Raw genomic sequence first — 56,995 nt, forward strand, 5'->3', positions numbered from 1 at the left:
TAGCGGGGCGGTCCCACGCCTTCCCATCCCGAACAGGACCGTGAAACGCCTTAGCGCCGATGATAGTGTGGCATTCGCCATGTGAAAGTAGGACATTGCCAGGCACCCCATGTAAAAGCCCAGACCAATCGGTCTGGGCTTTTTGCATTTGCCTTGCGGCAGGCGTTTAGAAACTGAGCGTCTTGTCCGCGGAGAGTGTCCACTCCGCCAACTCCGGCATGGTGCCGATCTTGACTCCCGTCAACAACAAGTCCTCGTGAATTCCCCTTGCATCGGCGCAAGTGCGGCAGACTCGCGCCTCCGCGCCCAGTTCCACCGCTTCGGCCAACATGTCTCCCAGGGTGGGCGCTTGGGCGGTCTTCTGATTTTTCAACGCGGTGACAACGGCGTCGGACAGCAGAAATAGCCGCACCCGGCAGCGCTCGGCTTGCTGTGCCAGCGCAAGCGTCAGACGTAGCGCGGAGAGCGAGCGTTCGTCGCCATAGGGGCTGGCGTTCAAAGTGATCAGCACGGTTTGCATGATGGTTTGCCTATGATGAAGAGGGTCAGGGCGGCATTGTGGCACGTTGCGACGGTCTTGGCATGTGCGGTATGGACGCTTGGCGGCGATTCTAAGTTGTTGGCATGCAACAGTGAGATGGGGGCGATGGTGGAGTCGAGGGGGCTAACTACTTGTTCGAGTTGAATTTGTTTGTAATGAGATTGTGGACTGAAAAGTTTCCTTCACATTGTCCAGCAATCTATTTGTATTTGTATACAATAGACAAATTTTCCGGGCACTAATGAAAAGAGATAGCCCGGCGCTGCAAACTACACGGAGATGATTCATGCAATTCGACGCATTTGCCCATGGCCAGTCGGCGCTGCGGGACGCCATTACTTCTGCCTATCGCCGCGACGAGCGCGAGTGTGTGCAGGCGTTGTTGCCGCAGGCGGCAATGAGCGAGGGCGAAGTCAAGGCGGTTCAAGACCTGGCGCGACGTCTGGTGGCGGAGGTGCGCCGCGAGCGCACCAAGTCCAGCGGAGTGGATGCCTTGATGCATGAATTTTCTCTGGATAGCGCCGAAGGCATTGCCCTGATGTGTCTGGCTGAAGCGCTGCTGCGGATCCCTGACCGCGAGACAGCGGACAAGCTGATCCGCGATAAGATTTCGCGTGGTGATTGGAAAGCCCACTTGGGCAATAGCGCCTCCTTGTTCGTCAACGCGGCGGCCTGGGGTTTGCTGGTGACCGGCAAGCTGGTGGCTTCGCACAGCGCGAATGGTTTGTCGGCGGCGATGACCCGTTTGATCGCCAAAGGCGGCGAACCGCTGATCCGCAAGGGCGTGGATATGGCGATGCGCATGCTGGGCAAGCAGTTCGTCACTGGCGAAACCATAGAGGAGGCGCTGGCCAACGGCCGAGAACGCGAGGCGCGCGGCTATCGCTTCAGTTACGACATGCTGGGCGAGGCGGCAATGACCGAGGCCGACGCGCAGCGCTATCTGCAAGACTATGTGACCGCCATTCACGCCATCGGCAAGGCCTCAGCCGGCCGCGGGATTTACGACGGCCCCGGCATTTCGGTGAAGCTGTCCGCTATCCACCCGCGCTACAGCCGCATCAAGCACGAACGGATGATGGCCGAGTTGCTGCCGCGTCTGAAAGGCTTGTTCCTGCTGGCCAAGCAGTACGATATCGGTTTGAACATCGATGCAGAAGAAGCCGACCGCCTGGAAATCTCCATGGATCTGGTGGAGGCGCTGGCCAATGATCCGGACCTGGACGGCTTCGAGGGTATCGGCATTGTGGTGCAGGCCTATCAGAAACGCTGTCCCTATGTGATCGATTTCCTGATTGATCTGGCGCGTCGCACCAATCACCGTTTCATGGTGCGTCTGGTCAAAGGCGCTTACTGGGACGCAGAAATCAAGCGGGCCCAAGTGGACGGTTTGCCGGGCTACCCGGTCTATACCCGCAAGGTCTACACCGACGTGGCTTATCTTGCCTGCGCCAAGAAGTTGCTGTCCGCGCAGGATGCGATCTACCCGCAGTTCGCCACGCACAACGCTTACAGTCTGGCCGCGGTGTTCAACCTGGCATCCGGCAAGGATTACGAATTCCAGTGCCTGCACGGCATGGGTGAAACTCTGTATGACCAAGTGGTGGGCAAGGACAAACTGGGCAAGGCCTGCCGCATCTACGCGCCGGTGGGGTCGCATGAGACCCTGCTGGCCTACCTGGTGCGCCGTCTGCTGGAAAACGGCGCCAACAGTTCCTTCGTCAACCGCATCGTGGACGAGGCGGTATCCATAGACGAACTGGTGGCGGACCCTGTGGCCGAGGCCGCTCGTCACGGCGGCCAGCCGCACAAGAAAATTCCGGCGCCGCTGGAGCTGTATGGGCAGCAACGCAAAAACTCCAAGGGCCTCGATTTGTCCAGCGAGCACGTGCTGGCCACTTTGCAACTGGGCCTGCAAGCGTCCGAGAAGCAGCAGTGGGGCGCCTTCCCGATGCTGGGCGACGGCGACGTCACCGACGGGGAAGTGCAGCCGGTGCGCAATCCGGCCGACCACGACGATCTGGTAGGCCGCGTGATCGAAGCGAGCGCGGCGGATGTGGACCGCGCGCTGAACCTGGCGCAGCAGGGAGCGGCCGATTGGGCCGCCACGCCGGTGGCCGAGCGTGCCGCCTGCCTGAAAAGAATGGCCGATCTGATGGAAGACCAGATGCCGGCGTTGATGGGCCTGGCGGTGCGCGAGGCAGGCAAGACCTTGGCCAACGCGATTGCCGAGGTGCGCGAGGCCGTGGACTTCTGCCGTTACTACGCGGCGCAGATCGAAGACGAATTCGACAACGCCAGCCACCGTCCGCTGGGCCCGGTGGTGTGCATCAGCCCGTGGAACTTCCCGCTGGCCATCTTCATCGGCGAGGTGGTGGCCTCGCTGGCGGCCGGCAACGCAGTGCTGGCCAAGCCCGCGGAGCAGACCAGCCTGATCGCCGCGCATGCTGTGCGTTTGTTGCACGAAGCCGGCGTGCCGCGCGCGGCGCTGCAATTGCTGCCGGGCCGCGGTGAAGTGGTGGGCGCGGCGCTGACCGCTGACCCGCGCGTTCAAGGGGTGATCTTCACCGGTTCCACCGAGGTGGCGCAGATCATCAACCGCACGCTGGCCAAGCGCGGCGGCGATCCGGTGCTGGTAGCCGAAACCGGCGGCCAGAACGCGATGATCGTGGACAGCTCGGCGTTGCCGGAGCAGGTGGTCACCGATGTGCTTAGCTCCGCTTTCGACTCTGCCGGCCAGCGCTGCTCGGCGTTGCGCGTGCTCTATCTGCAGAACGACATCGCCGACAAAGTCATCGCCATGATCAAGGGCGCGATGGATGAATTGAAGGTGGGCAACCCGGCCAAGCTGGATGTCGATGTCGGCCCGGTGATCGACGCCGAGGCTCGGGCCGGCCTATTGGCTCATATCGAAAAAATGAAGGCCAGCGCCCGCGCCACTCACCAGATCAAGCTGGACGACAGCTGCGCCAACGGCACTTTCGTGGCGCCCACCCTGTTTGAAATCGCGGACCTCAAGCAACTGAAGCGCGAAGTGTTCGGTCCGGTATTGCATGTGTTGCGCTTCGAGGCCAATGAGCTGGACAAAGTGGTAGCCGAGATCAACGCCACCGGTTACGGCCTGACGCACGGCATCCACAGCCGTATCGATGAGACCATCGACAACATCGTCAGCCAGATCAAGGTCGGCAATGTCTATGTCAACCGCAACATCGTCGGCGCGGTGGTGGGGGTTCAGCCCTTTGGCGGCGAAGGCAAGTCCGGCACCGGCCCCAAGGCCGGCGGCCCGTTCTATTTGTATCGATTGAGCCGCGCGGCCTGGACGCCGAAACTGGCGACGGAAACCTTACCCTTGTCCTTGCCGGCGCTGGACGCGCTGGCGGCGGCCGGCAGCGGCCTGGGCTTGGCTTTGGAGTCTGCTATCGCCGCAGCGCGGAAGGAGAGCGCGCTGACCTGCCTGGTAGATCTGCCGGGCCCCACCGGCGAGCGGAACGCGCTGCAATTCGCGCCTCGCGGGAAGGTGGGATGCCAAGCCGCCACCGCGCAAGCGCTGGCTGAACAACTGGCGGCGGTTTTCGCCACCGGCAACCGCGCGGTGCTGCCGGCCAATGAGGCTGGCCGAGGGCTGGCCGCCAAGCTGGGCGCTCTAGTGGAGCTGGACGCCGATGTGCTGGCGGCGGATGTCGGCGCGGTGCTGTTCTCCGGTTCCGAAGCCGAGGCCGAAGCCGCTCAGCGTGTGTTGGCGGAGCGCGACGGCGCTCTGGTGCCGCTGCTGCGCGCCGACGCGCAAGGCCATTACAATCTGCACCGTCTGGTGGTCGAGCGCGCGGTTAGCGTGAATACTACCGCGGCGGGCGGCAACGCCAGCCTGATGAGCATCGGAGACTAAGACCGGCTAAGCCAATCCCTGATCCAGCGTTGCGCCGCCTTGTCGTACTACGTGTACTGCCTGCGCCGGCGCGCCTTGGTTCAGGTTCTCTGCGAGCTTTTGTTAGCAGCTCTAAAGGCAAGGAGGGCTTCGATGACGAAAGCCCTCCCTCCTTGCAAAACCGCGTATTAAACGAATTTTCCCATGCGTCGGCGCGCATGGGGCGGCAGGAGGCTTGTCCAACAAGCCACTTGCCACAAGCTGGCGGCCTTGAAATAATGCCGCCAGCCGCCGCTCTCGCCTCCCTATGCGGATAGGGCGGGATGTACATAACAACATTACACAGGTTCCGCAAACTCCCATTCCTGATGATTGACGGATGGGGATCTCTGGAGAAATAGAGGAAACATGATGCAAGCAAACAAACTGACGACTCTTTCCCTGGCCGTAGCCGCTGCTGTCGCCTTGTCCGCATGTGGCAAGAAAGAAGAGGGCGCGGCGGGAGCCGGAGCCTCCGCCGGAGCTCAAGCCGCCGCGGGCGGTGTGGTCAAGATCGGCTTCGCGGCGCCGCTGACCGGCCCGCAGGCGCACTATGGCGAAGAATACAAAAACGGAGTGACCCTGGCGATCGAAGACGCCAACGCCGAGAAGCCCACCATCGGCGGCAAGCCGGTGACCTTTGAACTGGAAGCCCAGGACGATCAGGCCGATCCCAAAACCGCCACCCAACTGGCGCAGAAGTTCGTCGACGAGAAAGTGAACGGCATCATCGGCCACTTTAACTCCGGCACCTCCATCCCGGCTTCCAAGATCTACTCCGATGCCGGCATCCCGATGATCGCGATGGCCACTTCGCCGGCCTTCACCGCGCAGGGTTTCAAGAACACCTTCCGCTCAATGACATCCGACACCCAGCAAGGCTCGGTGATGGGTAAGTTCGTGGTGGAAAAGCTGGGCGCCAAGAAAGTGGTCATCGTTGACGACCGCACCGCATACGGTCAGGGCCTGGCCGACGAATTCGAAAAAGCCGCCAAGGCCGCCGGCGGCAATGTGGTCAAGCGTGAATTCACCAATGACAAAGCCACCGACTTCGCCGCCATCCTGACCTCGATCAAGGCCGCCGCGCCGGACGTGGTGTTCTACGGCGGCGCCGACGCGCAATCCGCGCCGATGGCCAAGCAGATGAAGCGCTTGGGCCTGACCGCGCCGTTGATCTCCGGTGAAATGACCAAGACCCCCACCTTCCTGCAACTGGCTGGCAAGGAAGCCGACGGCACCATCGCTTCGCTGGCCGGCCTGCCGCTGGATCAGATGCCCAAGGGCAAGGACTACGAAAGCCGCTACAAGGCGCGTTTCAAGATGGACGTGGCCACTTACTCGCCGTACGGTTACGACGCCACTCGCGCCTTGATCCAGGCGATGAAAGACGCCAACTCCACCGATCCCAAAGTCTATCTGCCGGTGCTGGCCAAGATCGCGCATTCCGGCGTGACCTCCAGCAGCTGGACCTACGATGCCAAGGGCGACCTGAAAGACGGCGGCATCACCGTCTACAAAGTGGTGAACGGCGAGTGGAAAGTGCTGGAAACCGTGGGCGGCGGCGCTGCGTCCAAGGACGCTTCCGCGGCCAAATAAGCCGGTTTGGCGCTAGGCAACAAGGCGACGCTTTCAGCGTCGCCTTTTTCTTTGCCCGTTCAACGCAAGAGGCCGATCTTCTTCAGCAAAAAAATAAGAATGGCAGCGCCGGCAATACCGAAGGCCAGGCCGGGCAGCGAGAAAGAGCCGGCGGCCGAAGCGGAGGAAATGCCCAAGAGGCGGCCAAACAGCCAATGACCCAGCGCCGAACCGATGATGCCGATGATGATGTTGGCGATGACGCCTTCGCTGACGCCCATGACCTTGCCAGCGAGCCAGCCGATCAGGCCGCCGGCCAACAGTGAAATGAGTAATCCCATATCCTCTCCTTATGTTAGTTTGTGGATAAATAGTTATAGCCATTTATTTAATATGGCGCCATGTTTTTTTGGAACTTAGCTGCGAAAAACAAAAACCCCGGCATGCGCCGGGGTGGTAAGGGGAGGCGGGAATGCCGGTGTTTACAGGCCTACCCACTGACCTTTGCGCAATTGATACAGCGACACGGTGCCGTGCTGAATGTCGCCTTTGTCGTCAAAACGGATCTCGCCGGTTACACCCTTAAAGTCGGTTTTGGGGAGTTCGCCCAGATACTTGGCCGGATCGGCCGAGCCGGCGCGCTTCATCGCGGCGATCATGACCCGTGCGGCGTCATAGGTGTAGGGAGCGTAGGCCTGGATGTCGGCGTTGAATTGCTGTTTGTACTTGCCGTTGAACTCGGCGAAGCCCGGCATCTTGTCTTTTTGCGCGCCGGCGCTGGAGGCGTAACTGCTTTCCGCGCTGTCGCCGCCCAACTTGGAAAACTCCGGCGTATTAATCCCGTCCGCGCCCATGAAGGCGGCTTTCAGACCCAGCTTGTTCATCTGCTTGACCATGGGCGCGGCCTGCGCGTCCATGCCGCCGTAGAACAGCAGGTCGGGCTTCTGCCCTTTGATCGAGGTGAGGATAGCCATGAAGTCGGTGGCGCTGTTGCTGGTGAACTCGCGTTTGACCACCTTGCCGCCAGCCGCTTCCACCGCCTTGGCGAAATCGTCGGCCAGGCCCTGGCCGTAAGTGGTGCGGTCGTCGACGATGGCGATGCGGCCGGCTTTCAGCGTCTCTATCGCGTATTTGGCCAGCGCTTCTCCCTGCTGGCGGTCGTTGGCGATGATGCGGAAGGTATTCTTGAAGCCCTGCTGGGTGAAGCTGGGGCTGGTTACCGAGGCGGCGATCATCGGAATGCCGGCTTGGGAGTAAATGCGCGAAGCGGGGATGGCCGCGCCGGAGGTGAGGTGGCCGATGATGCCCGCCACCTTGCCGTCCACCAGGCGTTGCGCTACCTGGGCCGCGGTTTTGGGGTCCGCCTGATCGTCTTCGGACACCACTTCGAAAGTGACCGGCTTGCCGTCCAGAGTGAGCTTTTCGGCATTGGCTTCCGCCACGGCCAGCTTGACGCCGTTGTCCGCGTCGCGGCCCCAGTGGGCAAAAGGCCCGGTCAGCGGGTTGGCGGAGCCGATTTTCACCACAACAGAGCCGGCCTCGGCCGGCGCGCTGCTGGCGCTTTGTTCGGATTTGCCGCAGGCGGTCAGGGCCAGGGCGGCGCAGGCGATGAGGCTAAGATGCGTTTTCATGAGTTTCTCCTGATTTCTCTTTGTCTATTTAGCTTTGTCTATTTGGATATTCGCCTCAGGAATAAGGCGGTGGCCCATTTTTGGTGCATAAACGGATTAGCGTCAACCCCGGCGGCGTCTCGGCGGCGGCTTTGCGCTAAAATGGCGGACTGATTTCGCGATATATATGGATTTTTAATGACGAAAGGGTATCCGGCTCCCGCCTCGCCCTGTGTCGGCCTTTGCCGTCTCGACGAGGGCGGCGCCTATTGCCTGGGTTGCCTGCGCACCTTGGATGAAATTGCCGGCTGGCCCGGCTTTGACGACGAGCAAAAGCGCGCGGTGTGGCAGCGGCTGATCGCCTTGCGGCCCAAGGTAAAGGACAAGCGCTGCGAGCGTTGCGGCGAGGTGTTCCGCTGTGGAGAGGGCGGCGCCAACGGCGCTTGCTGGTGCGTGGATCTGCCGCAGGTGCTGCCGCTGCCCTACGGTCACGGCGACTGTCTGTGCCCGGAGTGTTTGCGCGGTCATCTGCGAGAAAGCTATTTGGCGCGTGGGCTGACGCCCCCTATATAGCGCTCAGACATGCGCGAACGCACTGAATGTCAATTGCGTATTATTGCCGCGAGGTGCAACCAAAGACCATGACTCGCGGTCCTAACGTCTTTTCCTCCTTTCCGGTTCGGCTCCTAACCTCATGACTCTTTGGAAGCGTTGGATTCGTAAGCTGTTGTTGCCCTTGTTTTTGATTGGCTCGTTGCGGGGTCGAGGCCGCGTCAGCCTAGGCCGTAGGCCGTGGCGCAATGGCATCGCGCTGGCCGCGGTTTTGGCGTTGGCCGGCTGGGGGCTCTGGCTGTGGCTGGCGCCCAAGCCGGCGCCTCAGGTGCTGACCGCGGAAGTCACGCGAGCGGACCTGGAAGACGTGGTGCTGGCCAGCGGCGTGCTGAAACCGCTGCGGCAGGTGGATGTAGGCGCCCAGGCCAGCGGCCAGCTGAAAACGCTGAATGTTGAGGCTGGCGACCGCGTCAGAAAGGGCGAGCTGTTGGCCGAAATTGATCCGGAAAACAGCCTCAACGACCTGAAGGCTTCCGAGGCGCAATTGGAGTCCCGCGTGGCCCAGCTGCGCAGCAAGCAGGCCACGCTGCGCCAGGCTGAGCGCGAACTGGCGCGCCAAAAGCAGATGATGGGCGAAGGCTCGACCTCGCAAAAAGACCTGTTGACGGCGGAAACCAACTATCAAACCCAGACAGCGGAGCTGGACGACCTGCAAGCGCAGATTCGCCAGAACCGTTTTCAGATCGACAAGAATCGAACCACGCTGGGCTATACCCGCATCACCGCGCCGATGGACGGCGAGGTGATAGAAATCGTCACCCAGCAGGGCCAGACCGTGATTGCCAGCCAGACGGTACCGGTCATCCTTAAGCTGGCGGACCTGAGTACGATGACGGTGCACACCCAGGTGGCCGAGGCCGATGTGATTCGCGTCAAGGCCGGGCTACCGGTGTATTTCACCGTGCTGGGCGCGCCGGATCGGCCTATCCGCGGCAAGCTGCGCGCGATTCTCCCCACGCCGGAAAAAATCAACAACGCCAACTTCTACAAGGCGCTGTTCGATGTGAAGAATGTCGACGGCAAGCTGCGCGTGGAGATGACCGCGCAGGTCAGCATCGTGCTGGCGGAGTCCAAGCAGGCTTTGAGCATCCCGCTGAGCGCCTTGGGCGCGGCCGGCAAGGATGGTCGTTACAGCGTCAAGGTGCAGGGCAAGGACGGTCAACTGCATGAACGGCAGGTGCGGATCGGTTTGAAGACCGCTACCCGGGTGCAGATTCTGGATGGTTTGAAAGCCGGCGAGAAAGTGGTGACCAGTGAAGGCGGCGGCAAGGAAGAAGAACCCAGCGGCGGCGTGATGGTGAGCGCATGAGCGGAGCCAGCTTGACGTTGTCCGGAGTGTGGCGGCGTTTCCCGTCCGGCGACGAAGAAGTGGCGGTGCTCAAGGATGTCAGCCTGGATATCCGCGCTGGCGAGATGGTGGCCATTATCGGCGCCTCCGGTTCCGGAAAGTCGACGCTCATGAACATCCTGGGCTGCCTGGACCAGCCTTCCGCCGGCCACTACCAGGTGGGCGGGCGCGATGTGGGGACGCTGGACAAGGACCAATTGGCTACCTTGCGTCGTGAGCACTTCGGCTTCATCTTCCAGCGCTACCACCTGCTGCCGCATTTAAGCGCCATAGACAATGTGGCGATGCCGGCCGTATACGCCGGCATGACGCAAGAAGCACGGCGCGAGCGCGCGGGCCGTTTGCTGGCACGGCTGGGCCTGGCCGGCAAGGAAGACTACCGCCCAGGCCAGTTGTCCGGCGGTCAACAGCAGCGGGTGTCCATCGCGCGGGCGCTGATGAACGGCGGCGACATCATCCTGGCCGACGAACCCACCGGCGCGCTGGACAGTCATAGCGGTGAGGAAGTGATGAATATCCTCAAGGAGCTGCACGCCGCCGGCCACACCATCATCATTGTGACTCACGACCCGTCCATTGCCGCGCAGACCGAACGCATCATCGAAATCCACGATGGCGAGATTCTGCGCGACAGCGCCGCCGACGCATCGCGCCCGGCTGCGGACGCGAGCGAGCCGCGGCGGCCCAAGCCGGGGCCGGCCTGGCGTGAACGCATGAGCGAAGCCTTCAAGATGGCCATGCTCGCCATGCTGGCCAACCGGCTGCGCACCGTGCTCACCATGCTGGGCATCATCATCGGCATCACCTCGGTGGTGTCCATCATCGCGGTGGGCGAGGGCGCGCGCAATTACGTGTTGAACGACATCCGCTCCATCGGCACCAACACCATCACCGTGTATCGCGGCAAGGATGGAGGCGACGACAAGGCCGACGGCGTGCGCACCTTTCTGCCTAGCGATCTGGCGGCGCTGAGCGAGGAGCCCTATGTCGACAGCGTGTCGCCGGTTACCACCAACAGCCTGCGGATCCGTTACCGCAACGTTGACGTCAACGCCTCGGTGTCCGGCGTGGACAGCACCTTCTTCCGTGTGCGCGGCTTGAAGCTGGTCGCCGGCCTCGGCTTCAGCCGCGACGATGTGCGCATGCAGCGCCAGGTGGTGGTGGTAGACAACTTCACCCGCCGCAAACTGTTTGCCGATGCGGAAGCCATCGGCCAGGTGGTGCTGGTGGGTAGCGTGCCGGCCACCGTCATCGGGGTGGTGGAGACCAAAGACAACGGCTACGGCGGCAAATCGCTGCAAATGTGGATGCCCTACAGCACCGCCGGCAGCCGTTTGTTCGGGCGGGCCTATTTTGACTACATGGTGGTGCGCATCAAGGAGGGCCAGCCCACCGCGCTGGCGGAGAAGGCGCTCAGCCACCTGTTGACCCTGCGCCACGGCAGCAAGGACTTCTTTACCGTGAATATGGACGAAGTGCTGAAAACGGTGGAAAACACCAGTCGCACGCTCGCTCTGCTGTTGACCTTGATCGCGGTGATTTCACTGGTGGTGGGCGGCATTGGCGTGATGAACATCATGCTGGTGTCGGTGACCGAGCGTACCCGCGAAATCGGCATCCGCATGGCGGTGGGCGCGCGTCAGTCCGACGTGTTACAGCAATTTCTGACCGAGGCGGTGCTGGTTTGCCTGGTGGGCGGAGCCATCGGCATCGGCCTGTCCTACGGCATCAGCTTTGTGTTCGCGCTCTTGGTCAGCAAATGGAAAATGGCGCTGTCGCTGAAAGCCATCGCCCTGGCGGTGGCATGCTCCACCGCTATCGGCGTGGTGTTTGGTTATCTGCCGGCGCGCAGCGCGGCGCGTTTGAATCCGATCGATGCCTTGGCTCGGGAGTAAGTGTTTGACGCTTTGGAAATCCAATCTCACTGCTTTGGGTCTGGCCCTGTCGCTTGCCGCTTGTCAGAGCACGCCTTATCAGCGCCAGGCGCTGGAGACCCCGGCGCAATGGCACAGCCCCACGGCTCAATCGCAGACGGACATGAGCCGCGAGCGCTGGTGGCAAGGTTTTGGCGACGCGGGCTTGCTGGCGGTGCTGGAACAGGCGCGCAGCCGCAACCCGGATTTGAGCATTGCCTTGCTCAAGTTGCGCAAAGCGCAATTGGCGGCTGGGCTGGAGCGTAGCGAGGCCTTGCCCTCCTTGAGCGGCGATTTGAGCGCCGGAACCAAGCGCACGCTGGGCGAATCCTCGACCTGGAGCCGCAGCAGCGGCGGCAGCTTGAGCACCAGTTACGAGTTGGATCTGTGGGGGCGGGTGGACGCGCGCTTGCGCGCGGCGGATCAGGAGTTTCGCGCCAGCGCCTATGATGAAGCCGCCGCCAGGCTGCTGTCGGACAGCGCCGCCGCCGGCTTGTACTGGGACATTGCCGCGCTGAAGACACGACAGAGGCTGGGGCAGGCGGACCTGATGGACCTGCGCCGGATTCAGGCGTTGGCGGAAACTAAATGGCGTGCCGGCGCCACGAGCGAGCAGGATGTTACTCAGGCGCGGAGCGCGGTGTTGAGTCAACAGACGGAACTGCTGACGCTGGCAGACGAACTCGGGCAAAAGGAAAACGCGCTGGCCTTATTGCTGGATCATCCGCCCGGCGCGGCGCTGCCGCCTATCGCCGAGCTGCCCCTGGAGCCGGCTTTGCCCGCGATAGACGCCGGCTTGCCCAGCAGCCTGCTGGAACGTCGGCCGGACCTGATGGCGGCGGAGGCGCGCTTGCGCGGCCAATTGGCCAAGGTGGATCAGCAACGCGCGGCCCTCTTCCCCACGCTGAAGCTGACCGGCTCGCTGGGCTCCAGCAGCAGCGCGCTGAGCAGCCTGGTGCAAAACCCGTTGTTGACGCTGGGCGCTTCCCTGTCCTTGCCCTTCCTGGAATGGCGCAAACAAGGCCTGCAATTGAAGAGCAGTCAGGCCGATTACGAGCTGGAAACCGTCAATTTCCGCAAGACCTTATATAGAGCTTATCAGGAGGTGGACAATGCGCTGAGCGCGCGTCAGCGGCTGCAAGGCTCGGCCCGCTTGCAAGCGGACGCGCTGGCGTTGAGCCGGCGCAGCGAGCAACTGGCGGAAAGCCGCTATCGTGCCGGCGCGGTGGACGCTCAAACCTGGCTGGACGCCGCCAAGGCGAGGCGTAGTAGCGAGTCCGCGCTGGTCCGGCTGCGTCAGGAACAATTGAAAAACCTGGCGGACGTTTACAAGGCCCTGGGCGGCGCGCCGGCGGCTTGAGCGGCGAGGGCGCCGATCGGGTTTTTCAGGGGCGGGGTTAAGGCTCGAGATACTCTTCGCAGGCTGGAATCGGCTTGTCCGGCGTGTAGGCGCCGCTATCCGGCTGCCGCGTCAGCAGGCGCTGGAAGGTGCAGGCCCGGTCCACCACGGTGGCGATGTCTTTTTTCCGCAAACGTTTGCCCCGCGAGTCGCGGCTGCGGGAGGCAGGGCCGGGAAAGCTGGTGGCACGGGTACGGTAGATCAGGTGTGGGAAGCCGGCTGTGACGTCTTTGTCCAGCTTGATGTTGGAAGAAAAACGGTACTCGTCATGACAGGCTCCGCGGCGGTCGGCGTAATCCCGCTCCGAAAAGCACGCGCGTATCATCAGGGAACTGGCCAGCGGCAGCGCCAGCACCTCGCGCATTTCAAATCCCGCGCCCTTGGGATAGACCTGCAGCAGGTGCAGCATGCTGAAAGAGCCGCCGCCGCCGGAATACATGGTGCTGACGTCCTCGCTGACGCCCACCAAGATGCCCTGATCGGAAGCGGCGAGCCTTACCACGTAAGGCCATAGCGCTAGGCCGCGGCGGTTGTCCCACAGCGCGTCGGTCTGTAAATCACGCAATTCCAGCTGTGCGCCAGCGCTCTGGTTGGCGGTGGGCCGGACTTTGAGCATGGGCGGCGCGTCCTTGGTTTGCGCCACCAGCTCAAGACACAGCTGGCGGTCCGGAGTGCAGCCTTGCTCCGACTCCGCCGACTCTGGCCTTGATTCCCGCGTCAAGGTCTTGATGCTATTGCCGGCCAGGTCAACATCGGCTGGTCGAGCGGCGGCGGCCGGCTGGATGGAGACAATTGCCAAGCAGACGGTGAGCGCCGCGAGCTTGAGTACATGGGAAACGTCATTGGAATGCTGCTTCATGACCTGCTTTTTTGTGATGAGAGGGTGCTAGATCACCGCCCACAGCCCGCAGATGGCGAATAGGATGAGCACCCCGGTCAGAATCTGAGCCGTGGTGCGTTCTTTTTGCAGCGCTCGTTTCAGGTTGTCGTGCACGCTTTCCAGCTTTTCCAGCCGCTGCTCCAGCTCGGCGCGGGTTTCATCCTGCCGCGCCAGGGATTGCAGCATCGCTTCACCGCCCACCTCGGTGATCAGCTCCTTGTTCCATACCCCCAGCAGCTTGTTGACTTTGTCCTTGAAGTAGAGCGCGGAACGCTGATTGGCGTCCTGCCATTCAAACTCAAAACCCTGGCTGGCGTAGAAGGCGTTGCGTTGCAGCCGTTCTTCTTCCGAAGAGGTCTGGCTCATGCTGATCATGCCGGGGCTGATGGCGTGATCCGGACAAATCCCCTTGGCCCATGAGATGACGCTGGCGAACAGAAAAGTGTCCAGTCCGGTGCCGACAAAGCCTGGACTGGCTTGCACGCCGCTTTTGGGGCCGAAGGTGACGGTACGGCTGGGCCGGTCCACCCGCACCCAGGCGCAGTTGTGGGCTGCTTGGAAATGGCTGTCCTCGCCTTCGAACAACTGCCAGCGGTGACCGTCGGCTCGGGCATAGCCGCGGAACTGCAGCCGGAAGAAGTCGGATTGTTCCGTCATGGCCCGGCTGCGCTGCAAAATGCCATAGATGGGCGTGCCGTTGGCGGTCAGCGTCAGAATGGTTTCGCCCAGCGGAATAGCCAGCGTGGCCAGGGTATTTTCGTTTTCCGGGGCGCGGAGCACCGGTTCTTCGGCTGTAGGCGCCGGATTGGCGGCCTGGTTCGGACTGGTCATCTGCTGCCTATATTTGGGGGGATTCTTAGAACCTGTTCAAAGCTTGCTGCGCTTTAGCGATACGGCGTTGAAAACCAGCTCAAAATGCTCATGTACCACTTGACCATTCCGCTTTTTCGCTCGTTTTCGCCTTGTCTCGCCCTTGCTCGCGAGACTTTGAACAGCCTCTTAGCGCCTGTTCAAAAGCCGTCGTCATGCGGCTGCTTATTGTACCAATCTAGACGGCTGGGGGAATCCTTGCTCGCATGTCCTGCGACATTTGCACAAGTGGGCGCTAGCCCAGGCCGGGGCAGAGAGGTCATCCAGTTTGGTTTGAGTATTAAATGCTTGCTCAATCTATCGTTGCGGCAGGCACTGGGCATGGTGCAGAGCCTGCTGAAATTGGCCGAGCTAGACTGGGCAGTACCGGATCACACCACCGTTTGCCGCCGCCAGCACATCTTGGCAAGACGCCGCTGTTCTACGCGGCGGAGGCGCGCAATGCGCCGGCGGCGAAGTTGCTGCTGGAGCATGGCGCGGATGTGAATGTGTCAACGCGCTTTTCGCAGATGTCGCTACTGATGGCGGCGGTGTTGAGCGGTGTGCCGCAGATGGTGGCCGACCTGATCAAGCACGGCGCTTCGCTGGAGGACAGGGATAAGTACGATCAGTCGGCGCGGGACTATGTGGCCAAGCTGCCCAAGGCCCAGCGGCCGGCTATGCTGCGGGCGCTGGGCCGGGCGTGAAGTCCTGTTCAAAGCCCGTTGCGCGTCGTGAGGCGTGACGGAGTGAGTGCCGTACTTTGAACAGGCTTTTGGCCGCGCTTAGTTAAAGCCGGTCAGCCGTTTGAAATTGATCTGGCGCGAATCGCGGTGAGACTTGAACCGGGAGCTCTTGCCGCGCCGGAGAAAGGCTTCGGCCTGCGGCAGCGGGGCGAGGCTATCCTGTTCCAGCTTGGGCGCGGCGTGTTCGGAGATGCCATGTTCGGGCGCGTGGCTGCGAAGATAGTCGCAGCGGGCTTGTTCCAGCGTGTCGCGCAGCGTCAGCGGGCTGAGCTGTTGCAGTCTGTTGGAGAGCTGGGCGGCACAGTGTTCCACCAGTTGTTTCAACGCCGCCTGATGCTGCGGGTTTTTGTCATTCAGCCCGGCCTTGGTGCTGATGGCCCTGAGGTGGTTGTTGAGCAGGCTGGGGCCGGCTTGTTTGCGAAAGTGCTCCGCTTGGCTGGGGAAGCGCGCGGCGGCGGTATCAATGATGAAGGCACGGTAATGTTTGGCCTGTTCCGCCAAGCGGCTGCTGGGCGCTTGGGGCAGGCATTGCTTGACGGTGGCCTCGGCGCTGTTGTCGATATGATCGTGCACCATGGAGGTGTAGTAGTTGCGCAGCAGATTGTGAGCGTCTTCCTGTGTTCGGCTGGCCAGCCACAGGCTGAACTGGCGCTGCGATTGCGCCAGAGCGGCTTGTAGTGTGTCCGGAGCCAGGCGGCGCAGCGCATCGGCCGGTTGCGCGTCGCGCGGGGTGGCGCGGCCGACGCTGGACGGTCGCTCGCTATTATTGGCCGCGCTGCGTATGTCTGCGGCCAGCGCGGTTTGCGGCGGGGTGTCCGGGTCGGCGCAGCCGCGCGGGTGGATGCGGCTGAGCATGTCGTTGGTTATTTTCATTGGGCGCTCCTGAGCAAGGGAGGCGGCGTCAGGCGCCGCCGTGGTTGGGATGCGGCGCAGTGTGCCCAAGCCTGGGAATGCTCAATATAAAGAATTGGTCATGTCAACCGCATGGCGTCACAGCAGCATCACCAGTTTATACTCTGGCGCCTGGGCCAGTTTGAGGGTGATTTGCTGGTGTTCGATGCGGCCGGCGCTGGGGTGGTGGAACACGCGGCTGCCGCCTTCGCGGCCTTGCACGTCTTGTTGCTGCCAGTATTGGCGGAATTCCGGGCTTTTCGTTTCCAGTTCCGCAATCATCCCGGCCACGGCGGGCTGGTTCAGCCGCGGACTGAGGTCGGCGCGCAGTTCTGCGACGATGCGGCCGGCGCGTTCCTCCCACTGATCGATGAAGCTGCGCGCTTCCGGCGCCAGGAAGATGAAGTCCAGCAGGCTGCGGCTGGCGTCCGGCCGGCCCAGCCAGTCCCGGAACAGCCTCTGTGCCGGGGGGTTCCAGGCCACGGCGCGCCATTCGGCGTCCAGCACGTAGGCGGGGGAATCGATATGGGCGGTGGCTTGTTTCAACAGGGCTTTGGCCTGTTCGGACGGGCCGCGCCATTCCGGCTCCGGGTCTTTGAGCCCCGCCAGATTGAACAGGTAGTCGCGCTCGGCGGCGGTGAGGCGCAGCGCCTCGGCCAGACGGGCCAGGGTGGGCGCGGACACGGATTGGGTGCGGCCCTGTTCTATCCAGGTCAGCCAGGTGGTGCTGATGTCGCACAAGGCGGCCACTTCTTCGCGGCGCAGGCCTTTGGCGCGGCGGCGCTGGCCGGGCGGCAGGCCGGCTTGTTCCGGGCTCAGGCGCTCGCGGTGGGCGCGGATGAATTGGCCCAGCGGCGCGCTGTCTTTGCTGGCGGTCATGGGGTAGGGCTATGGGTATTAGTATCGCTACTAGTATAAGCAACTGGCTTGTTGCCGGGAAAGTTTGGCTCCAAGATAAGCCCACGGAGCAGAGCCTTGTGACCGGCGCGCGGAAACCCGCGGCGTCGGCGGCAGTCTCAAGTTGAATAACCGGATTCGAGCAAACACCATGACCGCACAAACCTTGTACGACAAATTATGGAATAGCCACGTGGTGCGCCAGGAAGCGGACGGCACGGCTTTGCTGTACATCGACCGACACCTGGTGCACGAGGTGACCAGCCCGCAGGCGTTCGAGGGGCTGAAGCTGGCGGGCCGCCCGCTGTGGCGCGTGGATTCGGTGGTGTCCACAGCGGACCACAACACGCCCACTGATCATTGGGACGAGGGTATCAAGGACCCGATTTCGCGCCAGCAGGTGGAAACCCTGGACGCCAATATCAAGGCCTTCGGCGCGCTGGCGTATTTCCCGTTCAAGGACAAGGGTCAGGGCATCGTGCACGTGATGGGGCCGGAGCAGGGCGCCACGCTGCCGGGCATGACGGTGGTGTGCGGCGACAGCCACACTTCCACCCACGGCGCTTTCGCCGCGCTGGCCCACGGTATCGGCACGTCCGAGGTGGAGCATGTGATGGCCACCCAGTGCCTGGTGGCCAAGAAGTCCAAGAATATGCTGGTGCGGGTGGACGGCCAACTGGGCCGCGGCATCACCGGCAAGGATGTGGCGCTGGCCATCATCGGCAAGATCGGCACCGCCGGCGGCACCGGTTACGCGATCGAGTTCGCCGGCGAGGCCATCGAGAGCCTGTCTATGGAAGGCCGGATGAGCTTGTGCAATATGGCGATTGAGGCCGGCGCGCGTTCGGGCATGGTGGCGGTGGATCAGAAGACCATCGATTATGTAAAAGGCCGGCCGTTCGCGCCCAAGGGCGAGCATTGGGAGCGAGCGGTGGCGTATTGGCGCACTTTGCGTTCCGATCCGGGCGCCGTGTTTGACGCGGAAGTGGTGTTGCGCGCCGAGGACATCCGGCCGCAGGTGACCTGGGGCACCTCGCCGGAAATGGTGGTGGATATCGACGGCGCGGTACCGGACCCGGCGCGGGAAAGCGATCCGGTCAAGAAAAGCGGCATTGAGCGCGCGCTCAGCTATATGGGCTTGCAGGCCAATACTCCCATTCACGACATCGCGGTGGACATTGTCTTCATCGGCTCCTGTACCAATAGCCGCATCGAGGATTTGCGCGAGGCCGCCAGCGTGGCCAAGGGCCGCCATAAGGCCGCCAACGTGAAGCAGGTGCTGGTGGTGCCGGGCTCCGGCCTGGTGAAGGCGCAGGCGGAGGCCGAGGGGCTGGACCAGGTATTCCTGGCCGCCGGCTTCGAGTGGCGCGAGCCGGGCTGCTCGATGTGCCTGGCGATGAACGCGGACCGTCTGCAGCCTGGCGAACGCTGCGCGTCCACGTCCAACCGCAATTTCGAGGGTCGTCAGGGGCAGGGCGGCCGTACGCATCTGGTCAGTCCGGCGATGGCGGCGGCAGCCGCCGTCACCGGTCATTTCGTCGATGTGCGTTCGTTGTAACCGTTCCAAGGAGAGAATCATGCAAAAACTGCTGTTGTTGGTACTGGCCGCGCTGACCCTGAGCGCTTGCAATACGGTGAAGGGCGTGGGCCAAGACGTGTCCAAGGGCGGGCAGGCGATTGAAAATGCCGCCAAGGACGTGTCCAACAAAATGTGATGCGGCGGTCCGCCCCCGGCGTCCGCCGGGGCGGTCGTCTCCTCGCACTCTCTAATGAAGGCGGGCGCTAGCGCCCGGAAACGGCATTGACGATGAAAGCATTTACCACCTTGACCGGTTTGGTCTGTCCCTTGGATCGCGCCAATGTGGATACCGACGCCATCATTCCCAAGCAGTTCTTGAAATCGATCAAGCGCTCCGGCTTTGGTCCCAATCTGTTCGACGAATGGCGTTACCTGGATCACGGCGAGCCGGGCATGGACAACAGCAAGCGGCCGCTGAACCCGGACTTCGTACTCAATCAGCCGCGCTATCAAGGCGCGCAGGTGTTGCTGGCGCGCGAGAACTTCGGCTGCGGTTCCAGCCGCGAGCACGCGCCGTGGGCGCTGGACGACCAGGGCTTCCGCGTGGTGATCGCGCCCAGTTTCGCCGACATCTTCTTCAACAACTGCTACAAAAACGGCCTGCTGCCCATCGTGCTGGCGGCGGACGCGGTGGATCAGCTGTTCCGAGAATGCGCGGCCGCCGAAGGCTATCGGTTGACGGTGGATCTGGCGGCGCAAACGGTGACGACGCCGGCCGGGCGGGTGTTTGGCTTCGATATCACCGAGCATCGCAAGCACTGCCTGCTGGGCGGCCTGGACGAGATTGGCCTTACCCTGCAGCACGCGGATGAAATCAAGGCTTTCGAAGCCAAGCGCCGCAGCGAACAGCCGTGGCTGTTCGCCTGAGCAAAGGAGGCTGAGTGAACACGCCACAGCAGGGCGGCCACGGGCATAAACAGCATGTGGAGCAGCAGTTCGGCGGCCAGGCCGCCGCCTATTTGAGCAGCCAAGTGCATGCGGAGGGCGCGGAGTTCGCCGAGCTGCGCCAGGCCGTGGCGGAGCATGGCGCGGCGCGGGTATTGGACCTGGGCTGCGGCGCCGGCCATGTGGGTTTTCAGGTGGCGGAGGCGGCGCGGGAGGTCGTGGCTTACGATCTGTCGGCCGCCATGTTGGAAGTGGTGACGGCGGAAGCGGCCCGGCGCGGTCTGGACAATCTGAGCACGCGCCAGGGTTCGGCGGAGCGTCTGCCTTTCGCCGACGGCGACTTCGACTTGGTGTTCAGCCGTTATTCCGCCCATCACTGGGGTGATGTGGGCCTGGCTCTGCGCGAGGCGCGGAGGGTATTGAAGCCGGGCGGCCGATTAGCGCTGATAGATGTGATGTCGCCGGGCCTGCCCTTGCTGGATACGCACTTGCAGGCTGTGGAAGTGTTGCGGGATTCTAGCCATGTGCGTAATTACAGCGGCGGAGAATGGTTGACGATGCTGGCTGAGGCCGGCTTCGTGGTGGACAGCCTGCGCCGTCAGCGGCTGCGACTGGCCTTCGACGCCTGGACCGCGCGCATGCGCACGCCGCCGGAGATGGCCGCGGCCGTTCGCCTGCTGCAACAGCGCATGGGCAGCGAGGTGCGCGATTACTTCGCCATCGAGGCGGACGGCAGTTTCAGTTCCGACGTGATGGTGTTGTGGGCCAGAACATGAACGCCGTCCGCGGCGATGGCCGGCGCGGCGCGATGGCCTGGTTGCATCGCCACCCCTGCTGGGCCTTCGCGCTGCTGGGCTTGAGCTTTCTGGTGTTCGGCGCGGGCACGGTCAATCTGGCCCTGTTGTTGCAATTGAATTTCAAGCTGTGGCTGGACGCCGGTTGGCAGGCGGCGATGGACGGCGCGCTGCGCCAGTTGCTGGAACTGCTGGTGTCCGGCTATGCCGCGATGGCGGCTTATATCATATTCAAATGTTGCGAGCGGGCGCTGGTGGAGCGGCTGACCCGGCGCGGTCCTCAAGACTGAAAAGGAAAACAGTATGAAAATCGCCATTCTGCCGGGTGACGGCATCGGTCCGGAAATCATCGCTCAGGCTCAGCGCGTGCTGGAAGTCTTGCGCAAGGACGGCCTGCCGATCGAAACCGAGCAGGCCCCGCTGGGCGGCGCCGGCTACGACGCTTTTGGCCAGCCTTATCCCGAGTTCACCCAGAAGCTGTGTCGCGAATCCGACGCGGTGCTGCTGGGCGCGGTGGGCGGCCCGGCCTACGACAAGCTGGAGCGTCCGTTGCGGCCGGAGCGCGGCTTGCTGGCCATCCGCAAGGATTTGAACCTGTTCGCCAATCTGCGGCCGGCCATCCTGTACCCGGAGCTGGCCAACGCTTCCACGCTGAAGCCGGAAGTGGTGTCCGGTCTGGACATCATGATTGTGCGGGAACTGACCGGCGACATTTACTTCGGGCAGCCGCGCGGCATCGCCGTCAACGAACTGGGCGAGCGCGAGGCCTACAACACCATGCGCTACAGCGAGGGCGAAGTGCGCCGCATCGCCCACGTCGCTTTCGGCATCGCGATGAAGCGCAACAAGCGCTTGTGCTCGGTGGACAAGGCCAATGTGCTGGAAACCACCGAGTTCTGGAAAGAGGTGATGATAGACGTGGCCAAGGAGTATCCGCAGGTGGAGTTGTCCCACATGTATGTGGACAACGCGGCGATGCAGCTGGTGCGCAACCCCAAGCAGTTCGATGTGATGGTGACCGGCAATATCTTCGGCGACATCCTGTCGGACGAGGCCTCGATGCTGACGGGTTCCATCGGCATGCTGCCGTCGGCCTCGCTGGATGAAAACAATAAGGGTCTGTACGAGCCCTCGCATGGCTCCGCGCCGGATATCGCCGGCCAGAACCTTGCCAACCCGCTGGCCACCATCCTGTCCGCGGCGATGATGCTGCGCTACACCTTTGGTCTGGAAGACGCGGCGCAGCGGGTGGAGAACGCGGTGAAGGCCGTGTTGGCGCGCGGCCTGCGCACCGCGGACATTTACGAGGCCGGTTGCGAAAAAGTCAGCTGCTCGGCGATGGGAGATGCGGTGGTGTCGGCGCTCTGAGACCGGACGGTACGCCCGGTTTTCGCGGGGCGAACCGTCTGTTCTGATTTGAATACAATAAAAATGAAATACCCCATTGCTTGGTGCTTTATCGCGCTGCACAATGGGGTGACAACATTACAGCCGCCCGCCGCATAGGCGGGCGCGACGATTTGACAGACAGATACCAGGAGAAACCCCAGTGAGAGTAGGTTTTGTAGGTTGGCGCGGCATGGTGGGTTCCGTGCTGATGCAGCGCATGCGCGAAGAGAACGATTTTGCGGTGATTGCCGAGCCGGTGTTCTTCACCACCTCCAATGTGGGCGGCAAGGCCCCCGACATCGGCCGCGACACCCCGGTGCTGAAAGACGCGAAGGACATCGCCGAACTCAAATCCATGGATGTGATCGTCACCTGCCAGGGCGGCGATTACACCAATGAAGTCTATCCGCAGCTGCGCGCCGCCGGCTGGAACGGCTACTGGGTGGATGCGGCTTCCGCGCTGCGCATGGAAGACAACGCCATCATCATCCTGGACCCGGTCAATAAAGCGGTGATAGAGCAGGGCTTGGCGCGCGGCGTCAAGGACTACGTCGGCGGCAACTGTACCGTGTCGCTGATGCTGATGGCCTTGGGCGGCTTGTTCCAGAACGATTTGGTGGAGTGGGCCACTTCCATGACCTACCAGGCCGCCTCCGGCGCCGGCGCGCAGAATATGCGCGAACTGCTGTCCGGCATGGGGGCGATCAACGCCCAGGTGTCCGGCCTGCTGGCGGACCCGGCTTCCGCCATTCTCGATATTGACCGCAAAGTGTCGGACTTCCTGCGCGCGGACGATTTTCCCTGCCAGAATTTTGGCGTGCCGCTGGCCGGCAGCCTGATTCCGTGGATAGACAAGGATCTGGGCAACGGCCAGTCCAAGGAAGAATGGAAAGGCGGCGTGGAAACCAACAAGATACTGGGCCGCTCCGCCAATCCAGTGCCGGTGGACGGTTTGTGCGTGCGCGTGGGCGCGATGCGCTGCCACAGCCAGGCATTGACCATCAAGCTCAAGCGCGATGTGCCCTTGGACGAGATCGAAGCCATGCTGGCCGCGGCGAATCCGTGGGCCAAGGTGGTTCCCAACACCCGCGAGGCCTCGATGGCCGAGCTGACCCCGGCGGCGGTGACCGGCACGCTGGCCACGCCGGTGGGCCGCCTGCGCAAGATGGCGATGGGCGGCGAATACCTGTCCGCGTTCACCGTGGGCGATCAACTGCTGTGGGGCGCGGCGGAGCCGCTGCGCCGCATGTTGCGTATCCTGATCGAGCGTTGACAGGGTAGAATGGCGGCAGCCTGGGGGCCGCGTTGGCGGGCTCCTACTGCCGGGCCGCTCTTACGAGTCTGTTCATCGCCTGCTGCGTGTCGGCGATACGGCGTTAAAAACAAGCTCAAAATGCTCATGTACCACATGACCATTCCGCTTTTTCGCTTGTTTTCGCCTTGTCTCGCTCTTGCTCGCGAGACTTTGAACAAACTTTTAGAAGCGCGGCCGAGTTGAAAAGGGCACCTAGGTGCTCTTTTTTGCGTGCGGTATTCTGTTTGCAATGATTGATTGAGAAAGTAAAGCGATGTCGAACTCTATTCAGCTCGCCGTAGTCGGCGCCACCGGCCTGGTGGGCCAGGCGGTACTGGAACTGCTGGCCCAGCGCCAGTTGCCCGTGGGCCGGGTTTTTGCCGTGGACACGGCGGACAAGGAAGGCGAAACCGCCGCCTATGGCAACCTGGAACTGGATGTGCATCCGATCGACGGTTTTGCCTTCGAAAACGTGGCGCTGGCCATCTTCGCCGCCGGCAGCGAACTGGCGCGCGAGTACGCGCCGCTAGCGCGCGCGGCTGGCGCAGCGGTGGTGGATTTCAGCTCCGCCTTCCGCGAGGACGACAGTGTGCCGCTGGTGATTCCCGCCATCAACGGCGCCTTGCTGGCGGACGCCGGCGAAGCCGCGCTCGCCTCCGTGCCCAATTGCACGGTGACGCCGCTGGCGCTGGCGCTGGCGGCGCTGCGCCCGCTGGGCTTGCAGCGCGTGTCGGTGGCCACTTATCAATCGGTGTCCGGCAGCGGCCAGGCGGCAATGGAAGAGCTGGCGGATCAAACCACGGCGCTGTTCTCCCAGCGCGAGACCGAAAGCCGGGTTTACGACAAGCGCATCGCTTTTAACGTGCTGCCGCAGATCGGCGCGCTGGACGCGGACGGCACCTCCGAAGAAGAGCGCTCGGTGGAGCGCGAACTGACGCGGCTGTTGGCGTTGCCGCAATTGCAAGTGGAAGCCACCTGCGTGCGGGTGCCGGTGTTTTTCGGCCACGCGTGGGCGGTGAATGCGGCATTCGAACATGAATTTGACATGGAGCAAGCGCGTAAGCGTCTGCTTGCGGCAGGCTTGCAAGTGGTGGCCGCTGACAAGTTGGGCGGTTATGTGACGCCAATGGAAGCTACCGGCAATGAAGCGGTGTGGGTCAGCCGTCTGCGCGGCAAGGGCCGGACGCTGAGCTTCTGGCTGGCCGCCGACAATGTGAAGGCGGGCGCGGCGCTCAATTGCGTGAATATCGCCGAAACGCTGTTGAAGCAGAATGGTTTGATCTGATTTAAGCGGTTTGGCCGAAGCCGCGCATGGCGCGGGCAGAGGGCGGCATTCGCGAGAGTGCCGCCCTGTTTCATGGCGGAGTCGAAAAACGCGCGCAAACGGCGTCATTATGAAATCTAGCTAAAAACTGCGGCAGGGCCTAAGATTGCAACAGTTACCGTCTGCGCCCGCTGGGCCAGCGCAAATAAAATCAAGATAAACCGTGCCGGAAGGTTGACAGTGACACATCAGGCAAAAATCAGAATTGGCGTTCTGGCGGTGGCTTTGGCCTGCTCCGCCAGCGCCTGGGCAGGGCTGGGGAAAATCAACGTCAGGTCCAATCTGGGCGAGCCGTTCCGCGCCGATATCGAATTGACCGGGGTAAGAGCGGCGGAGTTGGAGAGCGCCAGGATAGGGCTGGCCGGGGCGGATACGTTTCAGGACTTGAACGTTGATTACGCCACTGTGCTCAATATGCTGCGCTTCAGCGTGGCGCCCAGCTCGCGCGGCGCGATGATACGCATCAGTTCTTCCGGACCCATCAACGATCCCTATCTGCGTTTCGTGGTGGAAGCCAAGACTTCATCGGGACGCGCGGTGCGCGAATACACGGTGTTGTTGGATCCCAGCAACTACTCGATGGCTTCTCCGTCCGCCAACATCGTGCAGGACGTGCCCAGTTACGCCGACAGCAATCTGTCCAGCCGCTATCGCGGCAACGCCGCGCCCATCGCGCGGCCGCAGCCAGGCATTCTCAAAGTGAAGTCCGGTTCCACCCTGCGCGGCCTGGCCGGCAAGGTGCGGCCGCGCGGCGCCACGCTGGACCAGACCATGGCCGCTTTGGCACAGGCCAATCCGGACGCCTTCGTCGATGGCGACGTCAGCCGTCTCAAACTGGGCGCGGTGCTGAAAGTGCCCGCCAGCCGCAAGATCAAGTCCCTGAGCGCCGCTCAGGTGGCCAGCATTCTAGGCAGTCAGCCCGCGGCTCCGGCTGCCGAAGACAAAGCCAAAGCAGGCTCGGATGTGCTGAAGCTGGTGCCGGTGCCCAGCGAGCCGGGCGGCGGCAAGCTGACCGAACTTGAGCAGCAGGTGGCTGCGCGCGAGCAAGCGCTGAAGAGCGCGGAGGCGCGCATCAGCGCGCTGGAAGAGCAATTGAAGGCCCTGCAGGCGGGCAAGCCCTGGCCGCCCATGACTAATTCCAGCTCCAGTTCCGCTCCGGCCGCGACGGCGGCGGAACCCGTCGCCGCCAGCGCTCCCGCGCACGCCGCCAGCGCGCCGGCTCCGGCTCCTGCGGCCAAGCCCGCTCCGGCGGAACACAAGCCCGCGGCCAAGCCGGCGGCTCCGCCTCCGCCGCCGGAGCCGTCGTTGCTGGATAAGGTGATCGATCATTTGCCGCTAGTGGGCGGCGGCGTGGCCGGCCTGGGCCTCTTGGGCGCGTTGGGCCTGTTGCTGGCGCGTCGGCGCAAGGGCGGCAAGCCCTTGTCGCTGTCCGCCAACAATACCAGCGCCGCCTTGAGCCGCGGCGCGTCTTCCGGCATGGAACCGCCGTCGGTGGGCGGCGGCCACTCCTTCATGAGCAATTTCACCCAGGCGGCCGGCGCCATCGACGCGGCCGAGGTTGATCCTGTAGCGGAAGCCGAGGTGTATATCGCCTACGGCCGCGATGTGCAGGCAGAGGACATCCTCAAGGACGCGCTGGCCAAAGACCCGTCGCGCCAAGAGGTGAGGCTGAAGCTGATGGAGATCTACGCGGCGCGTCCTGACGTCGCCAGCTTTGAAAAACTGGCGCGGGAAATGCACGCCACCTTCGACGGCCATGGACCGATCTGGGCCAAGGCCGCGGCGATGGGCCGTTCCATAGACCCGACCAACTCGCTCTATCTGTCCGACGGCGAGGGCGAGGACATCGAAGCCGCGCCCGCGCCGGTGTCTAGTCCGGGCGGCATCGATCTGGATAAGGAGCTGTTCGGCGAGCCTGAGGCAACGCCGCCGGCTGCCGCCCCTGAACCCGTCGCCGCGCCGGAAGCAGCGGTTCCCGCGGATGATCCGCTGGCGGCGCTCTTTGCCGAGCCTCAGCCCGAAGAGGCGGAGAAGCCGGAAGAAGCCAATCTGCTCAATTTCGATCTGGACGCGGAGCTGACGACGCCCGCGGAGCCCAAGCCGGAGGCGACTCCCGCGGCCGCGGCGCCGGCGGAAAACAATTTGCTGGACTTCGACTTCAATCTGGAGGGCATGGCGGCGGAAACGCCGGCCGCCGCCGAAGCGCCAGTTGCGTCAGCGGCCCCAGCGGCCGCGTCCGCGGGTTTCGAATCCCTGTACGAAGACATGCTGGCGGAGACGCCGGCCGCAGAGGCGGAAGCGCCGGCGGCGGCGCAGGCCGAAGGCATGTCGGTGCTGGACGATCCGCTGGCCACCAAGTTGGATCTGGCTAAGGTCTACCTGGACATGGGCGACCGCGACGGCGCCAAAGAAGTGTTGCAGGATTTGATCGCCGAGGCGCAAGGGCCGCTCAAGGCGGAGGCCGAGGCCTTGCTGGCAACGATTAGCGCTTGAGATAGAGGCGACGGCGATGCGCGGCGGGACGGGGCAACTCCTCCCGCCGTTTGACGATCCGGCTCCATCACGTGGTTTGAGGCGAATGGCATGAAAATGTGTGGCTTTTTTGGCCATTACCTGGATGCAATGAGGCAAGGATGCTCGATTTATCCTCGCTAAGTGGCTGTTGTGTTGTTTCGTTGCAATAATTAAAACGTTATAAGAATCTGTTGGCGACCTGCTGCGCGGCGGCTTCGAAGAATGAGGGTGGGGAAATTCGTTCATGTCTTTCAAGACACGCATGAGTCAAATCGCGTTGCTGCTGGCCGGTCTGGGCCTGGCGGCGGCGGCTACGGCCGGTTTGGGGCCAATCCGGGTGTTGTCCGCCGATGGAGAGCCTTTCCTGGCGGAGATCCCAGTGGTGGACGAGGAACCCTCCGACAATGTGCTGGTGGGCCTGGCCGACCGCAACCGCTATCCGCTTCTGTCCACTTACAGCAGTTCCGCCGGCAATCTGCAGTTTTCCATCGTCCGCAAGCCGGATGGCAGTGTTCAAAAAATCCAAGTGAAGGGCGCCGCCAGTTATCCGGAGCCGCTGTTGCGTTTCGCCGTGGATCTGAGTTGGCCGGCTGGCCGGCTGGTGCGCGAGTTCGAGGTGGATTACCGCCGCGACGGACCGCGCAACAAACCCGCGCCGGCGCGGGAGGAGGGCAAGAAGCCGCTGGCCGGCGTCGATGTCTCGCCGCGCTTGGATTCGCTGGGCCTGAGCGACGCCCGGCTGCGTTCCCGCCTGGGCGAACCCTTGCTGCTGGAACTGACCTTGCAGGGCAGCGCCTTGGAGCAGGCGGAGCCGCCGAGGCTGGCGTTGTTCGCGGTGGCGGCTCAGGGCGAGCCCAGCGCTCAGCAAGTGCGCTTGGTGGCTTCCATCGTGCCCCATATCGAGAAAGTGGCCAAAGGCCGCTTTAATGTGCAACTGCGCACCGAGCAGCCGGTAAGCGAGCCAATGTTGGCCTTCCGGTTGGAAGTGGCCGCAGGCAAGCTCAAGGCGCAGAAAAACTACTCGGTATTGCTGGACCCTCATTCGGCGGCCAAGCCGGTCCCCGCCGTCAAAACGCAGGGCTTGAAAGTGTACCGAGTGCTTAAGGGCGACACGTTGTCCGGCATCGCCAGCCGCGTGCGCGGCGGCGGCGAGGCGGGCGGGGTGGCGCAGCAACTGCTGCGGGACAATCCAGAGGCTTTCATCGCAGGCGATGCCAATCGCTTGCGCGCTGGAGCGGCCCTGGAGTACCCGGCCGAGTGGCAGTTGCGTGGCCAGGGCGTTGCCCGTGGCGCGGAGCCTAAGCGGCCGGCGACGTTGCCCGAGGCTCACGCGGTTCAGAAAAGCGCGCAGCCTGAAGGCAAGCTCCAAGAGCGCGCGCCGGAGCGCAAACCTTTGGAGCATAAGCCGGCGGAGTCCAAGCCACAGGAACACAAAGCCCAGGAGCAGGCTCCCAGAGAGGCTGCGCCGAAGGCTAAGCCCGTCATGCCGCCCCCGCCTGTTGCCAAGGAAGCGGCCAAGCCGGCCCCGGCTGCAGAGGCCGCGCGGCCTGCTGCCGCGCCGTCGCAGCAGGAGCGGAATTTGCAGCAGATGCTGCAGAGGCAGGATCAGGCGCTGCAGCAAGCCGAACAGCGCGCCAAGGCGCTGGAGCAGAAAATTCAGGATTACCAGCGCCAGCAGGCGGCGGTAAAGGCAGCTGTGCCGGCCCCGGCGGAAAGAGAGCCCGGCCCCGAGTCCGCGCCTGAACCCAAGCCAAAACCGGAACCCAAGATAGCAGCCGTCAGTTCGATGCCGGTCGCGGCGGCGTCCGCGCCGCAGGCGGCTAGGCCGGAACACGTAGGGAAGACCCAGGCGCCCGAACCCGCCGCGCCGCACGAGCCGCCCGCAGCCAAGCCCGCCGAAAGCCATGCTCCGCCAGCCACCGTGGCGGCCAATAGCTGGACGGATGAACTGGGCGCTCTCTTGTCCGATGAGTCTATGCGCTGGAAGCTGGGCGGCGCGGCGGCGGCTTTGGGTCTAGTCGCCTTGCTGCTGGCGCGACGCAAGCGCAGCGGCGATAAGGCCGAGCCCGCGGCGCCGGCCTTGAGCGGAACGGCGACGGGCGCTTCGATGCTGGGGCCGTTAACGACCTTGATGAGTTCTTTGAAGAAGGGCGATGGGATCGACCTGTCTTCGGTGGATCGGGTTGCCGAGGCAGACGTCTATCTGGCTTACGGTCGCGATGATCAGGCGTTGGAGATTTTGCGTGAAGGCCTGGCTCATGAGCCGATGCGACAAGATTTGCGCTACAAGCTACTGGAGGTGTTGTCCACCCAGCCGGACAAGCAGATGTTCATTGCCGAGGCCACCACGGCGAAGGGCGTGTTCGGCAAGGACAGCACCTTGTGGATGAGGGTGTGTGAGATTGGCCAGACCGTCGAGCCCGGCCATCCCTTGTTCGCGCAAACCACACTCGAGCCAAAGGCGGAGGCGCCGGCGCAGTCGCTTGCGGCCGCAGAGCCAGCCCCTGTTGCCGCACCCGCACCCGCACTCGCGACGCCCGTAGCGGCATCGCCTGCGCCGGCAGCTGCGGCGAGTCCTGATGAGGAGAAAATGGAACTAGCCAAGCTGTATCTGGAGATGGGCGACAAGGAAACTGCGGACGCTTTGATGAAGGAGGCCGGCCGCTGAGGCGTCCATCGCGCATTGCGAGTCACAGGGGCCGGCGCGCTTATCGCGAGCCGGCCCTTTCGTTTTACGTCGACGGCGTCTTATGCCGTGGTTGGCCGCTTTTCTCGCGTGTTCGCAGCAGACGTCATCGTTTGGTCGTGGCGCAAACCGGGCAGGATAAGGTAGAGTGAGTGCTTTATTGCTGAACGACGCGGTGCGCCGCGTCGGTGTTTGAAGAAGGTGTGGGCATGAGGATAGCGCTCGGCATCGAGTATGACGGTCGGGCGTTTTCCGGCTGGCAGACTCAGCCGCATGGCAATACGGTTCAGGACAGATTGAATCAGGCGATCGCGCAGATCGCCGGCGTGGCCGACATCGGCACCTTGGCCGCGGGCAGGACCGACGCCGGGGTGCATGCGGCCATGCAAGTGGTGCATTTCGACTGCTTGACGCAGCGGCCGCTGAATGCTTGGGTGCGCGGCGTCAACGCCTTGCTGCCGCCGGAAGTGGCGGTGGTGTGGGCGCGAGAGGTGCCGGAGGCGTTTCATGCTCGTTTTTCGGCGTTTTCCCGCAGTTACAGCTATTTCCTGCTGACTAGTCCGGTGCGGCCTTGTTTGCTGGCTGGCAAGATGGGCTGGTTTCATCAGGCGTTGGACGTTGAGGCGATGCGGGAAGCGGCCGCCCACTTGTTGGGGCGGCATGATTTTTCCAGCTTTCGAGCGTCCGAATGCCAGGCAAAATCGCCGCTCAAGGATTTGCAGCGCTTGGACATCAGCGAGCAAGACGGCCTGATCCGCTTCGATCTGCTGGCGGACGCTTTTCTGCACCATATGGTGCGCAATATCGTCGGGGCGCTGGTCTATGTCGGCAAGGGCGCTTTGCGCGCGGAGGACATGGCGGGGCTGCTGGCGGCGCGCGACCGCACCTTCGCGCCGCCCACCTTCATGCCGGATGGTCTGTATCTGACCGGCGTGGGTTATCCGGAAATATACGATTTGCCGTCGCAGGCGGACGCCGCGCGGCTGGCCTTGTGGAGATGAGAGTGGGCGGCACAACCCGAATCAAAATTTGCGGCATTACTCGGCCGGAAGACGGCGCGGAAGCCGCGCGCTTGGGCGCCGACGCCATCGGTCTGGTGTTCTACGCCAAGAGCCCGCGTCATGTCGGCATCGAGCAGGCGCGCGCTGTAATCGCGGCGCTGCCGCCCTTCGTCAGCGTGGTGGCTCTGTTCGTCAACCCGGAACCGGATTATGTGCGCGCAGTGTTGGCGGAGTGCGCAATCGACATGCTGCAGTTCCACGGGGAGGAAGACGCCGTTTTCTGCCGCTCCTTTCAGCGGCCTTATTTGAAAGCGGTGCGGGTGAAGCCAGGCATGGACCTGGCCGAAATCGCCGCGCAATACCCGGACGCGCGCGCGGTGCTGACAGACGCCTTCGTTGAAGGCGCGCACGGCGGCACCGGGGCCACCTTTGACTGGAGCTTGCTGCCGGAGGCCTTGCCCCTGCCGTTGATCCTGTCCGGGGGGCTGGACGAACACAATGTGGCGGCGGCGGTGGCGCAGGTGCGCCCGGCCGCGGTCGACGTCTCCAGCGGTGTGGAGGCGTCCAAGGGAATCAAAGATGCCGCCAGAATGGCGGCGTTCATATCAGGAGTTAGACATGGATCGTTATGACTTGCCGGACGCCCAGGGCCATTTTGGCCCGCATGGCGGCGTCTATGTCGCCGAAACCTTGATGGCGGCGCTGGACGAGCTGAAAAACGAGTACGCTCGCGTCAAGGCCGACCCGTCGTTCTGGGAAGAATTCCGCCATGAGCTCAAGCATTACGTTGGCCGCCCCAGCCCGGTCTACCACGCCAAGCGCTGGTCCGAGCAATTGGGCGGCGCGCAGATCTATTTGAAGCGCGAAGACCTGAACCACACAGGCGCGCACAAGATCAACAACGCCATTGGCCAGGCGCTGCTGGCGCGTCGCATGGGCAAGAAACGGGTGATCGCGGAAACCGGCGCCGGCCAGCACGGCGTGGCTTCCGCCACCGTGGCGGCGCGTTACGGCATGGAGTGCGTGGTGTATATGGGCGCGGAGGACATCAAGCGTCAATCGCCCAATGTGTTCCGCATGAAGCTGCTGGGCGCCACTGTGGTGCCGGTGGAGTCCGGCTCCAAGACGTTGAAGGACGCGCTGAACGAGGCCATGCGAGATTGGGTGACCAATGTCGACAGCACTTTCTACATCTTGGGCACCGCGGCTGGCCCGCATCCCTATCCGATGCTGGTGCGCGATTTCGTGTCGGTGATCGGCGAGGAGGCCAAAGTGCAGATGCCGGAAGTCATCGGTCGCCAGCCGGATGTGGTGGTGGCGTGCGTGGGCGGCGGCTCCAACGCCATCGGCATGTTCTATCCGTATATCGGCGTTGACGGCGTGCGCATGGTCGGCGTTGAGGCCGGCGGCCTGGGCTTGGCCTCCGGCAAGCACGCGGCGCCGATTTCCGGCGGCGCGCCGCTGGGCGTATTGCACGGCGCCAAGAGCTATCTGATGCAGGACGAGAACGGCCAGGTGGTGGAAACCCATTCGGTGTCCGCCGGCCTGGACTATCCGGGCGTGGGGCCTGAGCACAGCTATCTGAAGGACATCGGCCGCGCCGACTACGTGGCGATCAACGACGACGAGGCCTTGCGCGCCTTCCACGATTGCTGTCGTTTCGAGGGCATCATCCCGGCGCTGGAGTCTAGCCACGCGCTGGCCTGGGCCGCCAAGGAAGCGCCGAAGATGGGCAAGGACCAGGTGATCTTGGTCAATCTGTCCGGCCGCGGCGACAAAGACATCAACACCGTGGCCGGCCTCGCCGGCATCACCCTGTAAGGAGGCGCTATGTCACGTATCGCCCAATGTTTTGAAGCGCTGGCCGGCGGCAAGGCGCTGATTCCCTTCATCACCGCCGGCGATCCGTCGCCGCAGTTGACCGTGCAGCTGATGCACGGCTTGGTGGAGGGCGGCGCCGACATCATCGAGCTGGGGGTGCCGTTTTCCGACCCGATGGCCGACGGCCCGGTGATCCAGCGCGCCTCGGAGCGCGCGCTGGTCCACAAGGTGGGTTTGCGCCAGGTGTTGCAGATGGTGGCGGAATTTCGCCGCGACAACGACCATACCCCGGTGGTGCTGATGGGATATCTGAATCCCGTGTTCGCCATGGGCTACCAGGACTTCGCCGCCGCGGCCAAGGCCGCCGGCGTAGACGGCGTGTTGACCGTGGACAGTCCGCCGGAAGAATCCGCCGATCTGTCTGCGGCGCTGACCGCCAACGGCCTGGATCCGGTGTTCCTGATCGCGCCCACCACCCCGCCGCAACGTGTGGCGGAAATCGCCAAACTGGCGCGCGGATACGTCTATTATGTCTCTCTGAAGGGGGTGACCGGCGCCGGGCATCTGGACATTGACGACGTAGCGCGTAAAATTGCTGCCCTTAGAGAATATTTGACCGTACCGATCGGCGTCGGCTTTGGCATTCGCGACGGCGCGACCGCCAAGGCGATCTCCGCCGCCGCTGACGCGGTGGTGGTGGGCAGCCGCTTGGTGCAGGAAATTGAGGCGGCGACACCCGAAACCGCCAAAGAGCGGTTAACCCGTCTGGTGGCCGAACTGAAGGCTGCCATCCGATAGAACATTGCGGGGGCTTAGCCCCCGTTTTACTGTGCCCGCCGTTTGACGGCGGGTCCAAGAATCAAGGAGTCAGCATGAGCTGGTTGAATAAGCTCCTGCCGCCGAAGATCAAGCGCGACAACCGCGCCGATAAACCTTCCGCGGTACCGGAGGGGCTTTGGAGCAAGTGCCCGGAATGCGAGGCCGTGTTGTATTACACCGACCTGGAGAGCAATCTGCAGGTGTGTCCCAAGTGTAATCATCATCACCCGCTGACCGCGCGCGAACGTCTGAACCTGCTGCTGGACGAAGAGGGCCGGCGCGAGCTGGGTGAAGAGGTCAAGCCGGTGGATATCCTGAAGTTCAAGGATAGCAAGAAGTATCCGGACCGCTTGACCGCTGCCAAAAGCGACACTGGCGAGGACGACGCGCTGGTCGTCATGCAGGGCAGCATCGAATCGATGCCGGTGGTGGTGGCCGCGTTTGAATTCAAATTCATCGGCGGCTCCATGGGGTCGGTGGTGGGCGAGCGCTTCGTGCGCGGCGTGCGCGCCGCGGTGGAAGCCAAGGCGCCTTTCGTTTGCGTGGCCGCTTCCGGCGGAGCGCGGATGCAGGAAGGCCTGAATTCGCTGATGCAGATGGCCAAGACCAGCGCCGCCTTGCAGCTGCTGACCGACGCCAAATTGCCGTTCATCTCGGTGTTGACCGACCCGACCATGGGCGGCGTGTCCGCTTCTTTCGCCTTCCTGGGCGACGTGGTGTTGGCCGAGCCCAAGGCGCGCATCGGCTTTGCCGGCGCGCGCGTGATCGAGCAAACCGTGCGCGAAACCCTGCCGGAAGGCTTCCAGCGCGCAGAGTTCCTGCTGAGCAAGGGGGCGGTGGACATGGTGGTGGATCGTCGCGAACTGAAGCGCAAGCTGGCGGAGTTGAGCGCATTGCTGATGAAGGAGCCCGCTCCGGTCTAATCCGCAGCCAAACCGCATTGAAAAGCCGCCATCATCTGGCGGCTTTTTTATTTGGCGCGGCAGCCTTGCACCGCGCGATTGAATTGCGTCAGGAACTGCGGCGACTCGCGGGCGAGGAAGGCTTTGCCGAAGTAGACGCCGAAGGGCAGGCTTTGCGCCAGCTCGCTGCGCAGTTGTTCCTGCACGCCCATTTTGGCGATGAGCGCGTCCACCACGTAGGCATTGCCGAGAATGGCGTCAACACGGCGGTTCAGCAGCATTTTCACCAATTGCTCGCTGTTGGGCGGGGTGGAGGTGAGTTGATAGCCGTGTTCGCGCAGCCAGTCGTCCATATTGGAGCCGCTGAAGGCGGCGGTGCGCCCCTGGCGCTTGAAATCGCTGCTGGTCGGGGTCTGCGGGTTGTTCTTCAGCAGATACCAGCGTCGCTCATAAGGCAGGATGGGGGCGGACAGCACCGCGTAGCTGTCGCGTTCCGCCGACGGCGTGGCGGTGAAGAAGGCATCGGCTTGTTGGTGCTGCACCTGCCATTGCGCGCGGGGCCATGGCAGGAAGGAGATGAAGTAGGGACGTTGTAGCTGCTTGAGCGCGCACTGCACGATTTGCACCGCCAAGCCGTCGGGGGCGCCGTCTTCTTTGCTGAAGGACAGCGGAACTTGCTGATGGGTGTTGAGCCGGATGGGGGGCTCGGCCGCGGCGGCGCCGGCGATCAGCAGGCTGGCGAGCAGAACGCGACGTATGGGCGACGTGAATGCGGCGCGGCGGGGAGGGGCGCGCGGGGTTTTGCTTAAAAAATAGGCGGCAGTCATTTGTTTTTTGCAATCATGGAGTTGCCGGTTTTATCCACATGCTGTCACCAGATTTGCTCATTGGCAAGGTGGGAAAGTTCCCTGATTTTGCCTTTTTTATGAGCGTAAGCGGCAAGTGGCTAATTGCAAAAGTTTTTTTGGCGACGGATCGGGGTTATCCACAAAGTTATCCGGCGATTGCTGTGGAAAACCCCGGCCGTTGCCGCCGTTATTCCGCCTGTTCCAGCGCCTCAAGCTCGGCCTGGGCTTCCAGCCAAGCCTCCTCCACTTCCGCCAGGCGGGTCGCCACTTCCCCTTGGCGGCGCACAGCGTCGGCCAGCCGTTGCCGGTTGGCATCCTCATAGGCGTCGGCGGAGGCCATGAAGCCGTCCAGCTCCGCTTTCGCCGCGCTGAGTTGGTCCAGTTCCTTTTCCAGCTTGTTCAGCTTGTTCTGCAGCGGTTTGCGCAGTTGGGAGAGCCGTTGCCGCGCTTCCGCTTCTTGGCGCTTCTGTTCCTTGCGGTTCAGGCCCTGAGCGTCTCCGGAGGAGGGCTTGCCGGCGTCGGCCAGCAGGGTCAGCCGCCATTGGCGGTAATCCTCTAGGTCGCCGTCGAAGGGCTGCACCTTGCCGTGGCTGACCAGCCAGAAAATATCGGTAGTGGCTTCCAGCAAGCTGCGGTCATGGGACACCACGATCAGCGCTCCGCTGAAGTCCTGCAGCGCCATGGTCAGCGCGTGGCGCATTTCCAGGTCCAGGTGGTTGGTGGGTTCGTCCAACAGCAGCAAGTTGGGTTTTTGCCAGACTATCATCGCCAGCGCCAGCCGCGCCTTCTCGCCGCCCGACATCGGACCCACTGGATCGGTGGCGGCGTCGCCGCGGAAGTTGAAGCCGCCAAGGAAACTGCGCAGTTCCAGCTCGCGCGTGGTGGGCGCCAGCCTTTGCATGTGTTGCAGCGGCGTTTCGTCTTCGCGCAGGGTCTCCAGCGTGTGCTGGGCGAAGTAGCCAATCTTCAGGGTTTGGGCGTTGACGATCTCGCCGCGCAGCGGGGCGAGGTCGCCGGACAAGAGTTTGACCAGGGTGGATTTGCCGGCGCCGTTGACGCCGAGCAGGCCGATGCGCGCGCCGGCTTCCACCGATAGGTTCAGTCCGCTGAGTATGGTGGCGGAGCCGTAGCCGACATCGGCCTGTTCCAGCTTCAGCAATGGATTGGGCAGGTTGTCCGGGCTATCGAAGTGGAAGTCGAACGGCGAAGCCACGTGGGCGGGAGCGATGCGTTCCAGTTTTTCCAGCGCCTTGACCCGGCTCTGCGCCTGGCGCGCCTTGGAGGCCTTGGCCTTGAAGCGGTTGACGAAGGACTCCAGGTGGGCGATCTGGCGCTGCTGTTTCTCGTACTCGCCTTGTTGGCGAGCCATTTTTTCCGCGCGCATCACTTCGAACTGGCTGTAGTTGCCGGTGTACAGCGTCAAGTCCTGGTTGGCGACTTCAACGATGTGGTCACAGACGCTGTCCAGAAAGTCGCGGTCGTGGGAAATCATCAGCAGAGTGCCTGGATAGCCTTGCAGCCAATCCTCCAGCCAGAGCACGGTTTCCAGATCCAGATGGTTGGTGGGTTCATCCAGTAGCAGCAGGTCGGAGCGGCACATCAGCGCCTGCGCCAGGTTCAGGCGCATGCGCCAGCCGCCGGAGAAGCTGGCCACGGACCGTTGCTGAGCGTCGACATCGAAGCCCAGACCGGTCAGCAGTTTGCCGGCGCGCGCCGGCGCGGCGTAGGCGTCGATGCGCGCCAATTCTCCGTGCAGGTGGCCGATGGCGTTGCCGTCGTGGCGTTCTTCCGCGTCTTGCAGCTCCTGTTCCAGCTGGCGCAGCTCATGGTCGCCGTCCAGCACGTAGTCCAGCGCGGAGCGTTCCAGCGCGGGTGTTTCCTGCGCTACGTGAGCGATGGTCCAGTGAGGCGGCAGCAGCGCGTCTCCGCTGTCGGCGTGAAGTTCGCCCATCAGGAGCGCGAACAGGCTGGACTTGCCGGCGCCGTTGGCGCCGGTGAGGCCGGTCTTGTAGCCGGGGTTGAGGGTCAGGTTGGCGCCTAGCAGCAATTCTTTCAGGCCGCGGCGCAGGTTGAGGTTTTTGAGTTGAATCATAGGAGTCCGAAGCCGCGCCGGCGTTTGCGGCCGGCGCGGCGCATGGGGGTGGGTCAGGCCGGGGGCAGCGCGCTGAGATCCCAGCGCGGCTTGATCGAGTAGCTGCCGGGCGGCTGCGCGTGTTGCAACCGCATCGCGCCGGCGAAGGCGATCATCGCGCCGTTGTCGGTGCACAGCGCCAGCGGCGGATAGAACACTTCGAAGCGGCGGCGGCGAGCGGCTTCGTCCAGCGCGGCGCGCAGCTGCTTGTTGGCGCCGACGCCGCCGGCCACCACCAGCCGTTTCATGTCGCACTGCTTGAGCGCGGCCAGCGATTTCTTGGTCAGTACTTCGACGATGGCTTCCTGGAAGGCGCGGCAGATGTCTTTGCGCGTCTGCTCGTCGATGTGGCCGTCGGCGTCCGCCACTTGTTTGCTCAGCGTCAGCACCGCGGTTTTCAGGCCGGAGAAGCTCATGTCTAGGTCGCCGGAGTTCAGCATCGGCCGCGGCAGGGTGAAGCGGGCCGGATCGCCTTCCTCCGCCAGCCGGGATAGCAGCGGGCCGCCGGGGTAGGGCAGCCCCAGCAACTTGGCGGTTTTGTCGAAGGCTTCGCCGGCGGCGTCGTCCAGGGTTTCACCCAGGATTTGATAGTCGCCGACGCCGCGTACAGCCATCAGTTGGGTGTGGCCGCCGGAAACCAGCAAGGCCAGGAAGGGGAACGCCGGTTTGGGCTCGGCCAGCAGCGGCGACAGCAGGTGGCCCTCCAGGTGGTGGACGCCCAGCACCGGAATGTTCAGGCCGAAGGCCAGCGCGTTGGCCACGCTGGCTCCCACCAGCAGCGCGCCGCCCAGGCCGGGGCCTTGGGTATAGGCGATGGCGTCGAGGTCGGCCAGCGTTTTGCCGGCTTCGGCCAGGCAGGCTTCCGTCAGCGGAATGGCGCGGCGGATGTGGTCGCGGCTGGCCAATTCAGGCACCACGCCGCCGTATTCGGCGTGCATGGCCATCTGGGTGTGCAGTTGGTGGGCCAGCAGGCCGCCGTCTGTGTCGTACAACGCGACTCCGGTTTCGTCGCAGGAGGATTCAATACCAAGTACCAGCATGTTTGGGCGCAGCTCGGATATAGCGGGACAATCTTTCTATTTTACCGGTGAATCTTTGTTCGCCCAAATCCGGATGTTAGGCTAGGCCGTTTCGGGATTCCGACTACGAGGAGAAGCAAGGATGAAGGCCAGGCTGAAGTGGGTGGACGGCGTGTGTTTCCTGGGCGAGAGCGGCAGCGGCCATGCGGTGGTGATGGACGGCGCGCCGGAAGGCGGCGGAAGGAATTTGGGGCCGCGGCCCATGGAGTTGTTGTTATTGGGCACCGCCGGTTGCACCAGTTACGACGTGATTACTATTTTGAAGAAGGCGCGACAGCAAGTCAGTGATTGCTGGGTGGAGATCGATGCCGAACGCGCGGACGAGGAGCCCAAGGTGTTCACCCGCATTCATTTCCACTTTGTGGTGACTGGGCGCGATCTGAAGGCGGAGACGGTGGAGCGGGCGATCAAGTTGTCGGCTGAGAAGTACTGTTCCGCCTCTATCATGCTGGGCAAGACCGCTGACATCAGCCACGATTTCGAATTGCGCGACGCCTGATGACGCTGCCGGCGGCCGGCGGGCCGGCCAGCAGGTCCGCCGCCAGGCTCAGCGCTGTCTCATGGTCCGGGCGGTGGCGCAGCGGGTAGCCCCAGAACTTTTCGAAGCGCGGCGCGAACTCGTCAAGATAGCGCTGTTGCTCGGCTTGCGGAGCAATCACGATCGTGCCGCGTATCAATTGGCGGATCTGCAGCCGGTTGTCCTTGACCCACAGCGCCGCCATTTTGCGGATGATGCGCGCGTGCAGGTCCAGTTCGGTTGGCGCCGGTTCTTTGGCGATGAATACGAAGGGGCGTTGCTGGAGCAGCAGCTGGTCCAGGGTGGCGAAGATGTCGGTGGGCTGCTGCCCATCCGGGCGGCTGCGGTCCAGCCAGACGATGGGGAAGTCTTGAGCGTGGAATTGCATGGCTTTTTTGAAAATGATAATCAATATCATTATATCGTCAGCCACCTGACTTGTCATCTAGGTGGCGGTTGCGGCGCGGTCTTGAGATTCGCGCCGGCGGCCCCCATCTTTCCCGAGTCCCGCCACGGGAGCAACGCTTGGGTTGCCGGGCGTAAGCCGATACAATAGGCGGTTTTGCGCGGCTGCCGCTCCGGGGCCGCCATCGACGAAAAAGGCGCAGGGATGACTACCATCGTGGCGGTAAGAAAGGGCGATCAGATCGCGATCGCCGCCGACAGCCAGACCACTTTTGGCGACGACCAGAAGCTGTTGGCGGGCTATGACTGTTTCCACAACAAGATTTTCCAGCATGGGGACAGCTATTTGGCCATCTCCGGCTCGGCCGCCCACGATCTGGTGTTGCAAGGCGCGCTGAAAGAGTTGAAGAAAAAAGACCTGAGCAGCCGCCAGGGCATTTTCGAGACCTTCCGCAAATTGCATCCCAAGCTGAAGGACGGTTTCTACCTGCGTCCCGAAGAGGACGAGGAAGATCCGTACGAATCCAGTCAGATGATGGTGGTGATCGCCAACCGTCATGGGATTTTCGGGGTGTATCCGATGCGCGAGATTTACGAGTTCTCGCGCATCTGGGCGATAGGCTCCGGCCGCAAGTTCGCGATGGGCGCGATGTACGCGGTGTATGACCAAGCGCTCAGCGCGCGCGAAATCGCCGAAATCGGCGTGCGCGCAGGTTGCGAATTCGACGTCAGTTCTTCAATGCCAATGACGGTCTATACCGTAGAACTGGCGGCGGACAAGGAAAAGAAAGACATAGCATGAGCACACAAGACAGATTGCAACGATTTTTGTTTGACGGCGCGCCGGTGCGCGGCGCGCTGGTGAGGTTGGACGGCGCCTGGCAGCAGGTGCTGGCTCGCCGCAGCTACCCTCCTGCCTTGAAGAAGATTGTCGGCGAAATGATGGCGGCGGCCGAACTGATGGCCGCCAACCTCAAGTTCGACGGCGCGCTCATTCTGCAGCTTCACGGCGCCGGCGCCCTGAAACTGGCGGTGGTGGAGTGCAACAACGACCGCACTATCCGCGCCACCGCAAAGTGGGACGAAGGCATTTCCGACGGCGCGTCCATCCAGTCTTTGCTGGGAGCTCACGGACGCTTCGTGGTGACCTTGGAGCCGCGCGTGGACAAGGCGCAAACCTGGCAAGGCATCGTGGCGCTGGAGGGCGACAGCATAGGCGAAATGCTGGAGAACTACATGCTTCGCTCCGAGCAGCTGGAAACCCGGCTGATCCTGGCCTCCAGCGACGAAACCGCGGCCGGCATGCTGTTGCAGAAGCTGCCGGAAGGTCATGGAGATCCGGAAGGCTGGGAGCGCATTCAGATGCTGGGCGCCACTTTGAGGGCGGACGAGTTGCTGAGCTTGCCGGCCGAGGATGTCCTGCATCGTCTGTTCCATGAGGAAACGGTGCGGGTGTTCGATCAGGAAACGGTGAGTTTCGCCTGTAATTGCAGCCGGGAGCGCGTCGGCGACATGTTGAAGATGCTGGGCGGCCAGGAAGTGGGCGAGGTGCTGCTGGAGCAAGGCAGCGTGGAAATCGTCTGTGATTATTGCAATCAGCATTACGTTTACGACGAAGACGATGCCAACAAGTTGTTCGACTACGATGTGGTCGCTGCCGCGCGCGAGGCCAGGCACTGACGCATTATCGTTAGTTTGGCAACAAACTTTATTTTAAGCCGCATATGCGGCTTTTTTTACGCCCTTTTTTCGACTAAAAACAGGGTAAAAATACCAATGTTGTAATTATGGTTTAAATTGGAGATTTTATTTTAAACTAAATTTTCATGACGTTTGCTATTCGATATGATTTGACGTTCGCATTTCATTATTGATGCGACATTATCAATGTCTTGGATAGCGTCATGATAAAAACAGCTTCGCTCAGCAGCGTGCGCGCACTGAGTCTTTCCGTGATGGCCGCCGCCTTATTGGCCGGTTGCGTCAGCGATTCCGAAAAAACGGCAGTCAGCCAGCCGGCGCCGCAGGCCAATCTGCCGCAGGCCGGCCACTCTTCGCATTCTCCGGCTTTGTCGGAGAAACCATCCTATCCGCACGGCTTGCCGCCCGGCGCGCCGGCCGACGGCGCCGGTCCCGGCGCCAAGCCGCAAGGGCCAATGCAGCAGACCGGCGCGCGTCGCGCCAAGGAGGCCGCGGCTGTGCCGCGGTATGCCGACTGCGACGAAGCCAAGCTGGGACAATTGTCCGGCGCGGCCTTGGCGCGTTATGTCGCCAGCGTAGAGGGCACTTGCATGAACCGCCTGTTCCAGGCGGACGCCTTCAGCTACCGGGTGGTGTCGCCGGCGAATATGCGCGAAGTGGCGGCCGAGGCCCGCGCCCGCGCGCAAAGCTGGGACGGCAAGAGTGCCAACGGCCTGTGGCCGCTGGCGGTGTTCCTGAAAGCCGGCTATTTCACCCAGTACAGCCACGCTGGGGAAGTGGGAGATTACGGTCGTCCGGTGGACGAGCCGGTGATGCAGGTCGTGAGCGCGCTGGCGGAAAACCCGGCGCTGTGGAGCGAGCCGGTGCGCGACGGCAGCGGCGATCGCGACGCCTGGTATCTGGCGACCGATCTACGCCAGTCCGTGGCGGAAACCATGATCCTGGCGGATTCGGTGCGCAAGCAGGAATACGCTTTGCCTTTGTTGCAGCGCTTCTTCGGCCGCTACAACGCCGCGGTGAAGAACAACTGGGCGCGCATCGCGCTGCATCCGATGCAGACCACGCTGTTCAATATGCATTACACCGAGGGCTTCGCCGCCAAGGCGGGCGCCGGGCAACTGGATGCGCTGGCGACCAGCCTGGCAGGGCTGACCCGCGCCGGCCAGTCGGCCTTCGCCGATGAACAGATGTATCTGAACACCGTGCGCGAGACCGGCCGCTTCATGCAATACCCGCGTACCGCCAAACTGGCGGAGGACGCGGTGGCCGGCCTGTTGGGCGGCGAGAAGTTCGGGGCCTCGTGGGCGGAAGCGGTGTACGCGCTGAAGAAACTGGGCAAGGTGCCTTGCGAGCGCTACGGTATTTGCCAGGCGGAGCAGGAACTGAAAAACCATTTGTTCCCGCATAACTGGAGTTTCGACAACGGCAATCTGGTGTTCGAAACCCCGCTGGCGCTGGCCGAAGTGGAACCGCTGTACTACGCGATGAAGCAGGTGCAGGCGCAACTGGGTCGGGTCAGCGGCATCAGCCAGCCAGTGAGCGGCGACACCAACGCCAAGCTGCGCATGGTGATTTACGGCAGCAAGACCGCCTACCAGCGCTTCCAAGGCCTGCTCAATGAATTGTCCACCGACAACGGCGGCATTTACATCGAAAAAGACGGCACCTTCTACACCTTCCAGCGCGAAGTGCCGCGCGAGAGTTATCTGAGCCTGGAAGAACTGGTGCGCCACGAGTACGTGCACTATCTGTCCGGCCGCTTCATCCAGCCGGGGATGTGGGGCAGCTCCGAGTTCTACCGCGACGACCGCCGCATGGCTTGGTACGACGAGGGCTTTGCCGAATTCATGGCCTGGAGCACATCGCGCGACGGCATCAAGGTGCGCGGCCACGTGGTGGACGTAGTGGCCAATGGTTGGCCGCGAAGCTATCTGGAGCCATCCCGCATCATGCGTTCCAGCTATAGCGACGGTTGGGACTTCTACAGTCATTCCGCCTTGTGGTTCTACTATCTGAACCAGCAACAGCCGGGCCGCATCGCCGAGATCCTGGCTGCGCTGCGCGCAGACGACGTCAAGCGCTTCGACGCCTTGGTGGCGGAAATGGGTCGCGACGCCAGCCTGGCACAGGGCTTCCAAGACTATGTGGGCCGTCAGGTGGAGGCGCAGCGCGCCGGCCAGTTGGGCAACACCTCAACCGAGCTGGGTGTGGACTGGCTGAAGCAGGCGCAATGGCAGGCCGGCGACGTTGCTGTGATAGAAGGCGCGATGCGCCGCTATCTGCCGGTGGCGTGCCGAGTGTGGGCCGACGGCGAGCGCAGCGCTCTGCGTCGCTTCGAATGCGACGGCGTGCTGCCGCTTCGTTCCGGCACCGCCACGCTGGCGCGTCAGGAGTTGGACAAAACCTTGGACTCCGCCTTGCAGAACCTGCTGCGCGGCAGCGGCGTCAACAATATGATGGCGCTTAACTGCGCGGCTACCGACTACGACTTCAAAGCCAAGCGCGCCGCGCTGCGTTGCGAAGGTCCGCTGGGGCCGGCCGCGTCGCAGCCGTCGCAACCCGGCGGCGGCGACGCTCAGCTGGGCCTGGCCAAACTCAGCTATTCCAGCCCTGTGCGTTGTTTGCGCGGCCAGTTGCAAGGCGTGGGCGAGCCGGACGGCTATAGTCTGGTGAGCGGTCCCAAGTTAGGCCGCGCCATCATGGCCGACCACGGCGCGTTCAACTACCGGCGCGATCAGGACCAGCCGGGCGTGGCCGACCAGATCACCGTGCGCGTGCGCAAGGGCGCGCAAACGCGGGACGTGGTAGTGCAGTTGCTGGCGACGCCGGTGAATATGTCGGACGAGGAGTGCTGGGCTCGCGCCGGTTGAGGCGTGCTCAATGTCTGCTGCGCTTCGGCGGGCAAGTTAGACAGGCGCGTTGAAAACATCTTCAGAATGCTCATGTACTGTATGACCATTCCGCTTCTTCAGCTGTTTTCGCCTTGTCTCGCCTTTGCTCGCAAGACATTGGAAGGGTTCTGAGCTGTGAATGAAAAGAGCCGGGAGATTCCCGGCTCTTTTTGTTTTAGAGTGTTTGAACCTGGCCCAGGTCCGGCCGCTCCAACCACGCCATGAAGGCATCCCCTAAGCGTTGGCTCTCGGCGGTGGCTTGGCGCCAGAAACGCTGGCGTTGCTCGTCCCGGCCCAGGTAGCGGTGGAAGTCGTTGCGGTCCGGCAACTTGCCGCCGGGCAGCCGCGCCAGGTAATCGCGCGACGGCGAGATCAGCACGGTGTTGGCGTGGTGGGTCGGGTTGGGCCGGCGCCAGGGCAGGAATTTGTCGAACCAGCCGGGCACGATGCGCTCGGTGAAGTGAGGGTACAGCACGATGTCGTCGCCCTGGGCAAAGGGGAAGTCCAGGTGGTAGTCGGTCAGGCCGCCGTCTCGATAAGTGGCCGCCGGGGCGCCCGGCAGCTGCACGCCGCTGAGCACGCCGGGAATGGCGATGGTGCCCATCAGCGCGGCGTCCAGATTGTCCGCCCCCAAGGGCTGGCACAGCGTGGGAATGCCGTCCTCGGGCTTGAAGCGCAAGGCGCTGCGGGGGTCATGGCAGATCACTCGGCTGAAAGCGTGGCGCAGCAGGCCGCGCGACACGGTGTTGAGCGCGGCGCTCAGCGCCAGGCCGCCCAGCAGCGCGGCGCGCGCTTCGCTGGCGAGCAGACCGTGGGAACGCACCAGCAACAGGCTAAGCTGATAGTGCGGGTGGTCTATCAGCGCGCTGCGCGCCGCCGGCGGCAGTATCTCATCCAGCATCAGGCGGGTCTGGCGGGTGATGTCGGTCACGCTGGAGTCTGCCGTGTAGCTTTCTTCGGTATAACGCGCGGCCAGGCGCGCCAGCGCCTGGCTCGGTTCGGCTTGCATCGCGCAGGCGAATCGCCAGCCGCCGATGGAGGCGCCGACCAGTTCGCGCCGCCGCGGGTTGCGGTTCAGCCATTCGAACACCGCCTGATCCAGGCCGGTGATGCCTATCGCCTTGGGCCCGCCGGCGGCGCCGGGCAGGGTGGCCACGCTGGCGGCGGGCAATCCTTGGCGCGCCAGCAGCTTGCGGGCGTGCGCGCCGGCCTTGATCACGAGGGGCGAGTAGGGAATATGGATGGCGGGCATGGGCTTGTATTCTGGACTGGGGTTGGCCAGCGCGGGGCGGTTTTTGGTATCCTACTCGGTTTCGATATTCATTCGCATCGGGCGGCGCGGCCGCCTTCAGGAGCACTGTCATGATACCCGTAAGCCAACTGGCCGACTATCTGCGCGAGCAGAGCCTGGAACTGGATCGCACCGAGCTGCAGATCGCGGTGTTGACCCTGTCCGCGGTGTTGAACGCGGACAAGCCGGCGGCGCGGCAGGATCTGTATCGTTACCAGGTGCCCAAACTGAGCGAGGATGGCAGTTGTTCTTTGTTCGAAGAACTGGCCGACGAGCCTTATGATCTGGCGCCGCTGTTCGGCGGCGAAAGTCCGGAAGCCACGGCTGCCTTGCGCAATCTGCACGCGCTGGTGGAGTCGGTAAACCATAAGGTGGGCGCGGACTGGCTGGGCGTATATCGGAAGATCGGCAAAGGCCAGCAGGCCAAGCTGGTCAAGCTGGCCTACCAGGGCGTGCCCAGCCGCGCCGAGTTTCCTTTGACCGAGGCCTTCGCCGAGTACAGCAACAACAGCCGGGTGGGGCTGACCGGCTGGGCGGTGTTGATCGAAGACGTCAAAGCCTGGCGCGCCGAGGGCGGCGGCTATTACGAGTGCGATCCCAAGGTGATGAGCGAGGTGTGCCTGCCGGTGCTGGGGCCGGACGATAATGTGCTGGGCATTCTGGATGCCGAGGCGTCCAGCGCCGGCTTCTTCACGCCGGAGCGGCTGGTGTGGCTGGCAGCGCTCGCCATCGTGTTGGCCGAGCCCTTCGCCGCCTTGCCTTTAGCGCTTGAAAATCCGGAAGCCGACCACAGTTAATAAAGATTATTGCGCGCGGATTCAGGCGTGCTTATCAGGTTTAGCGGAGAAATAATGTCATTGCCTGCTGTCGAGCTCAGCGCGGATGAGCCGAGAATGGAATATGTCGCCAGTTGCAAGCTGCCCACCCCTTGGGGTGAGTTCACCATGCATGGTTTTGAGGAAGTGGGCGGCCGCGAGCACGTTGCGCTGACCCTGGGCACGATAGACGACGGCGAGCCGGTGTTGTCGCGCTTGCATTCGGAATGCCTGACCGGCGACGCCTTGTTTTCGCTGCGCTGCGATTGCGGTTTCCAACTGGAGGCGGCCTTGTCCGCCATCGCCGCCGAAGGCCGCGGCGCGCTGCTGTATCTGCGTCAGGAAGGCCGCGGCATCGGCCTGATCAACAAGATCCGCGCCTACCAGCTTCAGGACGGCGGCGCCGACACCGTGGAAGCCAACGAGCGGCTGGGCTTCCCCGCCGACATGCGCGATTTCCGCATCGCCCGGCACATGCTGGAGCAGTTGGGCGTGTCCCGGGTGCGGGTGATGACCAATAATCCGCGCAAGATCGAAACCCTGCGCACCGCCGGTATCGATGTGGTGGAGCGGGTGCCGCTGGAGGTGGGGCGCAATCCGCACAACGACCGCTATCTGGACACCAAGGCCAGCAAGCTGGGTCATATGTTGTTCAAGTGAACGGCAGGGTCTCAGCGGCGCAAACAGGATGTGAACGAACGGGAGCCGATGGCTCCCGTTTTTCATGCCAGCGCCGCGGTCAGTTCCGGCCAGCGGGCGGCCAGCTCGTCCGCCTCCAGCGCGGCGGGGAGGGCCAGGCGTCGGCGCGCGGCGGCGATCTCATAGTCAATGCCGTGGCAATCGGCGCCCAGCAGTCGGACGCCGGCGGGAAGCTCGGTATTTTGTTCCAGCAACTCCGCTTCTTGCTCCGGCTTCAGCGCCGGGCCGTCAAGCCACTGCTCTGCCTCCAGCCAGCCCATGCGGCCGAAGCCTTCGATATAGCGCAGCCGTCGCGGCTCCAGCCGGTAGAAGGTGAAATCCAGTTGTAGCCAGTTTTCGGCCTCCGGCTGGTAGCGCAGGTGGCGGGCCAGCTCCAGCGGGGTGGGCTGGAAGGGTTCCATATCGCCCAGCAGGGTCAGGCGCGCGCCGCTCTGACTGGACTCCGCCGCCGGGTCCAGCAGCGCGATGCTGCAGCGCGGGTCGGCCCGCAGGTTTTTGCAGTGTTCGGCCAGCGCGCTGAGACAGAGCGTGGGCCGGTGGCGGGCGTCGGGCACGCAGGGTATCGGCGTGGCGTAGGGGTAGCCGTCCAGTTGAGTGCTGTGAGTGGCCAGGCTGGCTTGGGTGCAACGGTGAAGTAGATGGATGGCGGCTGAGGGCGGGATTTTCATGTTTGGTTTCCGGCGCGAAGTGGGCTCATCTTAGCCGGCGATGGGGCCAGGCGCAAAAAAGCCCCGGCGGACCGGGGCTCAAGGCGAGAGAGTGTTGCGCTTAAAACCCAGGGGTCCTGGCGATGAAGGCGTTCAGGTTGGCGATGTTCAAGCTGCCCCAGCCGGTGGTGTAGTCCCAGCCCTTGGCGGCGCTGTAGGCGCCGTTGCTGCCGCTGGTGACGTCGTGGTACAGCGAGGGGTTGGCCTTGAAGTATTTGTAAATCGACGGCGCCGGCGAGTGGATGTTGTTGCCGTTGGCCGATTCGATCCGCGCCCAGAAGCCGGTGAACAGCGGCGCCGCCAGGCTGGTGCCACCGATCTGCGAGGTGCTGCCGTTGACCAGCACCAGCGCGCCGCTGTTGGGGTCGGCGTCGAAGGAGACGTCGGGCACGCCGCGCTTGGTTTTGGAAATGGTCAGCACGCCGGCGCTGGTCTGCCAAGCGGGAGCGCTCTCGGTATAGCTGGGGCCGCCGCCGCCGCCGTTCCAGGTGGTTTCCGACAGATAGCCGGTTTTACCGCTGGTGGACAGCGTGGTGCCGCCCACTGCGATCACGTAGGGCGATACCGCCGGGTAGCTCTGGCGCGCGGTGCGGCCGCCGCACTCGTAGGAGCCGGAGTCGCCGGTGGACACCGAGAAGGTTTGGCCTTGGGCCACCGCCGCCTGGAAGATCTGATCGGCGCTGGCCGTCATGCCGTCGCTCTGGGCGCTGGTTTCGCATTCGCCCAGCGACACGTTGATCACCTTGGCCGTGCCGTCGCTGACCGCGGCGTTGAAGGCGGCGGTGATGTCGGCATTGGTCATCGACGGCGCAACGTAGAAGTTCATCTGTTGAACCGCGCCGCCGGCTGCGGCGAGGATGTCCTGGCTGTCCAGGTTCCATTCCTCGGTGCCGGAGGTGTCGCTGGTGGGCGTGCCGCTATTGATCACCGAGGTGGCCACCGTGCCGTAGCCGGCGCTGCTGGCGAAGTCCTGCAGATCGCTCAGCGTCTGGGTCAGGTCGCCCTCGGCGATGATGCCGACCGTGGTGTTGCTGGCCGGGGGCAAGCTGTTCGCATTGTAGATGGACGGGAAGTCGGTGGGGGAGTGACCGCTGACGCTGGCGGTCTTGAAGGCCTGCGGCGTGGGGTGGCGCAGCGCGGTGTGGAACTGGTGAACGTTTTGCAGGCCGTGCACGGCCAGCACGATGTCTGCCAGCTGGCTGGGCACCTGAGCGTTGGCGACATTGGCGAAGGCTTGGCGACCGTTGATGTTGTAGCGGTGCAGCGAGGTCTGGAAGCCGGCCTTGACGGTGGCGGCGCTGCCGTCTGCGGTGATCAGCAGGCGGTTGGGCGCCACTTTGATGTTGCGAAAGCCGTTGGCCTGCAAATGCTTGACCACGGTCTGTGCCTGCGCCTCTGTGGGCGAGAAACGGTCCAGGAACTCGGCCTTGCTTAAGTAGTGCTTGCTGCCGCCTTGCAGGATGCTCTGTGTGAGCGTGTCCAGTTGCGCTTTGTTGCGCACTTTCAAAGCCACCGCGATGTGCACGCTCTGGCCGGCGGCGACTTCGCCGCTGTCCTGTGCTTGCGGGATCAGCGATTGGACCGGATGGGCCAGGGTGTTGGTGGATTGCCAGTTGAGGGTTGTTGCTTGCGCCGCGATGCTGAAGAAGGCGGCGGACACCAGTGCGGCAGTGTATTGCTTGGCAAACATTCACTTCTCCTCTGAAGAAGTACCGCGCGGGCCTGCTGTTTGGCATGGCCCTTGGACCAGGCTTGTAGTCGCTCGATGGCGCGCCTTTGGTCCAGGTTGGTTGCCCTTGGTGCGGAAGGGCTGCTCCCGATGGGGAACGCTGAATGTGTAATCCTTGATGCCAGTCAATGACAAATAAATTTGCGCAAGTGGGGAAAACTGTAGGGAAAACGCAAATTTATGACGTTTGCAATGCTGTTTGCTGGTGTCAGCAATGAGTGGAGCGAATGAATGGGCTTGGCTTGGGCTGCTCAGAGCCTTAGCGCGGTCATCAGCGCGTTCTCCAGCGCCAGCACCGTCTTATCGTCGTTGAGGCCGGGGCCGGAGATCAGGAAGGAGTCTTCGGCGCGGCTGCCCAGGGTCATGATCTTGGCGGATTGCACATTCATCCGGTAGTCGGACAGCACTTTGGCGATGCGCGCCAGCAGGCCGGGGCGGTCCCCGGCGACGATGGATAGTACGTAGAAACTGGCTTTGTCATCCGGGCGAATCAAGATTTGCGGCGTGATTGGGAAGTGTTTGAGGTGGCGGCTGATCCGGCCGGAGGCGGGCAGGCTCAGTTCGCCCTCCTGGCGCAGGCACTCGGCCAGTTCGAACTCGATGAAATTGATCATGTCGCGATAATCGCCGTCATGATGCTCGGGCACGAAGACGTGGAAAGTGTCCAGCGCGTAGCCGTGGCGGGTGGTGTAAACCTTGGCGTCGGCGATGCTGTAGTGGGTGCGGCCGAAAAAAGCGCAGGCGCGGGCGAACAGTTCCGGGCGGTCCCGGGTGTAGATCAGCACCTGGATGCCTTCGTGGTCGTCGAACAGCCGGGCGCGCACCAGCGGCCCGTCGGCATGGACGAAGCGGTTGAGCAGCCGCGCGTGCCAGGCGATCTCCTTGGCTTCGTGGCGCAGGAAGTAGACAGTGTCCAGTTCCTGCCACAGCGCGGCCTCCACGCCGCTTGGCACCGCGTGCAAGCGCAACAGCGCCTGGGCCTGGTGTTTGCGCTCCTCTAGCTCAGAGGCGACGTCTAGCTGGCCGCCGCGCACCAGCTGGCGCATCGCCGCGTGGTAAAGGTCTTCCAGCAGCTTGGCTTTCCACGCGTTCCAGACTTTGGGGCTGGTGCCTCGGATATCGGCCACGGTCAGCAGGTAGAGCGCGGTCAGCCGGCGCGGCGTGCCGGCCAGTTCGGCGAAGCGGCGCACGGTTTCCGGGTCGTAAATGTCTTGCTTCTGCGCCACGCTGGACATGGTCAGGTGCTGGCCCACCAACCAGACCACTAGTTCGCCATCCTCGGCCGGCAAGCCGTGCTGGCGGCAAAAGTCCGCCGCGTCCGCCATGCCCAGCGTCGAGTGATCGCCGCCGCGGCCCTTGGCGATGTCGTGGAACAGGCCGGCAAGGTACAGCGTTTCCGGCCGCTCGAAGTCGTTGATCAGCCGGGACATCAGCGGATATTCGTGGGTAAAGGCGCTGCTGGCGAAGCGGCGCAGATTGCGCACCACCATCAGGATGTGCTCGTCCACGGTGTAGACGTGGAACAGGTCGTGCTGCATTTGGCCTACGATGTGGCCGAAATTGGGCAGGTAGCGGCCCAGCACCCCGTATAGATTCATCCGCCGCAGGCAGCGCGTCAGTCCGTTGGGCTCTCGGAATAACTGCAAGAACAGCTCGCGGTTGCGCGGGTTGTTGCGAAAGCGTTCGTTGATGTGGCTGCGCGCGTGCCACAGCGCGCGCAGCATGCGCGGGGCGAAACCGCTCAGTTCCGGGTTGCGCTGCAGCATCAGAAAGGCTTCCAGGATGGCGGACGGGTATTTCTCGAACACATCCGGCTGACGGATGCCCAGCATGCCGTTGACCGAGTAGAAGCGCTCGTTAAGGTTCTGAGTGACGCGCGGCACTTGGGAGTAGATCCTGCCGCGCAGATTGGGCAGCAGGATGCCGTTGAGCTGGTTAACGGTCTTGGCGGCGCGGTAATACAGCTGCATCGCTTGTTCGCTGGCGCGCTTGGCCGGGGTGTCCTGAAGGCCCAGCGCTCGGCCCAGTTGCTGTTGCAAATCGAATATCAGCCGGTCTTCGCGCCGGCGCGCCAGCAGGTGCAGCTCGATGCGCAGGCCCAGCAACTGGCGTTCGCTGTGTTTGATCAGCCGCGCCTCGGCCAAGGTCAGGATGCCGCGGCGCACCAGCGCGTCCCAATTGTCGCCCAGGCCGATGGCTTTGCTGATCCACAGAATGGTGTGCAGGTCGCGCAGGCCGCCCGGGCTTTCCTTGATATTGGGTTCCAGATTGTTGCCGACGCCGAAGTGGCGAGTGTGGCGCTGCTGCTGTTCCTGGGTCTTGCCTTCGAAAAAGGCCAGCGGGTCGCGCTGGCGGTCCAGCAGCGCGCTCATGCGCCGCCAGGGCGCGGCATCGCCGGCGATGAGTCGGTTTTCCAGCAGATTGGTTTCAATGGTGATGTCGCCGCGCGCCTCGGACAGGCATTCTTCGACAGTGCGCACGCTGTGGCCTATCTCCAGGCCCACGTCCCACAGCTGGCTGATGAAGGCGCCGACGCGTTCGCCCAGCTCCGGCGACGGTGGCTGGTCCAGCAGCACCAGCAGGTCGATGTCGGAGTGGGGGAAAAGCTGGCCGCGGCCGTAACCGCCCACGGCGATCAGGCTGGCGGCGCCGTCCAGACCGGATTGCGCCCACAGCGCCTGCAAGGCGGCGTCCACCGTCTGGCTGTGCCGCTTCAGATATTCCTGAGGATTGCGCTGCTGACGGTATTGCTCGGTCAAAGCCTGACGTTTGCCGGCCAGTTCCTGGCGCATTTGGGCGAGGGAGTCCGCGGCCGGCGAGTTCATGTCAGCGCCTTTCCTGTCTGGCGATAATGGCGACGCCGGCCACCAGGAACAGCAAAGTGGGCAGCGTGGCGGACAAGATGGGGTTCCAGTCGTACAGCAGGCCCAGATGGCCGAACAGGCGGTTCACGAAGTGAAAGGCGATGCCCAGGCAGATGCCGCCGAACAAACGGATGCCCAGTTGACCGTGGCGGCGTTGCTGCGGGGTGAAGGCCAGCGCCACCAGGGCCATCGAGATACAGGCCAGCGGATAGAAGAGCTTGCTCCACAGCGCGATCTCATAGCGTTGGGTCTGTTGCTTGTTGCTGCGCAAGTGCTCCAGATAGGTTAGCAGCGCGCTGGCCGACATCTGTTCCGGCACGACCAGCAGCACCGACAGGATTTCAGGCTCGACGATGGATTTCCAAGACAGCTCCGGATAATGGCGGCTGACCGACTGATCCGCGCCCAGCGTGGTTTCGCGCACATTGATCAGGCGCCATTGCTGCTCATCCTTGGAGAATGAGCCGCGTTCGGCGTAACGGGTGCGCACCAGGCGGAAATCGTTGTCGTAGGTGTAGATGCGCACGCCCAGCAGCGAGGTGTCCGGCAGCATCTCATGAACATTGATGAAGTTCTGATTGTCCTTGACCCAAATACCGGAGCGGAATTCCTGCGCCACCATCGAGTGGGTGGCGGACAGCTTCAGACTTTGCGCTTGCTGGCCGGTGCGCGGCGCCAGCACCTCGCCCAGCAGCACGGTGAGCAGGGCGAAGCCGAGGCCGAACTTCAGCAGCGTGGCGGCGATTTGCGGCAGCGTCACCCCGCTGGTGCGTATCACTGTGTATTCGCTGCTGGTGGCCAGCTGGGTCATCGCCACCATGCCGCCGATCAAGACCGCCAGCGGCATCAACTCATAAGCGTGGCCGGGCATCAGCAGCGCGACATAGCCCAGCATCTTGCCCAGGGTGTAGCTGCCCTTGCCCAGATTGGGCACTTCGGCCAACAGGTCGAAGAAGCCATACAGGCCCAGCAGGGCCAGCAGGGTGAACAAGGTCGCCTGGCTCAGAGTGGCGACGATGTAGCGATGAATCAGTTTCATGACGGGATCAGGATTTCCGGAACAGCAGGGACAAGGCCTGGCCGATGGGACGAGCCGGCCGGTTGCGGTAGCTCAACAGCGCAAGCGCCAACGCCAGCATGGCCAGGTGCACCAACAGCACCAGCCAGACGCCGGCCTTGCCCTGGGCCACCCAGTTGCGGGCCACGGTCAGTCCGTTCTGATAAACAAAGAAAACCAGCAAAGACAGCAGTAGATTGTAGGTCTGGCCGCTGCGCGGGTTGAAATAGGACATCGGAATCGCCAGCAGCGCCAGAATCACGCAGCTGATCGGCATCGACAGCCGCCAAGCCAGTTCGGCGCGGTAGTCGGCGGAGTCCTGGCTCAGCAATTGGGCGGTGGGAATGGCCTGGCGGTTGCCGGAGGGGCCCGGCATCTGCTGGCTTTCGCCGATGCCGGCGGTGTAGCGCTGAAATTCCGCCACCTCGTAATTGGCGCTGCCCGGCTCGCCTACGTAGCGCTGCCCATGTTCCAGCACCACCACGCGCTCCCCGTCCGGCTTCGTGGTAATAAAACCGGATTTGGCGAAAATGGTGGCCACTTTGCCGTCGGTGATTTCCTGCATGAAAATATTAGTGGCCGCGCCGTGCTCGCCAGAGTAGTTCTCAATAAAATATACCTTGTTGGACGAGGCGGATTCTTTGAACACGCCGGGGGAGATTGCGGAAACCTCCTCGCGGCGTTTGATCTGTTCGGCATAGTCTTGGCTGCGTTGGTCCGCCCACGGCCCGATGAACAGGGTGACGCCGGCGATCAGCATCGCCAGCGGCAGGGTGAAGCGCATCACCGGCCACACCCAATTGCTCAAAGACAGGCCGGAACTGAGCCAGACCACCATCTCGTGATCGCGCCAAATACGGGTCAATACCACCAAAATGGTGGCGAAAACCGTCAAAATCATCAATACCGGGAAAAAGCCCAGCGTGGTGAAGCCAAGCACCGCGGCAACGGCCTCGTTGGCCATTTGTCCTTCGGCCGCACGGCCCAGAAGATTGACTGCCTGAGTGGAAACGATAATCGCCAGGAGCACGATGAAAACGCCTAATGCGCTCAAAGTCAGCTCGCGAGTCAGGCTTTTTTGAAAAACCATTTATTCAGTGCCTTTTTGACTTTTCATGAAAAGCATTGTGATAATTCCGGGGACCATCCAGAAACGTCAAAAACGGACGATTTCGGAATCAACAACAAAATCCGTCTTCACCGGAAGGCCGGGCCGTCAGGATTCTACCTGCGCATCGACGGCCGGTTAAGAGGTGTAGCTACAGACACTCGCTCTACACGGGAGTTCTCAATGGAATTTAACATAAAAAGCGGCAGTCCGGAAAAGCAACGGGTAGCTTGCGTTATCGTCGGCGTATACGAATCCCGCAAGCTGACTTTCGCGGCGGATCTGCTGGATCGCATCTCCAACGGCTTCATCAGCGACGTGCTGCGTCACGGCGACATGGAAGGGAAGCTGGGCAGCACGCTGGTGCTGCACTCGGTGCCGCACACCCTATGCGACCGGGTGATGTTGGTGGGCTTGGGCAAGGAGCGGGAGTTCCGCGCCAAGGAATACCGCGAGGCGGTGCGGGCCTCGATCAAGGCCTTGACCCAGACTTCCGCGGTGGAAGCGGTCAGCTACCTGAGCGAACTGACAGTCAAGAAGCACGATGTAGAGTGGATGATAGAGCAGGCGGCGGTGGTGACGCTGGACGCCTTGTACCGTTTCGACCGCTTCAAGAGCAAGGTGGACGAATCCGTGCGAGAGCCGCGCAAGCTGACGCTGGCGGTACCGCGCCGCAGCGATCTCGCCGACGGCGAAAAGGGCTTGCAACGCGGCCTGGCCATTGGCAGCGGCATGAGGCTGGCCAAGGATCTGGGCAACCTGCCGGGCAATGTTTGCACTCCCAGCTATCTGGGCGAAGAAGCGCGCCAGATGGCCGCCGCTTTCGGAGTGGACGCCGAAATCCTGGGCCCCAAGCAAATCGCCGAACTGGGCATGGGTTCTTTCCTGTCCGTGGCCAAGGGCAGCACTGAAGAAGCGCGGCTGATCGTGCTGCGCCATCATGGCGCCAAAGACAAAGGCGACAAGCCCATCGTGCTGGTGGGCAAGGGCATCACCTTCGACTCCGGCGGCATCTCGTTGAAGCCGGGCGAGGGCATGGACGAGATGAAGTACGATATGTGCGGCGCGGCCACCGTGCTGGGCGCTTTCCGCGCCGCGGTGGAAATGAACCTGCCGCTGAACCTGGTTGCCATCGTGCCCACTTGCGAAAACATGCCCAACGGCAACGCGTTGAAGCCGGGCGACATTGTCACCTCGATGTCCGGCCAGACCATCGAGATTCTGAACACCGACGCCGAAGGCCGACTGATTCTGTGCGACGCGCTGACCTACGCCGAGCGTTTCGACCCGGCCACCGTGATCGACGTGGCCACGCTGACCGGCGCCTGCGTGGTCGCGCTGGGCCATATCGCCACAGCGCTGTACAGCAACCAGGACAGCCTGGCGCGCGAGCTGCTGGCCGCCGGCGAGGAAGTGGCCGACCGCGCTTGGCATATGCCGCTGTGGGACGAGTACCAGGACATGTTGAAGAGCCCGTTCGCCGATATGGCGAATATCGGCGGACGTCCGGGCGGCAGCATCACTGCGGCCTGCTTCCTGTCGCGCTACGCCAAGGCTTACGATTGGGCGCATTTGGATATCGCCGGCACCGCCTGGAAGGGCGGCAAGGACAAGGGCGCCACCGCGCGTCCGGTGCCTTTGCTGGTGCAGTTCCTGCAAGACCGCGCGGACATCGCGTTGGGCAATGTGGTGCGACGCGGCCGTCCGCGCCGTGAAACCCCTGAAACGGTGGACGATGAGCAGGATTGATTTTTACACCAAAGTGGCCGATCCGCAGGGCTTCGCCTGCCTGCTGGCGGCCACGGTGATGCGCAAGGGGGAGCGGCTGCTGGTCTGGTTCGACAGCGAGCAGCAGCTCGATACCTTCAGCCGACAGCTGTGGAGTTTTGGCGATACCCGCTTCGTGCCGCACTGCCGGCTGGGCGCAGACGAGGCGGCGGACACGCCGATCTGGCTGACCGCCCGCCTGCCGGATGCGTTGGAGCACCCGGTTTTGTTGAATCTGGGATCGAATTTGCCGGAGCGGATGGAGCGCTTTGATCGTATTCTGGAAATAGTCGGACGCGACGAAGCGTCGCTGGAGACGGCGCGCCTGCGGTTCAAGGCGTATCGCGAGCGCGGTTATGCAATCGAACATCACGACATGAGCAACAAGTGACCATGAGCGAGCCGTCAAAGCCCAAAGAGCCTGACTGGTCCGGCCTCAACCTGCCGGTGTTGACCGAGGTGGTGGATGAGTCGCAAGTGCCTACCTTGGGCGACGAAGTCATCGACATTCCCGATTTTGATTTCTCCAGCGAACTGGACGCGCTGGCCGACCAGTTGGGCGAACTGCCGCAGGATTTGCCCGCCGAGTTGGAAATTCCCGAACTGAGCCTGGAAGAACTGATCGCCGCCCCTGTTGCCGGCGAAGAACCGTTGCTGGACCTGGCTTCGCTGCCGTCGCTGGATCTGGACGACATACCTGCCTCCGAGCTTGGCATCGAGCAAGTGCTGCCAGGTTGGAGTCCCGCCGCGGCCTCGCCGGAAGCGGCGCAGCCGCCGGCGGCGGAGACCGGTGATTTCGAATTCTTGTTGCAGCCGGCCGGCGAGGAGCAAGCAGCGGAGGCCGTGGCTGACGAACCCGCGTCTATCGCGGAAGAGGCGCTGGCGGCGGTTCCTGCTTCGGCGCCCGTTGCCGAGCCCCTAATGGCCGAAGCTGAGCCGGCAAGGGACGCCGCGCTTGCGGCCGCTGAGCCGGAACCCGTTGGTATAGAGATTCCGGGTGCGGTGGCGCCAACCGCCGAGCCGCCCGCGCCGACGCCTTTCACTTCCATTTCCTTGGATAGCTTGCCCACCGGCGTGCTGGGCGGCGGAGTCGGACCGGAAACCCAGGTGGACAGCTTGCTGCCGAGTTGGCCGGAGAGCGCGGCGCAAGAACCCGTGCCTGTCTGGCCGGAATCCGCCGAGGCCCCATCCGTCGGCGCGCCGGAAGCGG

48 protein-coding genes, 1 rRNA gene and 1 pseudogene (1 of these 50 cut by a window edge) are annotated in these 56,995 nt (G+C 63.2%); 33 read left to right on the forward strand and 17 right to left on the reverse strand.

From position 1 onward, the window contains the following. Positions 1–104: ribosomal RNA gene (gene rrf, locus BR71_RS19720) — 5S ribosomal RNA — on the forward strand; the annotation flags it as partial. Positions 105–166: 62 nt separating this feature from the next. Here rrf and BR71_RS19725 read toward each other — a convergent pair. Next, positions 167–520, reverse strand: a complete 354-nt coding sequence (locus tag BR71_RS19725; RefSeq protein ID WP_043641484.1) for a DsrE/DsrF/TusD sulfur relay family protein — start codon at positions 518–520, stop codon at positions 167–169. 307 nt (positions 521–827) lie between these two features. Between BR71_RS19725 and putA the strand changes: the two genes are divergently transcribed. Then, positions 828–4,430: a trifunctional transcriptional regulator/proline dehydrogenase/L-glutamate gamma-semialdehyde dehydrogenase gene (gene putA, locus BR71_RS19730; RefSeq protein ID WP_043641485.1), complete on the forward strand. Its 3,603-nt coding sequence runs from the start codon at positions 828–830 to the stop codon at positions 4,428–4,430. Between the two features lie 390 nt (positions 4,431–4,820). Beyond that, complete coding sequence (locus BR71_RS19735) at positions 4,821–6,044, forward strand: branched-chain amino acid ABC transporter substrate-binding protein (protein ID WP_043641487.1); 1,224 nt, start codon at positions 4,821–4,823, stop codon at positions 6,042–6,044. A 59-nt stretch (positions 6,045–6,103) separates the two neighbouring features. Here the strand turns inward: BR71_RS19735 and BR71_RS19740 are convergent, their stop codons facing one another. Both BR71_RS19740 and BR71_RS19745 read right to left on the reverse strand, forming a co-directional pair. Then, positions 6,104–6,364, reverse strand: a complete 261-nt coding sequence (locus tag BR71_RS19740; protein ID WP_043641489.1) for a GlsB/YeaQ/YmgE family stress response membrane protein — start codon at positions 6,362–6,364, stop codon at positions 6,104–6,106. Between the two features lie 141 nt (positions 6,365–6,505). Next, complete coding sequence (locus tag BR71_RS19745; protein WP_043641491.1) at positions 6,506–7,654, reverse strand: branched-chain amino acid ABC transporter substrate-binding protein; 1,149 nt, start codon at positions 7,652–7,654, stop codon at positions 6,506–6,508. Positions 7,655–7,831: 177 nt separating this feature from the next. Between BR71_RS19745 and BR71_RS19750 the strand changes: the two genes are divergently transcribed. The 4 genes from BR71_RS19750 to BR71_RS19765 all read left to right on the forward strand — a co-directional run bounded on the left by BR71_RS19750 (position 7,832) and on the right by BR71_RS19765 (position 12,866). Next, a complete protein-coding gene (locus tag BR71_RS19750; protein ID WP_043641493.1) occupies positions 7,832–8,206 on the forward strand; it encodes a cysteine-rich CWC family protein in 375 nt (124 codons plus the stop codon). 121 nt (positions 8,207–8,327) lie between these two features. Continuing rightward, a complete protein-coding gene (gene macA, locus BR71_RS19755) occupies positions 8,328–9,554 on the forward strand; it encodes a macrolide transporter subunit MacA (protein WP_043641494.1) in 1,227 nt (408 codons plus the stop codon). Then, on the forward strand, positions 9,551–11,488 hold the full coding sequence (gene macB / locus BR71_RS19760; protein WP_043641496.1) for a macrolide ABC transporter ATP-binding protein/permease MacB: 1,938 nt from the start codon (positions 9,551–9,553) through the stop codon (positions 11,486–11,488). The genes macA and macB overlap by 4 nt, the downstream gene beginning before the upstream one ends. Before the next feature lie 4 nt (positions 11,489–11,492). Continuing rightward, positions 11,493–12,866, forward strand: coding sequence for an efflux transporter outer membrane subunit (locus tag BR71_RS19765; protein WP_162179241.1), 1,374 nt, complete (start codon positions 11,493–11,495; stop codon positions 12,864–12,866). Positions 12,867–12,903: 37 nt separating this feature from the next. Here BR71_RS19765 and BR71_RS23165 read toward each other — a convergent pair whose 3' ends face one another. Both BR71_RS23165 and BR71_RS19775 read right to left on the reverse strand, forming a co-directional pair. Then, on the reverse strand, positions 12,904–13,764 hold the full coding sequence (locus BR71_RS23165) for a hypothetical protein (protein WP_052370900.1): 861 nt from the start codon (positions 13,762–13,764) through the stop codon (positions 12,904–12,906). A 27-nt stretch (positions 13,765–13,791) separates the two neighbouring features. Then, positions 13,792–14,616: a hypothetical protein gene (locus tag BR71_RS19775; RefSeq protein ID WP_043641499.1), complete on the reverse strand. Its 825-nt coding sequence runs from the start codon at positions 14,614–14,616 to the stop codon at positions 13,792–13,794. A 273-nt stretch (positions 14,617–14,889) separates the two neighbouring features. Between BR71_RS19775 and BR71_RS23935 the strand changes: the two are divergent. Next, positions 14,890–15,060, forward strand: a pseudogene (locus BR71_RS23935) (transposase); the annotation flags it as partial. Next, positions 15,039–15,341: an ankyrin repeat domain-containing protein gene (locus BR71_RS24530; RefSeq protein ID WP_052370901.1), complete on the forward strand. Its 303-nt coding sequence runs from the start codon at positions 15,039–15,041 to the stop codon at positions 15,339–15,341. The pseudogene BR71_RS23935 and the gene BR71_RS24530, both read left to right, overlap by 22 nt. A gap of 78 nt (positions 15,342–15,419) precedes the next feature. On the opposite strand, the gene BR71_RS19785 is transcribed toward BR71_RS24530, so the two are convergent. Continuing rightward, the gene (locus BR71_RS19785) at positions 15,420–16,253 is read right to left on the reverse strand and encodes a hypothetical protein (RefSeq protein WP_043641500.1); all 834 of its coding nucleotides are present in this window, start codon (positions 16,251–16,253) and stop codon (positions 15,420–15,422) included. A gap of 117 nt (positions 16,254–16,370) precedes the next feature. Next, on the reverse strand, positions 16,371–17,150 hold the full coding sequence (locus tag BR71_RS19790; protein WP_043641501.1) for a helix-turn-helix transcriptional regulator: 780 nt from the start codon (positions 17,148–17,150) through the stop codon (positions 16,371–16,373). A 169-nt stretch (positions 17,151–17,319) separates the two neighbouring features. Between BR71_RS19790 and leuC the strand changes: the two genes are divergently transcribed. The 15 genes from leuC to accD all read left to right on the forward strand — a co-directional run bounded on the left by leuC (position 17,320) and on the right by accD (position 34,197). Next, a complete protein-coding gene (gene leuC, locus BR71_RS19795; protein ID WP_043641503.1) occupies positions 17,320–18,726 on the forward strand; it encodes a 3-isopropylmalate dehydratase large subunit in 1,407 nt (468 codons plus the stop codon). Between the two features lie 19 nt (positions 18,727–18,745). Next, positions 18,746–18,883, forward strand: a complete 138-nt coding sequence (locus BR71_RS23940; RefSeq protein ID WP_081544472.1) for an entericidin A/B family lipoprotein — start codon at positions 18,746–18,748, stop codon at positions 18,881–18,883. 92 nt (positions 18,884–18,975) lie between these two features. Further along, a complete protein-coding gene (gene leuD, locus BR71_RS19800; protein ID WP_043641504.1) occupies positions 18,976–19,614 on the forward strand; it encodes a 3-isopropylmalate dehydratase small subunit in 639 nt (212 codons plus the stop codon). Positions 19,615–19,628: 14 nt separating this feature from the next. Beyond that, a complete protein-coding gene (locus BR71_RS19805) occupies positions 19,629–20,408 on the forward strand; it encodes a class I SAM-dependent methyltransferase (protein ID WP_043641506.1) in 780 nt (259 codons plus the stop codon). Then, a complete protein-coding gene (locus BR71_RS19810; protein ID WP_043641507.1) occupies positions 20,405–20,716 on the forward strand; it encodes a hypothetical protein in 312 nt (103 codons plus the stop codon). Before BR71_RS19805 ends, BR71_RS19810 begins: the two co-directional genes overlap by 4 nt. Positions 20,717–20,729: 13 nt before the next feature. Continuing rightward, positions 20,730–21,794 carry a 3-isopropylmalate dehydrogenase gene (gene leuB / locus BR71_RS19815; protein ID WP_043641509.1) on the forward strand — a complete coding sequence of 355 codons (1,065 nt, stop codon included), beginning with the start codon at positions 20,730–20,732 and terminating at the stop codon, positions 21,792–21,794. Positions 21,795–21,975: 181 nt separating this feature from the next. Next, positions 21,976–23,088 carry an aspartate-semialdehyde dehydrogenase gene (gene asd / locus BR71_RS19820; protein WP_043641510.1) on the forward strand — a complete coding sequence of 371 codons (1,113 nt, stop codon included), beginning with the start codon at positions 21,976–21,978 and terminating at the stop codon, positions 23,086–23,088. Between the two features lie 295 nt (positions 23,089–23,383). Continuing rightward, positions 23,384–24,394 carry an aspartate-semialdehyde dehydrogenase gene (locus BR71_RS19825; protein ID WP_043641511.1) on the forward strand — a complete coding sequence of 337 codons (1,011 nt, stop codon included), beginning with the start codon at positions 23,384–23,386 and terminating at the stop codon, positions 24,392–24,394. 219 nt (positions 24,395–24,613) lie between these two features. Then, positions 24,614–26,926: a motility hub landmark protein FimV gene (locus tag BR71_RS19830; protein ID WP_244269671.1), complete on the forward strand. Its 2,313-nt coding sequence runs from the start codon at positions 24,614–24,616 to the stop codon at positions 26,924–26,926. Between the two features lie 265 nt (positions 26,927–27,191). Further along, entirely contained in the window at positions 27,192–29,615 is a 2,424-nt protein-coding gene (locus tag BR71_RS19835) for a type IV pilus assembly protein FimV (protein WP_043641513.1), read from the forward strand. Positions 29,616–29,842: 227 nt separating this feature from the next. After that, a complete protein-coding gene (truA, locus tag BR71_RS19840; protein WP_043641515.1) occupies positions 29,843–30,634 on the forward strand; it encodes a tRNA pseudouridine(38-40) synthase TruA in 792 nt (263 codons plus the stop codon). 2 nt (positions 30,635–30,636) lie between these two features. After that, positions 30,637–31,266, forward strand: coding sequence for a phosphoribosylanthranilate isomerase (locus tag BR71_RS19845; RefSeq protein WP_244269672.1), 630 nt, complete (start codon positions 30,637–30,639; stop codon positions 31,264–31,266). After that, positions 31,253–32,455: a tryptophan synthase subunit beta gene (trpB, locus tag BR71_RS19850; protein WP_019102616.1), complete on the forward strand. Its 1,203-nt coding sequence runs from the start codon at positions 31,253–31,255 to the stop codon at positions 32,453–32,455. The genes BR71_RS19845 and trpB overlap by 14 nt, the downstream gene beginning before the upstream one ends. A 9-nt stretch (positions 32,456–32,464) precedes the next feature. Continuing rightward, positions 32,465–33,253: a tryptophan synthase subunit alpha gene (trpA, locus tag BR71_RS19855; RefSeq protein WP_043592104.1), complete on the forward strand. Its 789-nt coding sequence runs from the start codon at positions 32,465–32,467 to the stop codon at positions 33,251–33,253. 74 nt (positions 33,254–33,327) lie between these two features. Further along, positions 33,328–34,197, forward strand: coding sequence for an acetyl-CoA carboxylase, carboxyltransferase subunit beta (gene accD / locus BR71_RS19860; RefSeq protein WP_019102618.1), 870 nt, complete (start codon positions 33,328–33,330; stop codon positions 34,195–34,197). A gap of 47 nt (positions 34,198–34,244) precedes the next feature. Here the strand turns inward: accD and BR71_RS19865 are convergent, their stop codons facing one another. From BR71_RS19865 to tsaD, 3 genes are all read right to left on the reverse strand, one after another. Further along, positions 34,245–35,003, reverse strand: coding sequence for a substrate-binding periplasmic protein (locus BR71_RS19865; protein WP_043641517.1), 759 nt, complete (start codon positions 35,001–35,003; stop codon positions 34,245–34,247). Between the two features lie 208 nt (positions 35,004–35,211). Further along, a complete protein-coding gene (locus tag BR71_RS19870; RefSeq protein WP_043641519.1) occupies positions 35,212–37,116 on the reverse strand; it encodes an ATP-binding cassette domain-containing protein in 1,905 nt (634 codons plus the stop codon). Positions 37,117–37,169: 53 nt separating this feature from the next. Beyond that, complete coding sequence (gene tsaD / locus BR71_RS19875) at positions 37,170–38,195, reverse strand: tRNA (adenosine(37)-N6)-threonylcarbamoyltransferase complex transferase subunit TsaD (RefSeq protein WP_043641520.1); 1,026 nt, start codon at positions 38,193–38,195, stop codon at positions 37,170–37,172. 121 nt (positions 38,196–38,316) lie between these two features. Here tsaD and BR71_RS19880 point away from each other — a divergent pair, with 121 nt between their 5' ends. After that, positions 38,317–38,733 (forward strand): OsmC family protein, encoded by a 417-nt coding sequence (locus BR71_RS19880; RefSeq protein ID WP_043641523.1) that lies wholly within the window; start codon positions 38,317–38,319, stop codon positions 38,731–38,733. Here BR71_RS19880 and BR71_RS23170 read toward each other — a convergent pair. Further along, a complete protein-coding gene (locus BR71_RS23170; RefSeq protein ID WP_162788105.1) occupies positions 38,702–39,139 on the reverse strand; it encodes a hypothetical protein in 438 nt (145 codons plus the stop codon). The genes BR71_RS19880 and BR71_RS23170 overlap by 32 nt on opposite strands. A gap of 222 nt (positions 39,140–39,361) precedes the next feature. On the opposite strand from BR71_RS23170, the gene BR71_RS19890 reads away from it, so the two are divergent. The 3 genes from BR71_RS19890 to BR71_RS23175 all read left to right on the forward strand — a co-directional run bounded on the left by BR71_RS19890 (position 39,362) and on the right by BR71_RS23175 (position 43,727). Beyond that, positions 39,362–39,958 carry an Ntn hydrolase family protein gene (locus BR71_RS19890; RefSeq protein ID WP_019102624.1) on the forward strand — a complete coding sequence of 199 codons (597 nt, stop codon included), beginning with the start codon at positions 39,362–39,364 and terminating at the stop codon, positions 39,956–39,958. Beyond that, the gene (gene hslO / locus BR71_RS19895; protein WP_039755589.1) at positions 39,955–40,836 is read left to right on the forward strand and encodes an Hsp33 family molecular chaperone HslO; all 882 of its coding nucleotides are present in this window, start codon (positions 39,955–39,957) and stop codon (positions 40,834–40,836) included. Before BR71_RS19890 ends, hslO begins: the two co-directional genes overlap by 4 nt. A 224-nt stretch (positions 40,837–41,060) precedes the next feature. Then, positions 41,061–43,727 carry a collagenase gene (locus tag BR71_RS23175; RefSeq protein ID WP_052370905.1) on the forward strand — a complete coding sequence of 889 codons (2,667 nt, stop codon included), beginning with the start codon at positions 41,061–41,063 and terminating at the stop codon, positions 43,725–43,727. A gap of 196 nt (positions 43,728–43,923) precedes the next feature. Here BR71_RS23175 and BR71_RS19905 read toward each other — a convergent pair whose 3' ends face one another. Continuing rightward, the gene (locus tag BR71_RS19905) at positions 43,924–45,000 is read right to left on the reverse strand and encodes a hypothetical protein (RefSeq protein WP_043592109.1); all 1,077 of its coding nucleotides are present in this window, start codon (positions 44,998–45,000) and stop codon (positions 43,924–43,926) included. Between the two features lie 110 nt (positions 45,001–45,110). Between BR71_RS19905 and BR71_RS19910 the strand changes: the two genes are divergently transcribed. Further along, the gene (locus BR71_RS19910) at positions 45,111–45,836 is read left to right on the forward strand and encodes a GAF domain-containing protein (RefSeq protein WP_043641525.1); all 726 of its coding nucleotides are present in this window, start codon (positions 45,111–45,113) and stop codon (positions 45,834–45,836) included. A 96-nt stretch (positions 45,837–45,932) separates the two neighbouring features. Next, positions 45,933–46,514: a GTP cyclohydrolase II gene (gene ribA, locus BR71_RS19915; RefSeq protein ID WP_019104318.1), complete on the forward strand. Its 582-nt coding sequence runs from the start codon at positions 45,933–45,935 to the stop codon at positions 46,512–46,514. 62 nt (positions 46,515–46,576) lie between these two features. On the opposite strand, the gene BR71_RS19920 is transcribed toward ribA, so the two are convergent. The 5 genes from BR71_RS19920 to lptF all read right to left on the reverse strand — a co-directional run bounded on the left by BR71_RS19920 (position 46,577) and on the right by lptF (position 54,000). Then, positions 46,577–47,221: a HugZ family pyridoxamine 5'-phosphate oxidase gene (locus tag BR71_RS19920; RefSeq protein ID WP_043641526.1), complete on the reverse strand. Its 645-nt coding sequence runs from the start codon at positions 47,219–47,221 to the stop codon at positions 46,577–46,579. Positions 47,222–47,321: 100 nt separating this feature from the next. After that, the gene (locus BR71_RS19925; protein ID WP_043641527.1) at positions 47,322–48,950 is read right to left on the reverse strand and encodes a S53 family peptidase; all 1,629 of its coding nucleotides are present in this window, start codon (positions 48,948–48,950) and stop codon (positions 47,322–47,324) included. Positions 48,951–49,240: 290 nt separating this feature from the next. Continuing rightward, positions 49,241–51,814 carry a [protein-PII] uridylyltransferase gene (locus tag BR71_RS19930; protein WP_052370907.1) on the reverse strand — a complete coding sequence of 858 codons (2,574 nt, stop codon included), beginning with the start codon at positions 51,812–51,814 and terminating at the stop codon, positions 49,241–49,243. A gap of 1 nt (position 51,815) precedes the next feature. Next, positions 51,816–52,892 carry an LPS export ABC transporter permease LptG gene (gene lptG / locus BR71_RS19935; RefSeq protein WP_043592119.1) on the reverse strand — a complete coding sequence of 359 codons (1,077 nt, stop codon included), beginning with the start codon at positions 52,890–52,892 and terminating at the stop codon, positions 51,816–51,818. Positions 52,893–52,899: 7 nt separating this feature from the next. Next, positions 52,900–54,000, reverse strand: a complete 1,101-nt coding sequence (gene lptF / locus BR71_RS19940) for an LPS export ABC transporter permease LptF (protein ID WP_043592120.1) — start codon at positions 53,998–54,000, stop codon at positions 52,900–52,902. Positions 54,001–54,201: 201 nt separating this feature from the next. Here lptF and BR71_RS19945 point away from each other — a divergent pair, with 201 nt between their 5' ends. From BR71_RS19945 to BR71_RS19955, 3 genes are all read left to right on the forward strand, one after another. Further along, entirely contained in the window at positions 54,202–55,767 is a 1,566-nt protein-coding gene (locus BR71_RS19945; protein ID WP_043641529.1) for a leucyl aminopeptidase, read from the forward strand. After that, a complete protein-coding gene (locus tag BR71_RS19950; protein ID WP_039756731.1) occupies positions 55,754–56,176 on the forward strand; it encodes a DNA polymerase III subunit chi in 423 nt (140 codons plus the stop codon). The genes BR71_RS19945 and BR71_RS19950 overlap by 14 nt, the downstream gene beginning before the upstream one ends. Before the next feature lie 95 nt (positions 56,177–56,271). Next, positions 56,272–56,995, forward strand: part of the annotated coding region (locus tag BR71_RS19955) for a hypothetical protein (RefSeq protein ID WP_162179242.1) (this coding region is incomplete at its 3' end). 919 nt of the annotated region lie beyond the right edge of the window; 724 of its 1,643 annotated nt are in view.

Origin of the sequence: Chromobacterium haemolyticum DSM 19808 (assembly GCF_000711885.1) — a bacterium.
GTDB lineage: Bacteria > Pseudomonadota > Gammaproteobacteria > Burkholderiales > Chromobacteriaceae > Chromobacterium > Chromobacterium haemolyticum.

What these genes read in the sequence shown, in the direction of transcription:
- BR71_RS19725 (WP_043641484.1), bottom strand. Translation starts at nt 520, where the DNA reads ATGCAAACCGTGCTGATCACTTTGAACGCCAGCCCCTATGGCGACGAA.
- putA (WP_043641485.1), top strand. Translation starts at nt 828, where the DNA reads ATGCAATTCGACGCATTTGCCCATGGCCAGTCGGCGCTGCGGGACGCC.
- BR71_RS19735 (WP_043641487.1), top strand. Translation starts at nt 4,821, where the DNA reads ATGCAAGCAAACAAACTGACGACTCTTTCCCTGGCCGTAGCCGCTGCT.
- BR71_RS19740 (WP_043641489.1), bottom strand. Translation starts at nt 6,364, where the DNA reads ATGGGATTACTCATTTCACTGTTGGCCGGCGGCCTGATCGGCTGGCTC.
- BR71_RS19745 (WP_043641491.1), bottom strand. Translation starts at nt 7,654, where the DNA reads ATGAAAACGCATCTTAGCCTCATCGCCTGCGCCGCCCTGGCCCTGACC.
- BR71_RS19750 (WP_043641493.1), top strand. Translation starts at nt 7,832, where the DNA reads ATGACGAAAGGGTATCCGGCTCCCGCCTCGCCCTGTGTCGGCCTTTGC.
- macA (WP_043641494.1), top strand. Translation starts at nt 8,328, where the DNA reads ATGACTCTTTGGAAGCGTTGGATTCGTAAGCTGTTGTTGCCCTTGTTT.
- macB (WP_043641496.1), top strand. Translation starts at nt 9,551, where the DNA reads ATGAGCGGAGCCAGCTTGACGTTGTCCGGAGTGTGGCGGCGTTTCCCG.
- BR71_RS23165 (WP_052370900.1), bottom strand. Translation starts at nt 13,764, where the DNA reads ATGAAGCAGCATTCCAATGACGTTTCCCATGTACTCAAGCTCGCGGCG.
- BR71_RS19775 (WP_043641499.1), bottom strand. Translation starts at nt 14,616, where the DNA reads ATGACCAGTCCGAACCAGGCCGCCAATCCGGCGCCTACAGCCGAAGAA.
- BR71_RS19785 (WP_043641500.1), bottom strand. Translation starts at nt 16,253, where the DNA reads ATGAAAATAACCAACGACATGCTCAGCCGCATCCACCCGCGCGGCTGC.
- BR71_RS19790 (WP_043641501.1), bottom strand. Translation starts at nt 17,150, where the DNA reads ATGACCGCCAGCAAAGACAGCGCGCCGCTGGGCCAATTCATCCGCGCC.
- leuC (WP_043641503.1), top strand. Translation starts at nt 17,320, where the DNA reads ATGACCGCACAAACCTTGTACGACAAATTATGGAATAGCCACGTGGTG.
- BR71_RS23940 (WP_081544472.1), top strand. Translation starts at nt 18,746, where the DNA reads ATGCAAAAACTGCTGTTGTTGGTACTGGCCGCGCTGACCCTGAGCGCT.
- leuD (WP_043641504.1), top strand. Translation starts at nt 18,976, where the DNA reads ATGAAAGCATTTACCACCTTGACCGGTTTGGTCTGTCCCTTGGATCGC.
- BR71_RS19810 (WP_043641507.1), top strand. Translation starts at nt 20,405, where the DNA reads ATGAACGCCGTCCGCGGCGATGGCCGGCGCGGCGCGATGGCCTGGTTG.
- leuB (WP_043641509.1), top strand. Translation starts at nt 20,730, where the DNA reads ATGAAAATCGCCATTCTGCCGGGTGACGGCATCGGTCCGGAAATCATC.
- BR71_RS19825 (WP_043641511.1), top strand. Translation starts at nt 23,384, where the DNA reads ATGTCGAACTCTATTCAGCTCGCCGTAGTCGGCGCCACCGGCCTGGTG.
- BR71_RS19835 (WP_043641513.1), top strand. Translation starts at nt 27,192, where the DNA reads ATGTCTTTCAAGACACGCATGAGTCAAATCGCGTTGCTGCTGGCCGGT.
- truA (WP_043641515.1), top strand. Translation starts at nt 29,843, where the DNA reads ATGAGGATAGCGCTCGGCATCGAGTATGACGGTCGGGCGTTTTCCGGC.
- trpB (WP_019102616.1), top strand. Translation starts at nt 31,253, where the DNA reads ATGGATCGTTATGACTTGCCGGACGCCCAGGGCCATTTTGGCCCGCAT.
- trpA (WP_043592104.1), top strand. Translation starts at nt 32,465, where the DNA reads ATGTCACGTATCGCCCAATGTTTTGAAGCGCTGGCCGGCGGCAAGGCG.
- accD (WP_019102618.1), top strand. Translation starts at nt 33,328, where the DNA reads ATGAGCTGGTTGAATAAGCTCCTGCCGCCGAAGATCAAGCGCGACAAC.
- BR71_RS19865 (WP_043641517.1), bottom strand. Translation starts at nt 35,003, where the DNA reads ATGACTGCCGCCTATTTTTTAAGCAAAACCCCGCGCGCCCCTCCCCGC.
- BR71_RS19870 (WP_043641519.1), bottom strand. Translation starts at nt 37,116, where the DNA reads ATGATTCAACTCAAAAACCTCAACCTGCGCCGCGGCCTGAAAGAATTG.
- tsaD (WP_043641520.1), bottom strand. Translation starts at nt 38,195, where the DNA reads ATGCTGGTACTTGGTATTGAATCCTCCTGCGACGAAACCGGAGTCGCG.
- BR71_RS19880 (WP_043641523.1), top strand. Translation starts at nt 38,317, where the DNA reads ATGAAGGCCAGGCTGAAGTGGGTGGACGGCGTGTGTTTCCTGGGCGAG.
- BR71_RS23170 (WP_162788105.1), bottom strand. Translation starts at nt 39,139, where the DNA reads ATGCAATTCCACGCTCAAGACTTCCCCATCGTCTGGCTGGACCGCAGC.
- BR71_RS19890 (WP_019102624.1), top strand. Translation starts at nt 39,362, where the DNA reads ATGACTACCATCGTGGCGGTAAGAAAGGGCGATCAGATCGCGATCGCC.
- hslO (WP_039755589.1), top strand. Translation starts at nt 39,955, where the DNA reads ATGAGCACACAAGACAGATTGCAACGATTTTTGTTTGACGGCGCGCCG.
- BR71_RS23175 (WP_052370905.1), top strand. Translation starts at nt 41,061, where the DNA reads ATGATAAAAACAGCTTCGCTCAGCAGCGTGCGCGCACTGAGTCTTTCC.
- BR71_RS19905 (WP_043592109.1), bottom strand. Translation starts at nt 45,000, where the DNA reads ATGCCCGCCATCCATATTCCCTACTCGCCCCTCGTGATCAAGGCCGGC.
- BR71_RS19910 (WP_043641525.1), top strand. Translation starts at nt 45,111, where the DNA reads ATGATACCCGTAAGCCAACTGGCCGACTATCTGCGCGAGCAGAGCCTG.
- ribA (WP_019104318.1), top strand. Translation starts at nt 45,933, where the DNA reads ATGGAATATGTCGCCAGTTGCAAGCTGCCCACCCCTTGGGGTGAGTTC.
- BR71_RS19920 (WP_043641526.1), bottom strand. Translation starts at nt 47,221, where the DNA reads ATGAAAATCCCGCCCTCAGCCGCCATCCATCTACTTCACCGTTGCACC.
- BR71_RS19925 (WP_043641527.1), bottom strand. Translation starts at nt 48,950, where the DNA reads ATGTTTGCCAAGCAATACACTGCCGCACTGGTGTCCGCCGCCTTCTTC.
- BR71_RS19930 (WP_052370907.1), bottom strand. Translation starts at nt 51,814, where the DNA reads ATGAACTCGCCGGCCGCGGACTCCCTCGCCCAAATGCGCCAGGAACTG.
- lptG (WP_043592119.1), bottom strand. Translation starts at nt 52,892, where the DNA reads ATGAAACTGATTCATCGCTACATCGTCGCCACTCTGAGCCAGGCGACC.
- lptF (WP_043592120.1), bottom strand. Translation starts at nt 54,000, where the DNA reads ATGGTTTTTCAAAAAAGCCTGACTCGCGAGCTGACTTTGAGCGCATTA.
- BR71_RS19945 (WP_043641529.1), top strand. Translation starts at nt 54,202, where the DNA reads ATGGAATTTAACATAAAAAGCGGCAGTCCGGAAAAGCAACGGGTAGCT.
- BR71_RS19950 (WP_039756731.1), top strand. Translation starts at nt 55,754, where the DNA reads ATGAGCAGGATTGATTTTTACACCAAAGTGGCCGATCCGCAGGGCTTC.